The 55576-nt window shown below is 63.0% G+C and carries 58 protein-coding genes (1 of these 58 running past the window's edge); 40 read left to right on the top strand and 18 right to left on the bottom strand.

Annotation, left to right across the window (positions count from 1 at the left end; translation table 11 throughout):
* The 4 genes in view from dprA to NKJ18_RS12010 are tightly spaced (at most 56 nt apart) and all read right to left on the bottom strand, a layout consistent with a single transcriptional unit that may run on beyond the window.
* Nucleotides 1-831 carry the 5' portion of a DNA-processing protein DprA gene (dprA, locus tag NKJ18_RS12025; protein WP_352758283.1) on the bottom strand. 297 nt of this gene lie to the left of the window's left edge, so the window shows 831 of its 1128 coding nt (coding positions 1-831); its start codon is at nucleotides 829-831; its stop codon lies off the left edge, out of view.
* Complete coding sequence (gene plsY / locus NKJ18_RS12020) at nucleotides 828-1433, bottom strand: glycerol-3-phosphate 1-O-acyltransferase PlsY (RefSeq protein ID WP_023706212.1); 606 nt, start codon at nucleotides 1431-1433, stop codon at nucleotides 828-830. Before plsY ends, dprA begins: the two co-directional genes overlap by 4 nt.
* A 56-nt stretch (nucleotides 1434-1489) precedes the next feature.
* The gene (locus tag NKJ18_RS12015) at nucleotides 1490-2776 is read right to left on the bottom strand and encodes a dihydroorotase (protein ID WP_023706213.1); all 1287 of its coding nucleotides are present in this window, start codon (nucleotides 2774-2776) and stop codon (nucleotides 1490-1492) included.
* Entirely contained in the window at nucleotides 2773-3738 is a 966-nt protein-coding gene (locus NKJ18_RS12010; RefSeq protein WP_023706214.1) for an aspartate carbamoyltransferase catalytic subunit, read from the bottom strand. Before NKJ18_RS12010 ends, NKJ18_RS12015 begins: the two co-directional genes overlap by 4 nt.
* A gap of 197 nt (nucleotides 3739-3935) precedes the next feature.
* Between NKJ18_RS12010 and NKJ18_RS12005 the strand changes: the two genes are divergently transcribed.
* The 3 genes from NKJ18_RS12005 (at nucleotide 3936) to NKJ18_RS11995 (ending at nucleotide 6617) form a co-directional block, all read left to right on the top strand.
* Nucleotides 3936-5564 carry a DNA alkylation response protein gene (locus NKJ18_RS12005; RefSeq protein ID WP_023700749.1) on the top strand — a complete coding sequence of 543 codons (1629 nt, stop codon included), beginning with the start codon at nucleotides 3936-3938 and terminating at the stop codon, nucleotides 5562-5564.
* Between the two features lie 124 nt (nucleotides 5565-5688).
* Nucleotides 5689-6276, top strand: coding sequence for a hypothetical protein (locus NKJ18_RS12000; RefSeq protein WP_023726664.1), 588 nt, complete (start codon nucleotides 5689-5691; stop codon nucleotides 6274-6276).
* Complete coding sequence (locus NKJ18_RS11995) at nucleotides 6276-6617, top strand: DUF6105 family protein (RefSeq protein WP_023670995.1); 342 nt, start codon at nucleotides 6276-6278, stop codon at nucleotides 6615-6617. The genes NKJ18_RS12000 and NKJ18_RS11995 overlap by 1 nt, the downstream gene beginning before the upstream one ends.
* Here the strand turns inward: NKJ18_RS11995 and ruvX are convergent.
* Complete coding sequence (ruvX, locus tag NKJ18_RS11990; RefSeq protein WP_352758282.1) at nucleotides 6535-7041, bottom strand: Holliday junction resolvase RuvX; 507 nt, start codon at nucleotides 7039-7041, stop codon at nucleotides 6535-6537. The two genes, NKJ18_RS11995 and ruvX, sit on opposite strands and share 83 nt — an antisense overlap.
* A gap of 165 nt (nucleotides 7042-7206) precedes the next feature.
* Here ruvX and NKJ18_RS11985 point away from each other — a divergent pair, with 165 nt between their 5' ends.
* From NKJ18_RS11985 to NKJ18_RS11955, 7 genes are all read left to right on the top strand, one after another.
* On the top strand, nucleotides 7207-7914 hold the full coding sequence (locus tag NKJ18_RS11985) for a metal-dependent hydrolase (protein ID WP_352758281.1): 708 nt from the start codon (nucleotides 7207-7209) through the stop codon (nucleotides 7912-7914).
* A gap of 44 nt (nucleotides 7915-7958) precedes the next feature.
* Entirely contained in the window at nucleotides 7959-8375 is a 417-nt protein-coding gene (locus NKJ18_RS11980; RefSeq protein WP_023670998.1) for a hypothetical protein, read from the top strand.
* Between the two features lie 110 nt (nucleotides 8376-8485).
* The gene (gene gatC, locus NKJ18_RS11975) at nucleotides 8486-8773 is read left to right on the top strand and encodes an Asp-tRNA(Asn)/Glu-tRNA(Gln) amidotransferase subunit GatC (protein WP_023670999.1); all 288 of its coding nucleotides are present in this window, start codon (nucleotides 8486-8488) and stop codon (nucleotides 8771-8773) included.
* Between the two features lie 7 nt (nucleotides 8774-8780).
* Nucleotides 8781-9236, top strand: a complete 456-nt coding sequence (locus NKJ18_RS11970; protein WP_023706217.1) for a GNAT family N-acetyltransferase — start codon at nucleotides 8781-8783, stop codon at nucleotides 9234-9236.
* Nucleotides 9236-10801 (top strand): amidase, encoded by a 1566-nt coding sequence (locus NKJ18_RS11965; RefSeq protein WP_023724367.1) that lies wholly within the window; start codon nucleotides 9236-9238, stop codon nucleotides 10799-10801. The genes NKJ18_RS11970 and NKJ18_RS11965 overlap by 1 nt, the downstream gene beginning before the upstream one ends.
* 1 nt (nucleotide 10802) lies before the next feature.
* Nucleotides 10803-11333 (top strand): hypothetical protein, encoded by a 531-nt coding sequence (locus NKJ18_RS11960; protein WP_023724368.1) that lies wholly within the window; start codon nucleotides 10803-10805, stop codon nucleotides 11331-11333.
* A gap of 7 nt (nucleotides 11334-11340) precedes the next feature.
* Nucleotides 11341-12138 (top strand): YdcF family protein, encoded by a 798-nt coding sequence (locus NKJ18_RS11955; RefSeq protein ID WP_023693431.1) that lies wholly within the window; start codon nucleotides 11341-11343, stop codon nucleotides 12136-12138.
* Here the strand turns inward: NKJ18_RS11955 and NKJ18_RS11950 are convergent.
* Nucleotides 12087-12830, bottom strand: a complete 744-nt coding sequence (locus NKJ18_RS11950; RefSeq protein ID WP_023671004.1) for a DUF599 domain-containing protein — start codon at nucleotides 12828-12830, stop codon at nucleotides 12087-12089. The two genes, NKJ18_RS11955 and NKJ18_RS11950, sit on opposite strands and share 52 nt — an antisense overlap.
* Nucleotides 12831-13102: 272 nt before the next feature.
* Here NKJ18_RS11950 and NKJ18_RS11945 point away from each other — a divergent pair, with 272 nt between their 5' ends.
* The 4 genes from NKJ18_RS11945 (at nucleotide 13103) to NKJ18_RS11930 (ending at nucleotide 16548) form a co-directional block, all read left to right on the top strand.
* A complete protein-coding gene (locus tag NKJ18_RS11945) occupies nucleotides 13103-14506 on the top strand; it encodes an L-serine ammonia-lyase (protein ID WP_023730130.1) in 1404 nt (467 codons plus the stop codon).
* A 78-nt stretch (nucleotides 14507-14584) separates the two neighbouring features.
* The gene (locus tag NKJ18_RS11940) at nucleotides 14585-15022 is read left to right on the top strand and encodes a DUF1489 family protein (RefSeq protein WP_023671006.1); all 438 of its coding nucleotides are present in this window, start codon (nucleotides 14585-14587) and stop codon (nucleotides 15020-15022) included.
* 102 nt (nucleotides 15023-15124) lie between these two features.
* A complete protein-coding gene (locus tag NKJ18_RS11935) occupies nucleotides 15125-15850 on the top strand; it encodes a hypothetical protein (protein ID WP_023712359.1) in 726 nt (241 codons plus the stop codon).
* Entirely contained in the window at nucleotides 15850-16548 is a 699-nt protein-coding gene (locus NKJ18_RS11930; RefSeq protein ID WP_023730128.1) for a DnaJ domain-containing protein, read from the top strand. Before NKJ18_RS11935 ends, NKJ18_RS11930 begins: the two co-directional genes overlap by 1 nt.
* 46 nt (nucleotides 16549-16594) lie before the next feature.
* On the opposite strand, the gene NKJ18_RS11925 is transcribed toward NKJ18_RS11930, so the two are convergent.
* Nucleotides 16595-17989, bottom strand: a complete 1395-nt coding sequence (locus NKJ18_RS11925) for an SPOR domain-containing protein (protein WP_373420149.1) — start codon at nucleotides 17987-17989, stop codon at nucleotides 16595-16597.
* Between the two features lie 68 nt (nucleotides 17990-18057).
* Between NKJ18_RS11925 and NKJ18_RS11920 the strand changes: the two genes are divergently transcribed.
* The 4 genes from NKJ18_RS11920 to clpA all read left to right on the top strand — a co-directional run bounded on the left by NKJ18_RS11920 (nucleotide 18058) and on the right by clpA (nucleotide 21759).
* A complete protein-coding gene (locus NKJ18_RS11920) occupies nucleotides 18058-18333 on the top strand; it encodes a hypothetical protein (RefSeq protein WP_155923319.1) in 276 nt (91 codons plus the stop codon).
* Nucleotides 18330-18659, top strand: a complete 330-nt coding sequence (locus NKJ18_RS11915; RefSeq protein WP_023671011.1) for a phasin family protein — start codon at nucleotides 18330-18332, stop codon at nucleotides 18657-18659. Before NKJ18_RS11920 ends, NKJ18_RS11915 begins: the two co-directional genes overlap by 4 nt.
* 277 nt (nucleotides 18660-18936) lie before the next feature.
* Nucleotides 18937-19263 carry an ATP-dependent Clp protease adapter ClpS gene (gene clpS / locus NKJ18_RS11910; RefSeq protein ID WP_023671012.1) on the top strand — a complete coding sequence of 109 codons (327 nt, stop codon included), beginning with the start codon at nucleotides 18937-18939 and terminating at the stop codon, nucleotides 19261-19263.
* Between the two features lie 6 nt (nucleotides 19264-19269).
* A complete protein-coding gene (clpA, locus tag NKJ18_RS11905; RefSeq protein WP_023754876.1) occupies nucleotides 19270-21759 on the top strand; it encodes an ATP-dependent Clp protease ATP-binding subunit ClpA in 2490 nt (829 codons plus the stop codon).
* Between the two features lie 365 nt (nucleotides 21760-22124).
* On the opposite strand, the gene NKJ18_RS11900 is transcribed toward clpA, so the two are convergent.
* From NKJ18_RS11900 to NKJ18_RS11885, 4 genes are all read right to left on the bottom strand, one after another.
* Nucleotides 22125-22553, bottom strand: coding sequence for an HIT family protein (locus NKJ18_RS11900; protein ID WP_023693438.1), 429 nt, complete (start codon nucleotides 22551-22553; stop codon nucleotides 22125-22127).
* A 95-nt stretch (nucleotides 22554-22648) separates the two neighbouring features.
* Entirely contained in the window at nucleotides 22649-23863 is a 1215-nt protein-coding gene (locus NKJ18_RS11895) for a GNAT family N-acetyltransferase (protein WP_023693439.1), read from the bottom strand.
* A gap of 42 nt (nucleotides 23864-23905) precedes the next feature.
* Complete coding sequence (locus NKJ18_RS11890; RefSeq protein WP_023693440.1) at nucleotides 23906-24646, bottom strand: glycerophosphodiester phosphodiesterase; 741 nt, start codon at nucleotides 24644-24646, stop codon at nucleotides 23906-23908.
* A 14-nt stretch (nucleotides 24647-24660) separates the two neighbouring features.
* Nucleotides 24661-25125, bottom strand: coding sequence for a RidA family protein (locus NKJ18_RS11885; RefSeq protein WP_023693441.1), 465 nt, complete (start codon nucleotides 25123-25125; stop codon nucleotides 24661-24663).
* A gap of 138 nt (nucleotides 25126-25263) precedes the next feature.
* Here NKJ18_RS11885 and NKJ18_RS11880 point away from each other — a divergent pair, with 138 nt between their 5' ends.
* The 6 genes from NKJ18_RS11880 to tsf all read left to right on the top strand — a co-directional run bounded on the left by NKJ18_RS11880 (nucleotide 25264) and on the right by tsf (nucleotide 29018).
* A complete protein-coding gene (locus NKJ18_RS11880) occupies nucleotides 25264-26094 on the top strand; it encodes a cell envelope integrity EipB family protein (protein WP_023671019.1) in 831 nt (276 codons plus the stop codon).
* Between the two features lie 43 nt (nucleotides 26095-26137).
* Nucleotides 26138-26416, top strand: coding sequence for a DUF4031 domain-containing protein (locus NKJ18_RS11875; protein ID WP_023671020.1), 279 nt, complete (start codon nucleotides 26138-26140; stop codon nucleotides 26414-26416).
* Nucleotides 26417-26481: 65 nt separating this feature from the next.
* On the top strand, nucleotides 26482-26817 hold the full coding sequence (locus NKJ18_RS11870; protein WP_352758302.1) for a LysE family translocator: 336 nt from the start codon (nucleotides 26482-26484) through the stop codon (nucleotides 26815-26817).
* Nucleotides 26763-27023 (top strand): LysE family transporter, encoded by a 261-nt coding sequence (locus NKJ18_RS11865; protein ID WP_352758280.1) that lies wholly within the window; start codon nucleotides 26763-26765, stop codon nucleotides 27021-27023. Before NKJ18_RS11870 ends, NKJ18_RS11865 begins: the two co-directional genes overlap by 55 nt.
* A 177-nt stretch (nucleotides 27024-27200) precedes the next feature.
* Complete coding sequence (gene rpsB, locus NKJ18_RS11860; RefSeq protein WP_023671022.1) at nucleotides 27201-27989, top strand: 30S ribosomal protein S2; 789 nt, start codon at nucleotides 27201-27203, stop codon at nucleotides 27987-27989.
* Nucleotides 27990-28097: 108 nt separating this feature from the next.
* Complete coding sequence (gene tsf, locus NKJ18_RS11855; RefSeq protein WP_352758279.1) at nucleotides 28098-29018, top strand: translation elongation factor Ts; 921 nt, start codon at nucleotides 28098-28100, stop codon at nucleotides 29016-29018.
* A gap of 33 nt (nucleotides 29019-29051) precedes the next feature.
* On the opposite strand, the gene NKJ18_RS11850 is transcribed toward tsf, so the two are convergent.
* Nucleotides 29052-29978, bottom strand: a complete 927-nt coding sequence (locus NKJ18_RS11850) for a LysR family transcriptional regulator (RefSeq protein ID WP_352758278.1) — start codon at nucleotides 29976-29978, stop codon at nucleotides 29052-29054.
* A 99-nt stretch (nucleotides 29979-30077) separates the two neighbouring features.
* Here NKJ18_RS11850 and NKJ18_RS11845 point away from each other — a divergent pair, with 99 nt between their 5' ends.
* The 13 genes from NKJ18_RS11845 to lpxB all read left to right on the top strand — a co-directional run bounded on the left by NKJ18_RS11845 (nucleotide 30078) and on the right by lpxB (nucleotide 43201).
* Nucleotides 30078-30605: a nuclear transport factor 2 family protein gene (locus NKJ18_RS11845; protein ID WP_352462297.1), complete on the top strand. Its 528-nt coding sequence runs from the start codon at nucleotides 30078-30080 to the stop codon at nucleotides 30603-30605.
* A gap of 35 nt (nucleotides 30606-30640) precedes the next feature.
* Entirely contained in the window at nucleotides 30641-31750 is a 1110-nt protein-coding gene (locus NKJ18_RS11840) for an aldo/keto reductase (protein ID WP_352758277.1), read from the top strand.
* A gap of 150 nt (nucleotides 31751-31900) precedes the next feature.
* Nucleotides 31901-32623 carry a UMP kinase gene (gene pyrH, locus NKJ18_RS11835; RefSeq protein ID WP_023671026.1) on the top strand — a complete coding sequence of 241 codons (723 nt, stop codon included), beginning with the start codon at nucleotides 31901-31903 and terminating at the stop codon, nucleotides 32621-32623.
* Between the two features lie 101 nt (nucleotides 32624-32724).
* Nucleotides 32725-33279 (top strand): ribosome recycling factor, encoded by a 555-nt coding sequence (gene frr, locus NKJ18_RS11830; RefSeq protein WP_023671027.1) that lies wholly within the window; start codon nucleotides 32725-32727, stop codon nucleotides 33277-33279.
* Nucleotides 33280-33310: 31 nt separating this feature from the next.
* Nucleotides 33311-34033 (top strand): isoprenyl transferase, encoded by a 723-nt coding sequence (locus tag NKJ18_RS11825; protein ID WP_023748403.1) that lies wholly within the window; start codon nucleotides 33311-33313, stop codon nucleotides 34031-34033.
* 11 nt (nucleotides 34034-34044) lie between these two features.
* Nucleotides 34045-34860, top strand: coding sequence for a phosphatidate cytidylyltransferase (locus tag NKJ18_RS11820; RefSeq protein ID WP_023696555.1), 816 nt, complete (start codon nucleotides 34045-34047; stop codon nucleotides 34858-34860).
* Between the two features lie 103 nt (nucleotides 34861-34963).
* Nucleotides 34964-36106: an RIP metalloprotease RseP gene (gene rseP / locus NKJ18_RS11815; RefSeq protein ID WP_023754870.1), complete on the top strand. Its 1143-nt coding sequence runs from the start codon at nucleotides 34964-34966 to the stop codon at nucleotides 36104-36106.
* Nucleotides 36107-36323: 217 nt separating this feature from the next.
* Entirely contained in the window at nucleotides 36324-38705 is a 2382-nt protein-coding gene (gene bamA / locus NKJ18_RS11810) for an outer membrane protein assembly factor BamA (RefSeq protein WP_352758276.1), read from the top strand.
* Between the two features lie 77 nt (nucleotides 38706-38782).
* Nucleotides 38783-39841, top strand: coding sequence for a UDP-3-O-(3-hydroxymyristoyl)glucosamine N-acyltransferase (gene lpxD, locus NKJ18_RS11805; protein WP_352758275.1), 1059 nt, complete (start codon nucleotides 38783-38785; stop codon nucleotides 39839-39841).
* Nucleotide 39842: 1 nt separating this feature from the next.
* Nucleotides 39843-40295 carry a 3-hydroxyacyl-ACP dehydratase FabZ gene (gene fabZ, locus NKJ18_RS11800; RefSeq protein WP_023671033.1) on the top strand — a complete coding sequence of 151 codons (453 nt, stop codon included), beginning with the start codon at nucleotides 39843-39845 and terminating at the stop codon, nucleotides 40293-40295.
* Nucleotides 40296-40310: 15 nt separating this feature from the next.
* Nucleotides 40311-41144, top strand: coding sequence for an acyl-ACP--UDP-N-acetylglucosamine O-acyltransferase (lpxA, locus tag NKJ18_RS11795; RefSeq protein ID WP_023706235.1), 834 nt, complete (start codon nucleotides 40311-40313; stop codon nucleotides 41142-41144).
* A complete protein-coding gene (locus tag NKJ18_RS11790; protein WP_352758274.1) occupies nucleotides 41131-42033 on the top strand; it encodes an LpxI family protein in 903 nt (300 codons plus the stop codon). Before lpxA ends, NKJ18_RS11790 begins: the two co-directional genes overlap by 14 nt.
* The gene (gene lpxB / locus NKJ18_RS11785; protein ID WP_352758273.1) at nucleotides 42023-43201 is read left to right on the top strand and encodes a lipid-A-disaccharide synthase; all 1179 of its coding nucleotides are present in this window, start codon (nucleotides 42023-42025) and stop codon (nucleotides 43199-43201) included. The genes NKJ18_RS11790 and lpxB overlap by 11 nt, the downstream gene beginning before the upstream one ends.
* Nucleotides 43202-43344: 143 nt before the next feature.
* Here the strand turns inward: lpxB and gltA are convergent, their stop codons facing one another.
* Together gltA and gltX are read right to left on the bottom strand one after the other, a co-directional pair.
* Nucleotides 43345-44676 (bottom strand): citrate synthase, encoded by a 1332-nt coding sequence (gltA, locus tag NKJ18_RS11780; protein ID WP_023671037.1) that lies wholly within the window; start codon nucleotides 44674-44676, stop codon nucleotides 43345-43347.
* A gap of 180 nt (nucleotides 44677-44856) precedes the next feature.
* Nucleotides 44857-46281 (bottom strand): glutamate--tRNA ligase, encoded by a 1425-nt coding sequence (gene gltX, locus NKJ18_RS11775; RefSeq protein ID WP_352758272.1) that lies wholly within the window; start codon nucleotides 46279-46281, stop codon nucleotides 44857-44859.
* Nucleotides 46282-46743: 462 nt separating this feature from the next.
* Between gltX and arr the strand changes: the two genes are divergently transcribed.
* Nucleotides 46744-47160, top strand: coding sequence for an NAD(+)--rifampin ADP-ribosyltransferase (gene arr, locus NKJ18_RS11770; protein ID WP_023754865.1), 417 nt, complete (start codon nucleotides 46744-46746; stop codon nucleotides 47158-47160).
* A 106-nt stretch (nucleotides 47161-47266) separates the two neighbouring features.
* Nucleotides 47267-49723, top strand: a complete 2457-nt coding sequence (locus NKJ18_RS11765; RefSeq protein WP_352758271.1) for a ComEC/Rec2 family competence protein — start codon at nucleotides 47267-47269, stop codon at nucleotides 49721-49723.
* Here the strand turns inward: NKJ18_RS11765 and lexA are convergent.
* The gene (lexA, locus tag NKJ18_RS11760) at nucleotides 49717-50499 is read right to left on the bottom strand and encodes a transcriptional repressor LexA (RefSeq protein WP_023671041.1); all 783 of its coding nucleotides are present in this window, start codon (nucleotides 50497-50499) and stop codon (nucleotides 49717-49719) included. The two genes, NKJ18_RS11765 and lexA, sit on opposite strands and share 7 nt — an antisense overlap.
* Before the next feature lie 205 nt (nucleotides 50500-50704).
* Nucleotides 50705-51469, bottom strand: a complete 765-nt coding sequence (locus NKJ18_RS11755; RefSeq protein ID WP_352758270.1) for a GntR family transcriptional regulator — start codon at nucleotides 51467-51469, stop codon at nucleotides 50705-50707.
* A gap of 167 nt (nucleotides 51470-51636) precedes the next feature.
* On the opposite strand from NKJ18_RS11755, the gene kynU reads away from it, so the two are divergent.
* Nucleotides 51637-52884 carry a kynureninase gene (gene kynU / locus NKJ18_RS11750; RefSeq protein WP_023696564.1) on the top strand — a complete coding sequence of 416 codons (1248 nt, stop codon included), beginning with the start codon at nucleotides 51637-51639 and terminating at the stop codon, nucleotides 52882-52884.
* Nucleotides 52885-52988: 104 nt separating this feature from the next.
* On the opposite strand, the gene kynA is transcribed toward kynU, so the two are convergent.
* Together kynA and NKJ18_RS11740 are read right to left on the bottom strand one after the other, a co-directional pair.
* Nucleotides 52989-53825: a tryptophan 2,3-dioxygenase gene (gene kynA, locus NKJ18_RS11745; RefSeq protein WP_352758269.1), complete on the bottom strand. Its 837-nt coding sequence runs from the start codon at nucleotides 53823-53825 to the stop codon at nucleotides 52989-52991.
* Entirely contained in the window at nucleotides 53822-55447 is a 1626-nt protein-coding gene (locus NKJ18_RS11740) for an AMP-binding protein (protein WP_023822204.1), read from the bottom strand. Before NKJ18_RS11740 ends, kynA begins: the two co-directional genes overlap by 4 nt.
* Between the last annotated feature and the right edge of the window lie 129 nt (nucleotides 55448-55576).

The raw sequence follows: 55576 nt of genomic DNA, 5'->3' as shown, positions 1-55576 counted from the left end.
GCCGTCCTTGAGCAGCCCGTTGGAGCCGGCGCAGCGCGGATCGAGCGGCGAACCCGGTACGGCAAAGACCAGCCGGCCCATCTCGCCCGCCAGACGCGCGCTGATCAGCGAGCCGGAGCGTTGCGCAGCTTCGATCACCACCAGTCCGAGGGCGGCGCCCGCGACAAGCCGGTTGCGGCGCGGAAAATCCTGCGCCCGCGGCTGCCAGCCGAACGGCATTTCCGAAATGACGGCGCCGCCACGCTCGGCAATGTCGTCGCACAAGCTGATATTTTCGGGCGGGTAGGGGACATCGAGCCCACCGGCCAGCACACCCACTGTACCAGTCGAGAGACTGCCCTGGTGTGCTGCCGTGTCGATGCCGCGCGCCAGGCCGGAAACGATGACGTAGCCGTCGCGGCCAAGATCCGCCGCCAGCATGCGCGCCATCTTGATGCCGGCGAGCGACGCGTTGCGGGCGCCGACGATGGCCACCGCCGGCAGGCGAAAGACGGCTGCCTCGCCCTTCACGGCAATCAATGGCGGCGGATTGTCCATGTTTTTCAGCATCGGCGGGTAGTCGGCCTCGCCGATGCCGACGAAGCGGGCGCCGTTTTCACTGGCTGCGTCGAGTTCCGCTTCGGCTTCCTCCACGGAAGGAATGCGCATGATCCTTTTGGCTCCGCCCGAAATCATCAGCTCGGGCAGCATCTCCAACGCCGCCTCCGCCGAACCAAAGCGGTTGATCAATTCGCGAAACGAGGCCGGGCCGACATTTTGTGTGCGGATCAGCCGCAGCCAGCTCAGCCGCTGCCGGTCGCTGAGGCGCGGCCCGGCGGCGGGCTTGCTCAACCCTTGGCTCCGATCTTGCCTTCGGTGCCGGCAAGAAGGCGCGAAATGTTGGCGCGATGTTTGAAGATGACGATCAGGCTCATCACCAGGAACAGCCCGGCGGTCTCAGGTGTGCTCCAGAAATAAAGCGCGATCGGCACGATGACCGCCGCCGTCAGCGCTGCCAGCGAGGAATAGCGAAACAGAAAAGCCATCGCCAGCCAGACGACGATAAAAATCAGCGCCACATGCCAGCCGAGCGCGATCAGCACGCCGAGATAGGTCGCCACGCCCTTGCCGCCCTTGAAAACGAGCCAGACCGGAAACAGATGGCCAAGGAAGGCGCCAAGGCCCGCCCAGAGTCCAAGGCCGGCCCACAGTCCGTAGTCGTGTCCAAAATGGCGCGCGATCATCACCGCCGCCGTACCCTTCAACGCGTCGAGCACCAGCGTCGCGGCGGCGAGGCCCTTGTTGCCGGTGCGCAGAACGTTGGTGGCGCCGATATTGCCGGAGCCGATTTTGCGCACATCGCCGAGGCCGGCCGCGCGGGTGATCAAGAGGCCGAAGGGAATCGAGCCGAGGAGATAGCCGAACAGCAATGCCAGGATAACGTTATAACTCATTGTTTGCCCCCGCATTTCCCCAGCAACATATCGGTCTGCGACGTGGCGCGATCGCTCTAGCTCGAAAACACTGTGCGGCCCGCCACCAGCGTTTGCAAGACCATGCCTTGCAGCCGCGCACCTTCGAAGCAGGTGTTTTTCGAGCGCGAGCGGATGCCGCTTTCACTCACGATCCAGGGTTCTTCAAGGTCGATCAGCGCAAGATCGGCCGGCGCTCCCGGCTTCAGCGTGCCGCCCGGCAGGCCGAACAGCCTTGCTGGTGCGGTGGACAGTGTTTCGACCAGCCGAAGTAGCGGCACGTCCCCATTGTGGTAGAGCCGAAGCGCTGCTCCAAGCAGCGTCTCCAACCCGATCGCGCCGGCAGCTGCATCGGCGAAGGGAAGGCGCTTGGTGTCGACATCCTGCGGGTCGTGCGAGGAGACGATGATGTCGATCGTGCCGTCCTTGACCGCCTCGATCATGGCCAGCCGGTCTTCCTCCGCGCGCAAAGGCGGCGTCAGCCGGAAGAAGGTGCGGTATTCCCCGACATCGTTCTCGTTCAGCGACAGATTGTGGATCGCCACGCCCGCCGTGACATTGGCCTTGTCGGCTTTCGCGCGCGTCATCGCTTGCGCTGCCATCGCCGTCGAGATCTTGGCCGCGTGGTAGGCGCCGCGCGTCAGCCGTGCCAGCGCCAGGTCGCGCTCCAGCGGGATGGACTCGGCCTCGCGCGGAATGCCGGCAAGGCCGAGCCAGCTGGCATACAGGCCTTCATTCATCACGCCCGCCGAAGCGAGGTCGCCATCCTGTGTCTCATGTGCGATGACGCCGCCGAAATCGCGGGCATAGGTCAGCGCCCGGCGCATCACCAGTGCGCTGGATATTGTGTGCCGCCCATCGGTGAAGGCGACCGCACCGGCCTCGCGCAACAGGCCGAATTCGGTCATCTCGCGACCGGCGAGGCCTTTGGTGATCGCCGCCGCCGGAAAGATGTTGACGCTGGCCGTGTCCCGGGCGGTGCGCAGCACGAATTCGACCAGCGCGACATTGTCGATCACCGGGTCGGTGTCGGGCATCATAACGACGGAGGTGACGCCGCCGGCCGCCGCCGCAACGCTGGCCGAAGCGATGGTCTCGCGATGTTCGCCGCCCGGTTCGCCGATGAAGACGCGCGCGTCGATCAGGCCGGGAATGATCGCCTTGCCGGCGCAGTCGACCACGGTGGCTCCCGCCGGCAGGCCCTGGTTCAGGGCAGCCTTGCCGGCGGCAACGATCTTTTTCCCTTCGACGATGACGGTGCCGACCTCGTCGATGCCGCGTGACGGGTCGACGATGCGGGCGCGCTCAAAGACCGTCGTGCTCATGCGCCGCGGCCCTCTGCATTGCGGCGGGGATCGAGCAGCGCTTCCATGACCGCCATGCGCACGGCCACCCCCATCTCGACCTGTTCCTGGATGACGCTTTGCGGACCGTCGGCGATTTCGGACGCAATCTCGACGCCGCGGTTCATCGGACCGGGATGCATCACCAGCGCGCCGTCCTTGGCGGCCTTCAGCTTTTCGGCATCGAGGCCGAAATAGCGGAAATATTCGCGTACCGAAGGCACGAAGGCGCCTTCCATCCGCTCACGCTGCAGGCGCAGCATCATCACCACGTCGGCGCCCTTGAGGCCCTCGGCCATCGAGCGCGAGACGATGACGCCCATTTTCTCGATGCCGGTGGGCAGCAGCGTCGACGGCGCCACGACCCGCACCTGCGCGCCAAGCGCGTTCAAGAGCATGATGTTGGAACGCGCGACGCGCGAATGCAGGATGTCGCCGCAGATCGCTACGATCAGTTTCGACAGCGGCCCCTTGGCGCGGCGGATGGTCAGCGCGTCGAGCAGCGCCTGCGTCGGGTGTTCATGCGCGCCGTCGCCGGCATTGACCACCGAGCAGCCGACCTTCTGCGCCAAAAGAGCAGCGGCGCCCGCAGACTGGTGGCGGATGATCAGGATGTCGGGGCGCATGGCGTTCAGAGTCATGGCCGTGTCGATCAGCGTCTCGCCCTTCTTCACCGAAGAGCTCGCCACCGACATGTTCATGACGTCGGCGCCGAGCCGTTTCCCGGCCAGTTCGAACGACGACTGCGTGCGCGTCGAGGCTTCGTAGAAGAGGTTGATCTGGGTGCGGCCGCGCAGCGTCGAGGTCTTCTTTTCGGACTGCCGCGAAATGGCGACGGCGCGATCTGCCCGGTCGAGCAGAAGCTCGATGTCACCGGGGGAAAGATCGCGGATGCCCAGAAGATGGCGGTGAGGATAAAGCGGCAGGGACGAAGCGTCGGTCATCTCAAGGCGCTGCTATAGGGGGGAGAATTCCTTGCCGCAAGCGTCAGCTTGGCATTGCGGCCTTTCTCCCCGGTATTTTCGTCGCGCGCGCCGCCTGCCTTGGGCTATATCTAGCCGATTGCTTCGGATTCGAAGCCTCGTGATGATAAGTGCCTTTCTAGCGTTAGAAGGCCCTTCTACTTTCAGAAGGATTGGGCGTGACCGACGACGTGACCAACCAGCCGCCGCCGCTGACGGGCGGCAACGCCTGGCGGGGCGATCCGTTGCTGATCCAGCTTGCCGAGCGTTTTTCCGATCCGGTGCGCAAGGACCTCGACGGGCTTGGCCGGTTCGTCCTGACGCAGGAGGCGCAGGAGCTGGCGCGCCTCGCTAATGTCGAGACGCCGAAGCTCCGCACGCATGACCGTCAGGGCCGGCGCATCGACCTCGTCGAATTCCATCCGGCCTATCATGCGCTGATGCGCCGCTCGGTTGCCGGCGGCCTGCATTCCTCGATCTGGGAAAACGGCGATAGCGAGATCGGCCGTCGCCATCAGGTGCGCGCCGCGCGTTTCTACCTGACCGCCGAACTCGAGACCGGGCATCTCTGCCCCATCACCATGACCAGCGCTTCGCTGGCCGCCCTGATGGCCAGCCCAAAGCTGTTTCGCGAATGGGCGCCGCGCGTGACGACGCGCAAATACGACCAGAGTCAGAAGCCGCCGGTCGACAAGACCGGGCTGACGCTCGGCATGGGCATGACCGAAAAGCAGGGCGGCACCGACGTGCGCGCCAACACCACACGGGCCGAACGCGCCGGCAGCGGCTTTTATCGCCTCACCGGCCACAAATGGTTCATGTCGGCGCCGATGTCGGACGCTTTTCTCGTGCTTGGACAGGCGCCTGAAGGGCTTTCCTGCTTTCTCGTCCCGCGCATCCTCGGCGACGGTTCCGGCAACGGCTTCCGCTTTCAGCGGCTGAAGGACAAGCTCGGCAACCGCTCCAACGCCTCATCGGAGGTAGAGTTCGTCAACGCCATCGGCGAGATGGTCGGCGAGCCCGGCGCCGGCATAAAGACGATCATGGACATGGTCACGCTGACCCGGCTCGACTGCGCCGTCGCCTCGTCGGCAATCATGCGGGCGGGGCTGGCTGAGGCCGTGCATCACGCCCGTCACCGCCAGGTGGCCGGCTCGACGCTGATCGAACAGCCGCTTATGCAGCGCGTGCTGGCGGACATGGCGCTCGATGTCGCCGCCGCCACGGCACTCTCGTTCCGACTGGCGCGCTCCTTCGACGAGGCTGCCGGCGACCGCGGCGAGGCTGCTTTTGCCCGCGCCATGACCCCGGTGGTCAAATACTGGGTCTGCAAGATCGCGCCGCCACTGCTCTATGAGGCGATGGAGTGCCTCGGCGGCAATGGCTATGTCGAGGAAGCGCCGCTCGCCCGCTACTACCGCGAAGCCCCGGTCAATGCGATCTGGGAGGGCTCAGGCAATGTCATGGCGCTCGACGTGCTGCGCGTGCTCGGCCGCGCGCCCGGCCTGTTCGAGGAGGTGCTGGCCGGCATCGACCGCGATCTCGGCGCCGGCGGACGCGGAACCATTGGCGTGCTCAAGGCGGCCATGCAGGTCGCCGGCACCGATGAGGGGTCGGCCCGCCTGCTGACCGAACAGCTGGCGCTGTCGGCGGCAGCTGCGGAATTGCGCCGGCTGGGGGCAGGGCGGATTGCGGACGCCTTCGTCGAGACGCGGCTCGCCGGCCAGTGGCGCAACACCTATGGCATGCTCGATTCGCGCCACGATGCGCGCATGATCATCGACACGCTCTATCCGCCGGTGAATTGAGGGCCTTCCGCCAGGCCGTGAACGAATTTGCCTGCCTGTGGACAGCCGTTAACCTTAACGAATGGTTTCCGTTGCAGCCGCAGGCCGCAGACCCCACTGTCTTTGTCACCAAAGCAGGAATGCCATGCGGCACATTTTGACGTCCTTTCTGGCCTTGCACTGGGCGCTGGTTTTCGCCCTGCTGGCGTTCATCTGTGTCGATGGAAACCGCGGCGTTGCGGGCGCTCTGGGCGTGCTCGGCGTCGTCGTGGAAAACACTCGTCTGGCCGATCTCGACAATGCTGCCGTCGTGGCGCCGCTGGCCATCGCCTTGCTGGTCGTGGCGGTGCTGTTTTGCTGGGTCTTCGTCGAGAGCCTGGTTAACGCCGCAGCGAGCCCGGACGAAGCCGACAGTGTGGCGCGGACCGCCTTCATTTCGGCATCCGCGGTGTTGTCGCTCATCCTGATCGGCGGCGCAGCGCGAGGCATCAACGGCCTGTTTTTGGTTGTCGCCGTGCAATTGGCGGCACTTCTGGCCTCCTATGTCGCCATGCTGGCCGAGCGGAGGTCGGTCTTCGCTGTCATGGTTTCTCGGGAGGCAGAGAGCCGCGCCACCGCCCATGCCATGGCCAAGGGTGCCGCGCACGGCTCCTTGCTGTCGCGCATTTCCGGCCGTCCGGACATTGGTCCCAGCGGTCGCAGAGGCGGCTCCAGCCGCAGGGACGGTCACTGATGCGCACGCTGTTCGCATTGTGGGCCGCGCCACTCGCTCTGTTCTGGGGCTGGTTCTTCCTGTCGCTCAACGACATCAATTTCGGCTACGTCATGCTCAGCCGGCAGCTGCATGATTTCGTGTTTCAGCTCTACGGGCAGATGCTGGGCATCGATCCGGCGATCATTCCGGGCATGGTGGCAAGGGCCTGCATCTTCGACGGCTTCCTGCTGATGGCATTGTGGGCGTTTCGCCGCCGCCGCAACATTATGGCCTGGGTCAGGCGGCAGGCGGGGAATCCGGTTCCGTCCGATCGCGTGGGTCAAGCGACTGGAGCCGGTCCAGAACTCCCTGCAGAATAAAGGCCGCAGCCGCCGAATCGATCTTGCCGGCGCGCTTTCGGCGCGAGAAATCCATCTCGATCAGCGTCCGCTCCGCCGCCACCGTCGACAGCCGCTCGTCCCACAGCACAAAGGGCAGGTCGGTTATACCTGCCATGTTGCGCACGAAGGCGCGCGACTTCTGGGCGCGGGGACCTTCCGAACCGTCCATGTTGATGGGGAGACCGAGTACAAACGCGCCGACATTGTCCTTCTTCAGCTGGGCGAGCAGCGCTGCCGCATCCAGCGAAAACTTTTTGCGCAGGATGACCGCGCGCGGATGGGCGAAGGACAGGCCGCGGTCGGAAACGGCGACACCGATCGTCTTGTCGCCGAGGTCGAGCCCGGCCAGCGTCCTGCCGCCCTCCAGCCGTGCCGGCAGATCCTCGATTGCTATGATGCCCAACGGCTTTCCCCAACCAGTTTTACCGTGACCCAGTCTAACCGTGACCCAGACTTGCCGTCACAAAGAGCGCGACACGTTCTTTTGAACCGCGAGCACACTATGTCACTTTAATTTTGCTGCCGGCGTTCTATCTTCCGGCGCAACCAAAATCGAGGAACACGATCGATGAAATTGACCTGGTACGGACATTCCGCCTTCCGCGTCGAGACATCAGGCGCGACCATCCTGATCGACCCCTATCTCGTCGGCAACCCATCATGGACGAGCGGCTGGGAGGGGCCGGCGGAAGGCGTCACCCATGTGCTTCTGACCCACGGCCACAGTGACCATGTCAGCGGCGCGGTGGAGGTGCTGAAGAAGAGCGACGCCCAGCTGGTCGCCAATTACGAGATCTGCATGTACCTGGTCGGCAAGGGCGTCGACGGCAAGAAGATCAATCCCGGCAATCATGGCGGCACCGTCGAATGCGGTGCCTTCACCACCACATTCGTGCAGGCACTGCATTCCTCGTCGTTTGGGCTCGATGGCGGCCAGAACGTCTACCTCGGCAATCCCAACGGGCTGGTCCTGCATTTCCCGGAGGACAAGACGCTCTACCATATGGGCGACACCGACATCTTCTCCGATATGGCGCTGATCGAGGAATTGCATGAGCCGAAGATCGGCCTCGTGCCGGTCGGCGACCGCTTCACCATGGGCGGCGCGGTGGCGGCCCTGGCCTGCCGGCGCTTCTTCCACTTCGACACCGTCGTGCCATGCCACTTCGGCACCTTCCCGATCATCGACGCGACGGCGGAGAAGTTCGTGGCCGGCCTCGAAGGATCAGGTGTCGACGTAGCCTTGCCAGCCATCGGCCAAACGATCACACTATAGAGCGATCGTTGAAACGATCCCTTGTCGCAAAGGGGAATTAAACCATGGGTTTGAGAGAGACTCTTTGCGTTTCGATGCTGGTCGCTGCGTCGCCCGCATCCGCCGCCGAGGACTTCATCAAGGGCGTTTACCTCCAGACCCAGGAGCTTTGCGCGCAAGCCAAAAAGGACACGCTGCAGACGCTGATCGACACCGGCAATGTCATCTTGTCGGCGGACGGCCTGCAAAGCGTCGAGTATAATTGCGAGTTCGTCCAGGTCACCAAGGCGACGCGCTCGCCGAGCTGGGCGGTCACTGCCATCTGCCAGGAGCCGGGCTTTCTCTTTCCCGATATACTGTCGATCACGCAGATGAACGCGACCCAAATCGACATCGTCTCGGTGCGCCCGACCGCCGACGAAGGCGAGCAGGCCGGCAATGGCGGCAGCTATTATCTGTGCGAGGGTGTATCGCTGCCCTAGGCTGAAATGCCGCCCTGGCATGAACAGGGCTCTTCCCCAAGCACGATCGATGTTGCGCGGCACGCGCCACGCCGCTATAGCGCCATCTGGTTTTCCCAAAGGCTAAAGACATGTCCGTTGATCTGCAAACTGTGAAGCGCGTCGCGCGTCTCGCCCGCATTGCGGTGAGCGAGGAGGATGCCGAGCGCATGACCGGCGAGCTGAACGCCATTCTGGGCTTTGTCGAGCAGCTGAACGAGGTCGATGTCTCCGGCGTCGAACCGATGACATCGGTGACGCCGATGGAGATGAAGAAGCGCCAAGACATCGTCACCGACGGCAACAAGGCTGCCGATATCGTCGCCAACGCGCCGGCCACTGACGAGAATTTCTTCCTCGTGCCGAAGGTCGTGGAGTAGCTGGCCGATGGCAATCGAGATCGCCATCGAAACGCCGCTGCAGGACGATGTCCGCGCTTTGGTCGAGGAGCTCAACGCGACGCTGCTCGAACTGACGCCGCCGGAGCATTGCTACCATCTGACGGTCGAGCAGATGGCCGGCGACGACACCACCGTGTTCATCGCCCGCGACGACGGGCAAGCCATCGGCTGCGGCGCGCTGAAGCGCCATGATGCCCGCGTCGGTGAGGTCAAGCGCATGTACACGCGGCCTTCGCATCGGGGCAGGAAGATCGGCGCCAAGATCGTCGAACATGTCGAAACGCTAGCGCGCAGCGAAGGGCTGAAGCGTCTGGTGCTGGAAACCGGCGACCGCCATCCCGCCGCCTGGACCGTCTATGAACGCGCCGGCTTCTCGCGCTGCGGGCCGGTGCTGGATTATCCCGATTCCGAGTGGTCGGTGTTTTACGAAAAGAGCCTTTGATGAGCGAACTGACCCATCTGACGATTTCGCAGGCGCGCGCCAAGCTGCGCGCCAAGGAGATTTCGGCCGTCGAAATCACCGAGGCCTATCTCGGTGCCATCGAGCGCGCCAATCCGGTGCTCAATGCCTACATCGTCGTCACCGGCGACAAGGCGCGCGATATGGCCAAAGCTTCCGACGCCAGGCTGGCCAAGGGCCATGGCGGTGCGCTGGAAGGCATCCCGCTCGGCATCAAGGACCTGTTCGGCACCGAAGGTATCCACACCCAGGCCTGCAGCCATGTGCTCGACGGCTTCAAGCCGCGCTACGAATCGACCGTCACCGCCAATCTGTGGGCAGACGGCGCCGTCATGCTGGGCAAGCTTAACATGGACGAGTTCGCCATGGGCTCGTCCAACGAGACCTCCTATTACGGCCCTGTCGTCAATCCATGGCGGCGTTCGCGCCTCGACACGGTGGTGATGCCGACCACGCATCAGGGCGATGGCGGTTTCGTTTCGGCCGGCGGCACCAAGACCGCGCGCACGCTGGACAATGCCCAACTGGTGCCGGGGGGCTCGTCGGGGGGCTCGGCTTCCGCCGTCTCGGCTTTCCTGTGCGCCGGCGCCACCGCCACCGACACCGGCGGCTCGATCCGCCAGCCAGCCGCCTTCACCGGCACCGTCGGCATCAAGCCGACCTATGGCCGCTGCTCGCGCTGGGGCATCGTCGCCTTCGCTTCGTCGCTCGATCAGGCGGGCCCGATCGCCCGGGACGTGCGCGATGCCGCGATCATGCTGAAGTCCATGGCCTCGGTCGACGCCAAGGACACCACTTCCGTCGACCGGCCGGTGCCGGATTACGAGGCGGCGATCGGCAAACCGATCAGGGGCATGAAGGTCGGCATTCCCCGGGAATACCGCGTCGACGGCATGCCGGAAGAGATCGAGGCGCTGTGGCAGAAGGGCATTGCCTGGCTCAGGGATGCCGGCGCCGAGATCGTCGACATTTCGCTGCCGCACACCAAATATGCTTTGCCGGCTTATTATATCGTAGCGCCTGCCGAAGCGTCATCCAATCTGGCGCGCTATGACGGCGTCCGCTATGGCTTGCGCGTGCCGGGCCAGGACATTGTCGACATGTACGAAAAGACCCGGGCCGCCGGGTTCGGTCAAGAGGTCAAGCGTCGCATCATGATCGGCACCTATGTGCTGTCGGCAGGCTATTACGATGCCTACTATCTGCAGGCGCAGAAGGTGCGCAATTTGATCAAGCGCGACTTCGAGACGGTTTTTGCCGACGGCGTCGACGTCATCCTGACGCCGGCGACGCCGTCGGCCGCCTTCGGCATCGCTGACGAGGACATGGCCGCCGATCCGGTCAAAATGTACCTCAACGACATTTTCACGGTGACCGTGAACATGGCCGGACTGCCGGGCATTGCCGTGCCTGCCGGCCTCGATGCCAAGGGCCTGCCGCTCGGCCTGCAGCTGATTGGCCGTCCCTTCGACGAGGAAACCCTGTTCCAGACAGCCGCCGTCATCGAGCAGGCGGCGGGAACCTTCCAGCCGGAGAAGTGGTGGTAGCATGCCGCCTCCGTGTCGCATTTCCATCGTCGAGACGGGAAACGAACTGCTGATCACGAACCCGCCACGCACCTCGGATTTCAGGACAGTCTTTGTCCTGATCGGGGCCGCGATCGTCGCCTACACCGGCTACATGGGATTGACGGATATGTCGTCCGCAACGCTCACCAGCGGCACGCTCGGCCTGCTGTCCTTCGTGGCGGTCATTGCCCTCTTCACCTATTTCCTGGGCAAGGATTTCATCTGGCGGGTGTTCGGCAGGGAAACCCTGCGGCTGACCGACACTGCAGCCGTGCGCTCGGTGAGGGGTTCCTTGCGAAATCGGTGGTCACTGCCTTTGAAAGGGCATCTTAGGGTCGAAATCCTCGACCATACCTATCCCACGGACGAAGTGGGACTGTCGGAAGTCATCAGCTTGACTAACGCGAACGGCGTCCTTGTTTTCGGCAGGGAGTTAAGCCGCCTCGAAGCGGAAGCGGTAGCGAGTGCGGTCGAGCACTTCACCGGCCGTCACAATTTGAGCTGGAGATAGGCAGGCAATGTTCTTCTATCTCTCCAAGGTATTCTGGTTCTTCGTCCAACCACTCAACCTGGCGATCTTCCTGCTGCTTGCCGGCTTGCTCGCGGCGCTGATCGGCCGCCGGCGATTGGCGGCGACGGGCAGTGTGTTCGCCTTCCTGATTCTGGCGCTGTCGGCCTGGACGTCGCTTGGCGCCATGATGCTCAATCCGCTCGAAGAGCGCTTCCCAAAGCCGCCGCTGCCGCGGAAGGTCGACGGCATTGTCGTGCTCGGCGGCGGCTTCGAGGGCGCCATCAACTTGGCGCGCGGCGGCTATGAGCTGAATTCCGGCGGCGACCGCATGGTCGAGGCGGCGATCCTTGCCCGGCGCTTTCCCGAGGCGAAAGTGGTTATCTCGGGCGGCACCGGTGAACTGTTCATCGATGGCGAGGGGGATGCGGCCACCGCGCCGCGGCTGCTCGGTGCGCTTGGCGTCGACGCCGATCGCCTGATGCTCGAGAGCAAATCCCGCAACACCTATGAGAATGCCGTCTTCACCAAGGAACTGGTAACGCCGAAATCGGGCGAAACCTGGCTGCTGGTGACCTCCGCCTTCCACATGCCGCGCGCCAAGGCGCTGTTCGACAAGGCCGGCTTTCACACGGTCCCGTGGCCGGTCGACTATCGCACCTCGGGCAAGGAAGGCTTTGGCCTGTTTCGCGACAACGCACCCGATTCGCTGCAGACCACGACCATGGCGATCCGCGAGTGGATCGGGCTCGCCGCCTATTGGCTGTCGGGCCGGATCGACCAGCTTTTCCCCGGCCCGGGCGGCTGACCGATCACGGCTTGCCTTGCGGCGGAAAAGAACTGACGCCGCACCAGCACTGCCAGTAGCAGCAGCGTCGACAGCACGAACACGATCGGGTCGACGAACCAGCCGAGATAGCCGATCGAGAAGAACACCGCGCGCAGGCCTGAATTGAAATGCTTGCCGGCCAGCATGTTCATGCGCGCCGCGCGCCACACCGCCGTTTCGCTGACCGGGTTGCGTGACGCCTCGCCATAGGGGATCGGCACCGCGCCGATCAGGATCGTGCAGTAGTTGAAGAGACGGTAGGCCCAGCCGAACTTGAAGAAGGCGAAGGCCAGGATCAGGACCAGACCAAAGACCTTGATCTGAAAGGCGGAGCGCGATGAGGTCGCGTTCAACGGCAGGTCGTTCAGCACGGCAAGGACCTGATCCGAGGCGCCAAGCAGCGCGAAACAGCCACCGAGCGCAATCAGCGAACTGGAGGCGAAAAAGGCGGTGCCTTGCTGCAGGCCGCTCATGATGGCGGTGTCGACGATGCGGATTTCGCGCTCGGCCATGGTGCGCATCCAGGCCTCGCGCTGCACGTTCATGGCCATCGTCAACGACACCCGGCTGACCAGTCTGCCGTCGGACGCCAGCGTATGCAGCAACCATGCGAGCAGGAAAAAAGCCAGCGCCGCCAGATCAGCCGTCGACAGATGGAAGGAATCGCCCATGCCCCCTTTTACCACAGGCAAAGCGGTCAGTTCGATGCTCCAAAGCATGTCGCCCAGAAGTGAGCTGCGGTTCTGGGACAACCACATGCATTAAAACAAGAACTTAAAGCGCGTCGCATGAATCCGTTTCAGCGCGACGCGCTTTCAGCCGGGGATGTCGCTGCCGGAGCAAACAAGGTCGGCAGGTGCAGCGCCGCAATCCGCAAAACAGCACAAACATCATGGAAAGTCCTATATGTAGGTCTTGATCCCATTCCCGGAGACGGCGCAGCGTGTTTCTTTCGGTTTTCGACTTGTTCAAGATCGGCATCGGACCGTCGAGTTCGCACACGATGGGACCGATGACAGCGGCGCGGCGGTTTCTCGACGAGATCGCCGGCGATGACTGGCCGCGCCCGGCCGGCGTCAAGGTCGATCGCATTGGCGCCAGCCTGCACGGCTCGCTCGCCTATACCGGTATCGGCCATGGCTCGGATCGCGCCGTTGTCCTCGGACTTGCTGGCCTGACACCGCAGACGGTCGATCCCGATCAGGCCGAGGGAATCGCCACGCGCATCGCCGCCGAGAAGCGGATATCGCCACGCGGCCATCCCTCCTATCGCTTCGATCCGGCGACGGATCTGGTGCTCGACCGCAAGACGCCGCTCACCGGCCACGCCAACGGCATGGCCTTCTACGCTTACGATGCCGGCGACCGGCTGCTGCTCAAGCGCATCTACTATTCCATCGGCGGCGGCTTCGTGGTGTCCGAGGAAGAGCTGCAGCGGATGAAGGTGAAGGGCTCGGTGACCACAGAAGGCAAGAAGGTGCCCTATCCCTTCAAGAATGCCGTCGAGATGCTGAAGATGGCAGGCAAAAGCGGCCTGTCTATCGCCGACATGAAGCGCATCAATGAAGAGACGCATATGTCGCGCGAGGAGCTCGACAGCGGCCTTGATGCGATCTGGGGCGCCATGAAGGGCTGCATCGACCGCGGCCTGTCGCAGGACGGCATCATGCCGGGCGGGCTGAAAGTGCGCCGTCGTGCCCGCATGCTGCACGACAAGCTGCAGGAGCAATGGCAGCAGAACAAGCCCAACCCTTTGCTGGCCAATGACTGGCTGTCGATCTACGCCATGGCGGTGAACGAAGAGAACGCCGCCGGTGGACGCGTCGTCACCGCGCCGACCAATGGCGCGGCCGGCACATTGCCGGCGGTGCTGCGTTACTGGCTGCATTTCCACCCCGAGGCCGACCAGCCGAGCATCCGCGACTTCCTGCTCACGGCCGCCGCCGTCGGCGGCATCATCAAGACCAATGCCTCGATCTCCGGCGCCGAGGTCGGCTGCCAGGGCGAGGTCGGTTCGGCCTCGGCGATGGCTGCCGCGGGTCTCTGCGCCGTCATGGGCGGCACGCCCGAGCAGGTCGAGAACGCCGCCGAAATCGCGCTCGAACATCATCTCGGCATGACTTGCGATCCAGTCGGCGGTCTGGTCCAGGTGCCTTGCATCGAGCGCAACGCGCTCGGCGCCGTCAAGGCGGTCACCGCCGCCTCTCTGGCGATCAAAGGCGACGGCGTCCATTTCGTGCCGCTCGACGCCGCGATCGAAACAATGCGCCAGACGGGCCTCGACATGAACGAGAAGTACAAGGAAACCAGCCTTGGTGGGCTCGCCGTCAATGTCGTGGAATGCTGACCGTGCAACGCCACTGGCACTGTGGAGAAGTCGGGCAGGGCCGTTGACGCAATCGCGCGCCAGACTAAACCTTAAGCGATGGCACTCAATCTCCTAAAACTGTGCGTCGGTTGCGACAGCGTCGAGGACCTCGAAGAATGGATCGCCTTCCGCCTCGATGAGCGCCGCCGCGCCGGCGAACCCGCCGAGCACTGGCACACCACCCGCATGGTGCCGACGCGCGGCGCCGAGGTCACCGATGGCGGTTCGCTTTATTGGGTGATCAAGGGCAGCGTGCAATGCCGCCAGCTGATCACTGATATCAGGCCCTTCACGGACGACGAAGGCATCGGCCGTTGCCGCCTGATGCTCGACCTCGACGTCGTGCGCACCGACTGGCAGCCGCGCCGCGCCTTCCAGGGCTGGCGTTATCTCAAACCTTCGGATGCGCCCGCAGATATCGGCAAGGGCAAGGCCGGAATGGTCGAGATGCCGCCGAAACTGAAGCGCGAGCTCGCCGATCTGGGCTTGCTGTAGAGCCAAGGGCGCGGCCGCTTCTCCCAGAGCGTCGAGCGCTGGCCCTTCATCTTGTCCAAGGCTGGACTTGCAAGGGGCCGACAACGCCACATCTTGCTTCTTATGAGCGACAAGAAGCAGCGCGTGCCCGCAAGGGCCAGTCCTGCGCCGGTCAAGCCTCAATCCAATGCCGGCGAGATCGACGCCTTTATCCGTCAGGCCCGGACGCTTGTCGCGACCGGCACGGGCCGGCTGATCCTTGCCCTCGACGCAACGATGAGCCGCCAGCCGACCTGGGATGTCGCCGCCAAGCTGCAGGGCGAGATGTTCGACGCCGTTGGCAAGGCCGGCACCCTCAGTGTCCAATTGGCCTATTTTCGCGGGTTGGGCGAGTGCCGCTCGTCGGCTTTTGTCGCCGACACCAATGCCCTGAAGCAGCTGATGACGCGGATCGACTGCCGTGCCGGCCACACCCAGATCGGCAAGGTGCTGGCGCATGCGCTGAAGGAAACGGCGGCGGCCAAGGTCAATGCTCTGGTCTATATCGGCGACGCCATGGAAGAGGATATCGACGACCTGGCGCAGAAGGCCGGCAGCCTCGGTCTGCACGGCGTTCCCGTCTTCGTCTTCCAGGAAGGCCATGATCCCGGCGCAGAAAAGGCGTTCAAGGAGATTGCGCGGCTGTCCAAAGGGGCTTGGTTCCGATTTGATCGGCGGGCTGCCGCGACCTTGGCCGGGCTGCTTTCGGCGGTTGCCGTCTATGCGACCGGCGGATTGAAGGCGCTCGAGGCAAGGGACAGGCCGGGAGACCGGCTGCTGATCGAGCATCTCAGGGGCGGCGGGAATTGATGGGCGCTATCATTGCACTTGTTGCACTGTTTCTGGTGCTGCTCGGCGCGGCGACGATCTTTGTCCGTGCCGATGCGCAAAAACTGGCAAGCGGCATGCGCACGCTCGGGCCGGTGCTTCTGGCGCTGGTTGGCCTTGCCGTGCTGGTGGTCGGGCGCGAAGGCATTGCCGGCCTCATCCTGGCCGCGGCCCTTGCCTGGTACGGGTCGATGCGAATGAAGCGGCCGTCGGTCGGGCCGGCGCCCGGCAAGCGCTCAACGGTGCGGACCGCCGCACTGGAAATGGAGCTTGATCACGATACGGGCGGGCTTGAAGGCCTGGTTCTGGCCGGCCGCCATGAAGGCAAGATGCTGGGCGCGATGGGCCTGGCCGAGCTGCAGCAGCTTTACCGCGAACTCCCCGGCGACCCGGAGAGCCGCCAGCTCCTAGAGACGTATCTTGACGGCCGTTTTCCCGTCTGGCGCAACGACGCTGAGGCGAACGGTGGCGAAGGGCTGGGTGTTGCGCCAGGTGCGGGCGCCATGACTAAGGAGGAGGCCTACAAGATCCTTGGTCTTGAAGCGGGGGCCGCCGCGGCGGATGTCCGCAAGGCGCACCGCCGCCTGATGCAGCGCCTGCACCCCGACATCGGCGGCACGTCTTTCCTGGCGGCGCGGATCAACGAAGCCAAGGACGTCTTGCTCTCCAATCACAACTAGTCTCCTTCGACGCAGTAAATTTCCGGGAGATGGTTCCGACGCCGCCCTACTGTTGGACGGCGTAGCAGGCGATTTTCTTTTTCTTCAGGGCATTGCAGGCATTCCAGGCCGCATCCTTCGAGCGGAAGCCGCCGAACCGGGCACGGTAATAGGTCTCGCCATCCTTTTCGAAGGCGACGGTGAAACCGGAAGCAGCCCCAAGAACTTTGGGCGCCAGCTTGGCGGTCTTGTCGAGGAAAGCCTGGGCTTCGGACTGCTTGGGCGACGACGCCACCTGCACCGCCCAACCAGCCGGCACCGAGGCCGTGTTGACCGGGTCGACCGCCTGTGGGGATACAGGCGTGGGTTCGGCATAGGCAGCCACAATCTGCGCAGTTTCGACCTTCGGCGCCGTCACGATGACGGTCTTGACCTTCCTGGTCTTGACGACGGGGGCGGGCTCTTCGACCGCGGCCACCGTCTGTTCGTCGGCAGACTGGCCTTCAGCAGACTGCTCGTCAGCGGATGTCGGATCGTCATTGGACGCCACGGCATCGTCTTCAACGATCGGCTTGCCATCCGGCGTCGGCGCGTCATGCTTGGGCAGGAAGACCTTGGCCAGCGCCTTGACCGGATTGTCGCCGCCGGCCTTGGCGACCAGGGCGCCGCCGCCGCGGGTCGATGCGCGCGGCATGTAGGCGTTGATCAGGCCGGCCATCTGGTTGTCGCGGCTGCGCCCCGAAGTGCCGCCCATGACGACGGCGACGAGGCGGCGGTTGCCATCCGAAACCGACGAGACGAGGTTGAAGCCGGAGGCGCGGGTATAGCCGGTCTTGATGCCGTCGACGCCCTTGATGCGGCCGAGCAGACGGTTGTGGCCATTGATGCGCTGGCGGCCGTAAAGGAAGGAGCGCTGCGAGAAATAGCCGTAATACTGCGGATAATGTTCCCTGAGCGCTATGCCAAGCATCGCCATGTCGTGGGCGGTTGTGAACTGGCCGGGATCGGGCAGGCCGTTGGCATTGCGAAACACGGTGCCGTCCATGCCGAGCGCGCGCGCCTTAGCGGTCATCATGCGGGCGAAATTGCTTTCGCTGCCGCCGAGCAGTTCGCCGAGCGCGGTCGCCGAATCATTGGCCGACTTGGTCACCATCGACAGGATGGCGGTCTCGACCGAAACCGCTCCGCCCGCCTTGACGCCGAGCTTGGTCGGCGGTTCGGCCGCCGCTTTGGCCGAGAACGGCACGGGCGTGTTCCTGCTGATCCGGCCCTTCGCCATGGCCTCGAAGGTCAGATAGAGCGTCATCATCTTGGTCAGCGACGCCGGGTAGCGCCGGCCGTTGGCATCGGACGAATAAAGCACCTTGCCGGTCTTGGCGTCGACGACGATCGCCGAAGACCTGGCGGCCATCGAGGACGCGGCATCCGCAACGACAAATGACATCGCCAAAGCGAGGATCATGATCGTTTTGAGGGAAGATGCGGATTTTGAACCGAAGACCGACAACGCCTGACGCACTGATAGTTCCTTTGAAACTCATTGCACTGGAGGCGGCAAAGGGATCCGACCTCACTTGTTGTCAAACTATCGCAGCCAGCGTTACCAATCCGTTTATGGTAACCGGCGCGTTCACCATTTTCCTCGGGCTTGAGCCTTTCTTTATTCGAATTTTAGCTGATGCCGGCGCAGCGCGGCCTGATGCCGCTGAAATCTTGACTTTTGTGCAGCGCACAATATATTCTCGTGCATTGCACAACCGCGCTCAGGCAAGGGCGCTTCAAAACGCCAAGGGAAACGTCAAATGACCCAGACCTACGAGGACTTCTCGAAATACGGCAAGGAGTTTGCCGATACCGGATTGAAGAGCTTCACCTCGCTCTCCAAGGGCGCGCAGGCGATCGCCACTGAAGCTGGCGAATACACCAAGAAGAGCTTCGAAGCCGGCAGCGCCGCGGTCGAAAAGCTGTTCTCCGCCAAGTCGCTGGAAAAGGCGGTCGAGATCCAGTCCGACTTCGCCAAGCAGAGCTATGAGAGCTTCGTTGCCGAGGCGACCAAGTTCGGCGATCTCTATGCCGATCTCGCCAAGGAGGCTTACAAGCCCTTCGAATCGATTGTCGCCAAGGCGAAGTAATTTCGCTCGAGAATACCAGGCACGGCCTTTCGGGCTTGCAAAACAGACCCGGTCGCGGATGCGCGGCCGGGTTTTTTCATGCCGGTTTCAATTCCGGGGCTTTGGCGGTTCACGATTTTGAAAATCGCCTCGGTTTGCCCACCTAGCCATATTGTCAGCTAACAAGAAGGGCTTAAAATCGTCCATCGAACACCTACATATCGAACTCGCCATGGGGATTCGAAAGAGGCAGGATTACGTGACTTCAGGTTTGACTGCCACAACAAGCGTGGTGCGGATGCAAAGTGACGGCGACGGCAATGAGGCCGGTCGCGGCACAGCCGTCATTACGCGCACGAAGACCAAGACCAAGAAGCCCAGCCTTTACAGGGTCCTCATCCTCAACGACGACTATACGCCCATGGAGTTCGTGGTTCACGTCCTGGAGCGTTTTTTTCAAAAGGACCGCGAAGCCGCCACACGCATCATGCTTCATGTTCACAATCATGGGGTGGGCGAGTGCGGGGTCTATACATTCGAGGTGGCCGAGACCAAAGTGTCTCAGGTCATGGATTTCGCCCGACAGAATCAGCATCCGCTGCAATGCGTGATGGAGAAGAAGTGAGGTAACATGCCGGCTTTCTCCCAAGGCCTGGAAAAGGCGCTTCACCAGGCGCTGACGCTCGCCAATGAGCGGCACCATGAATATGCAACCCTAGAACATCTGCTGCTCGCCCTCATCGACGACACCGAGGCGGCCGCCGTTATGCGCGCCTGCAACGTCGATCTGGACGAGCTGAAGCACACCGTTCTGACCTATATCGACACCGAACTCGACAATCTGGTCACCGGTTACGATGAGGATTCCAAGCCGACCGCCGGCTTCCAGCGCGTCATCCAGCGCGCCGTGATCCATGTACAGTCATCCGGCCGCGAGGAAGTGTCCGGCGCCAACGTGCTCGTCGCCATCTTTGCCGAGCGCGAGAGCCATGCCGCTTATTTCCTGCAGGAACAGCAGATGACCCGCTACGACGCGGTCAACTACATCTCGCACGGCATCGCCAAGCGCCCCGGCGCATCGGAGACGCGCTCGCCGCGCGGCGCCGATGACGAGCAGGGCGGCCAGAACGGCGCCGAGCCGCAGGAGGAAGGCGGCAAGAAGAAGCAGCAGCAGGATGCGCTGACGGCTTATTGCGTCAACCTCAACAACAAGGCCAAGGCCGGCAAGATCGATCCGCTGATCGGCCGCGAGAGCGAAATCAACCGCACCATCCAGGTGCTGTGCCGCCGCTCCAAGAACAACCCGCTCTATGTCGGCGATCCCGGCGTCGGCAAGACGGCGATTGCCGAAGGCCTGGCCAAGCGCATCGTCGAGGGCGATGTGCCCGAAGTGCTGCAGGACGCCACCATCTTCGCGCTCGACATGGGCACGCTGTTGGCCGGCACGCGCTATCGCGGCGATTTCGAAGAGCGGCTGAAGCAGGTCGTCAAGGAGCTCGAGGATTATCCGGGCGCCGTGCTGTTCATCGACGAGATCCACACCGTGATCGGGGCCGGCGCCACGTCAGGCGGCGCGATGGATGCGTCGAACCTGTTGAAGCCGGCGCTGTCTTCGGGAGCCATCCGCTGCATCGGCTCGACCACTTACAAGGAGTTCCGCCAGTTCTTCGAGAAGGACCGCGCTCTGGTGCGGCGCTTCCAGAAGATCGACGTCAACGAGCCGACCATCGAGGACGCCATCGAGATCATGAAGGGCCTCAAGCCCTATTATGAGGAATTCCACAAGGTGAAGTTCACCAACGAGGCGATCAAGGCTTCGGTGGAACTGTCGGCCCGCTACATCAACGACCGCAAGCTGCCGGACAAGGCGATCGACGTGATCGACGAGACCGGCGCCTCGCAGATGCTGGTGCCGGAAGCCAAGCGCAAGAAGACGATCGGCATCAAGGAGATCGAAGCCACGATCGCCACGATGGCCCGCATCCCGCCGAAGACGGTTTCGGCAGACGACGAGAAGGTGCTGCAAGGCCTCGACATCGAGCTGAAGCGCGTCGTCTATGGCCAGGACACCGCCATCACCGCGCTGACCTCGGCGATCAAGCTGGCGCGTGCCGGCCTGCGCGAACCGGAAAAACCGATCGGCTCCTACCTGTTCTCAGGCCCGACCGGCGTCGGCAAGACCGAAGTCGCCAAGCAGTTGGCTGCCTCGCTCGGCGTCGAGCTGATCCGCTTCGACATGTCGGAATATATGGAACGCCACACCGTCTCGCGGTTGATCGGCGCGCCTCCCGGCTATGTCGGCTTCGACCAGGGCGGTCTGCTCACCGACGGGGTCGACCAGCATCCGCACTGCGTGCTCTTGCTGGATGAAGTTGAGAAGGCGCATCCGGACCTGTTCAACATCCTGTTGCAGGTCATGGACCACGGCAAGCTGACCGACCACAACGGCAAGCAGATCGACTTCCGCAATGTCATCCTTATCATGACCACCAATGCGGGCGCATCCGATGCGCAGCGCGCGGCGATCGGTTTCGGATCGACCAAGCGCGAAGGCGACGATGTCGAGGCCATCAACCGGTTGTTCACGCCGGAGTTCCGCAACCGTCTCGATGCGATCATCCCGTTCGGCTCGCTGCCGGTGCCGGTCATCCATCAGGTGGTGCAGAAGTTCGTCATGCAGCTCGAGGCCCAGCTCTCCGAGCGGGGCGTCACCTTCGACCTGTCGCCGGACGCGATCGCCTGGCTGGCCGACAAGGGCTACGATGAACGCATGGGTGCGCGGCCGCTCGGCCGGGTCATCCAGGAGCACATCAAGAAGCCGTTGGCCGACGAGGTGCTGTTCGGCAAGCTCAAGAAGGGCGGCACGGTGCGCGTCACCGTCGAGAAGAAGGAGACCGGCGAAACCGGCCTGAAGCTCGAATCACTGGCCGACGAAGCCCCGGTGCAGCCGAAGCAGGAGCCGGAAGAGACGCCGAAAGCCCGCAAGGCAGTGGCCAAGAAGCCCGTCGCCAAGAAGGCGGTGGCGCAGAAGCCTCAGCCCAAGGGCAAGGACGAGCCTGAGCCCAAGGGCAAGGATGGCGGCAAGCGCAGCCTGGTGCCGCAACTGCCGCGCAAGAGCTGAAAGGTTCGCCTATGAAGGGCCCGGTGACGGGCCCTTTTTTCATTGGCTGGCCGGTTTGCCGACACAGCGCCCCTGCTTTTCAGGGCAGATGTTGTTAGGTCAGGCGGCGACGCCCTCGGGTGCAAACTTGCCCAGGAAGTACCCGCACGCCTTCCAGATGGCGATCGAGATCAGAACGCTCGCATAGCCATCCACGGCGCGGCAGCTGCTTCTACCAACGGCTCTGATGTCGCAACCGAATGTTCCACGATTTTGAAAACCCAAACGCATCCCGGTACGGCGCGCGTTATCACGGGTGGTTTGATATTTCCCTAACCGACGTAATGGATTGTGGCTGAGCTCATCGCCTTGAGGCGCACGCCACCTCAACCGTTCAGCGCTGCCCGGATCCTGGCCGCGTTCTCAGTCAGCACTTCGGGCTTCTCCATCTGTCCCGTATGCGGCTTGAGCGCGATGCCTTCGAACCGCGGGATGACATGGACATGCAGGTGGTAGACGGTCTGGCCAGACGCCGGTTCGTTGAACTGCAGGATGGTGACCCCGTCAGCGCCGAAAGCCTTTTTGACCGCCAGCGCCACCTTCTGGACCGTGGTGAACAGCCGGCCGAGCGTCGCCGGATCGGCATCGAGCAGATTGCGCGACGGTGCTTTGGGCACCACCAGCGTGTGACCGGGGCCTTGCGGCATCACATCCATGAAGGCGACCACGGCATCATCCTCGTAGACGCGGTGCGACGGGATTTCGCCGCGCAGGATCTTCGCGAAGATATTGCTGGGGTCGTAAGCCTCGGTCATGGCGGCGCTCCGGGAGTATGCTCCCGGTGTAGCGAAGCTGTCCCGGACCGGCAAGATGGTCCGGCGATATCGACAGGCGAGGGCAGGGCGGATCGCTATTCCTCAAGATCCTTGCGGAACGGCGTATGCTCTTCCAGAATTTCGCCCATCCGCTCGACCTCGCGCCGCTCACGCCGGAGATAATCGGCCACAGCATTGCGCAGGCCGGGATGTGCGATGTAGTGCGCCGAATGCATGGTCACGGGACGATAGCCGCGCGCCAGCTTGTGCTCACCCTGCGCGCCGGCCTCGACCACCTTCAGCTTACGCTCGATGGCGAAGTCGATGGCCTGATGGTAGCAAACTTCGAAATGCAGGAACGGGTGGTCCTCGATGCAGCCCCAATTGCGGCCGTAGAGCGCATCGGAGCCGATGAAGTTGATGGCGCCGGCGACATAGCGGCCATTGCGCTTGGCCATTACCAACAGGATATCCTGGGACATGCGCTCGCCGATCAGCGAGAAGAACTTGCGGTTGAGATAAGGCCGGCCCCATTTGCGGCTGCCGGTGTCCATATAGAAGGCGAAGAAATCGTCCCAGGCCCTTTCGGTCAGGTCCTTGCCGGTCAGCCGGTCGATCGAGATATCGTTGGCGAGCGCCTCGCGCCGCTCCTTCTTCATCGCCTTGCGCTTGCGCGATGCCAGCGTAGCGAGGAAATCGTCATAGGTCGAAAAGCCTTCGTTGAAGAAGTGGAACTGCTGGTCGGTGCGGTGCAGGAAGCCGGCTGCTTCCAGCGTTGCAACGTCGCTTTCACTGGCGAAGGTGACATGCGCGGAGGACACGCCGAGCTTTTCCGTCACCGCCTTCAGGCCCGCTGCGAGACCGGCCTTCACAATGGCGCTGTCCTCGCCCTTGCTGACCAGCAGGCGAGGGCCGGTGACCGGAGAGAACGGCACGGCGCATTGCAGTTTCGGATAGTAGTTGCCGCCGGCGCGTTCGAACGCATCGGACCAGCCGTGGTCGAAGACATATTCGCCCTGGCTGTGCGATTTGAGATAGCAGGGCACGGCGCCCAGCAATCTGCCTTGGGCATTTTCCAGTCTGAGATGATGACCTTGCCAGCCGGTACGCCGCACGGCGCAGCCGGAATCTTCAAGCGCGCTCAGAAAAGCATATGAAACGAGAGGGTTATAGCCATTTTCTGTGTCGCTGCGGGTTGTGCCGGTAAAGCCGTTCCACTCGTCGCAGGTGAAGGCATTGATGCCGGCGGCGACGCGGATGGAAAACTCCGCATTCGCCGTTTGCCCGTCGCCTTCATCACCCTGATCCATGGGGCTTATTTAAGCTCTGTCGGGGCCGCTACAAGTCACGTTTCAGGCACTTCCATCAGGCGACACTGACAGATCGGGTTCGAACCCTTCGAACGTCATCTGGTCGGCGTATTTGAAAGTGAGATCCACCGCCGGCTGGTCATGCACCGTCCAGGTGATGACAGGCATTTTAAGCCTTTCGCGCACGAAGCTGACGAACGGGTTCGGCAGATCGCCCGCGGCATAGGAGGTGAAGGCGAGGTCATGTGCCAGCATGGCAAAATGCGCCTCGATCAACTGATTGTCCCTGCCGTAGGCGGTCAGCCCACCCGGAATGCCAGGCGCATCCCTAGGGAAGTCGCGGACCAGCCAGTGGTCGAACGACATGATCGCCGCCTTGCCCTTGTAGCGCTCCAGCATCTTGCCGACGCTTGCCACCAAGCCCTCGTCGTAACCGGGCACACCCTTCAGTTCGACAATCATCGGCACACGGCCGTCGACCAGGTCGAGCGCTTCTTGCAGTGTCGGCACATGGTCCTTGGTGCCGCCGATCCTGAGCGCCGCCAGTTCCGCTGCCGTGCGCTGCCAGACAAAGCCGTCCTGGCCGGTCAGCCGCTTGAGGTCGCCGTCATGGATGATGACGGGAACGCGGTCGGATGAGAGGTGCACGTCGCATTCGATCGCATAGCCGCGCTCGGCGGCAGCAGCGAAGGCCGACAGCGTGTTTTCCCAGCGCGTCTTGTTCATGTCGTGAAAGCCGCGATGCGCCACCGGCCGGGCGGTCAGCCAGGAAAGGTCGGTCATTGTCTTGGTCCTGCTCATGCGACCTCGAAGACGGCTTCGATTTCCACTGCGGCATTAAGCGGCAGACAGGCGGTGCCGACGGCGGAGCGGGCATGCTTGCCGCGCTCGCCAAGGGCCGCGACCAGGAAATCGGAGGCGCCATTGGCGACCAGATGCTGCTCGACGAAATCCGGCACTGATGCAACAAAGACGGTGATCTTGACCAGCCGCTGGATTTTTTCGAGATCGCCAAGTGCTGCTTTTGCCTGCGCCAAGATGTTGATTGCACAGTACTTTGCGCCTTCCTTGCCGGTTGCCGTGTCGACGTCGCGGCCGAGCAGGCCGCTTGCCTGCAGCTTGCCGTCCTTGAGCGGCAACTGCCCGGCGGTGAACAAAAGATTGCCGGACCTGCAATAGGGCACATAGTTCGCGGCGGGCGCTGCGGCGGCAGGTATCGTCACGCCGAGATCGCTTAGCCGCTTTTCGATTGTTTCACTCATCGTATTTCCCTATTGCTTGGAGACGCCGCGCTGGCCGGGCCGAAATTGCTATTTTTGCCTCGCTTCCGCCACGACTTTTTTTAAGCTGGACCATCCTTACCTGCGGCCTGCCATCAGCTGCGACGATCGGAGCCCTTTATGCGCGCAACGCGCCTTGCCTTCCACGCCGTTCTCGTTCCGGTGCTGTTCTCGATGGCTCCAGCCTTTGCCGTGCCGGCGCTGCAGGCGCATCGCGCCGTCTACGATCTTACCCTCGACAAGGCGTCGGACCGCTCGGGCATCACCGGCATTTCCGGCCGCATGGTCTATGAGTTCAACGGCTCGCCCTGCGAGGGCTATACGGTAAAATTCCGTTTCGTCACCCAGATCGCCACCGGCGACAACACCAGGCTGACCGACCAGCAGACGACCACGTTCGAGGACGCCGAAGGCAAGACCTTCTCGTTCGTGACCAAATCCTTCGTCGACCAGAACCTAGACAAGGAGGTCAAGGGCACCGCCACGAAAGAGACCAAGGGCCTCAAGGTCGACATCGACAAGCCCGAGAAGAACAGCCTGGAACTCGCCGCTACTCAGTTCCCGACCCAGCATCTGGTCGAACTGATCGGCAAGGCCGAGAAGGGCGAGAATTTCTACGAAACCAGCCTGTTCGACGGTTCGGAGGATGCCAACAAGGTGATGACCACCACCGTCATCGTCGGCAAGAAGGCCGAGGGCGACAAGGCCGACCCCGAAGCGCCGGCGCTGGCCAAGCTTGCCGGCGACAAATACTGGCCGGTCGACATCGCCTATTTCGACGAGACCGACAAATCGGGCGAAGAGGTGCCGGAATACCGCATCAGCTTCAAGCTGCACGAGAACGGCATCACCCGCGACCTCACAATGGACTATGGCGAGTTCTCGATGACCGGAAAGCTGGTCAACCTCTCGCTGTTCGATCAGACCAAGCCTTGCCCGGTCTCGAAATAGCAACAATGCGGCGCTGGCACGGCAGGCTTGATGGCAGTTCCCGATGGCGGTCTATGTCGATGCGGCGATCTGGAAATGGGCCGGCCATCGCTGGTGCCACCTGATGGCCGACGATACGGACGAACTGCATCGTTTCGCCGCCGAGCTTGGTGTCAAGCGTTCGTCCTACCAGGGGCCGCCCAGGACATCGGCGCCGCACTATGACATAACCGGCTTCGAGCGCGACCGGGCGGTGCGGCTCGGCGCCATCGAATGCAGCCGCGAGGAGATCGTTGCGATCTTCAGGCGCGTACGGGTACCCAACGGAAAGGGCCGATCGTGACCCTAACGGCATTCCTGGCTTATTGCCTTGCCATCACACTTGCCGCCGCCACGCCGGGACCGGCGATGTTCACGGTGATCACCAACGGCGTGGCACGCGGCTTCCTGCGTGCGTTCGTCGCCGGAATGGGCATTGCCGCCGGCGATGCCGTGCTGGTCACCCTGGCACTGCTCGGGCTGGTGGCGCTGGCCCAGACCTTCGAATGGGTGTTTCTCCTGTTGAAATACGCCGGTGCGGCCTACCTGATTTTCCTCGGCATCAAGATGTGGCGGGCCGCGGCCGCGCAATCGGCCGCGCAAGGAATCCCCAAACCGGATTGTCGCGGTCGTTCCTGCTTGGCGCCTCCGTGGCGCTCGGCAACCCGAAGGCGATCCTGTTCCACGCCTCGATCATGCCGCTGATCCTCAACCTCGACACCATGACGTTTGCCGACGGCCTGCTGGTGGTGGCAGTCGTCGTCGGCGCCAATATTCTCACCATTGGCATCTACGCCGCGCTGGCGGGCAGGGCATCCGGCTGGCTCAGGACGCCCGAACGCATGCGGCTGATTAACCGGTTCGCCGGCAGCGCCATGATCGGCACCGGAGCGCTGATTGCCGCACGCTGAGCGATGAAGCACCTCACCGCTTGCGTTTGCAGCGCTTCCCCTCTATATGCGCGCTCATTCCACACACGGACTTTGGTGTCTGCCCGGGAGAAATCCGGCTGAAACCTCCGGTGGCGTTCGAGGACAAAGTCCAAAAATGCCTGTGTCCGTGGAGGCTAACCGGAAAAGGAACTAAGAATGGCACTGCCTGATTTCAGCATGCGCCAGCTTTTGGAAGCTGGCATTCACTTCGGCCACCAGACCCACCGCTGGAACCCGAAGATGGCGCCTTACATCTACGGCGCCCGCAACAACATCCACATCATCGACCTGTCGCAGACGGTGCCTTTGCTGCACCAGGCTCTGAAGCAGGTTTCCGACACCGTTGCCAAGGGCGGCCGCGTGCTGTTCGTCGGCACCAAGCGCCAAGCGTCCGACATCGTCGCCGACGCCGCACAGCGTTCGGCCCAATACTATGTCAACTCGCGTTGGCTCGGCGGCATGCTGACCAACTGGAAGACGATCTCGAATTCGATCCAGCGCCTGCGCAAGCTCGACGAGATGCTGGCCGGCGAAGCCCAGGGCCTGACCAAGAAGGAACGCCTGAACCTCGACCGCGAGCGCGAGAAGCTCGACAAGGCGCTCGGCGGTATCAAGGACATGGGCTCGACGCCCGACCTGATGTTCGTCATCGACACCAACAAGGAAGCGATCGCCATTCTCGAGGCCAAGCGCCTCGGCATTCCGGTCGTTGCCATCATCGATTCGAACTGCGATCCGGACAAGATCGACTTCCCGATCCCCGGTAATGACGACGCGGCGCGCGCCATCCAGCTCTATTGCGACCTGATCGCCAAGGCTGCCATCGACGGCATCGCCCGCCAGCAGGGCGCGCTCGGCGTCGACATCGGCGCCTCGGTCGAAGCTCCGGTCGAACCGGCGCTTGATCCGGCTCCGGCCCCGGCTGCGGACGCTCCGGAAGCTTGACAATCGAAGGCCGGTTGCGGCCTTCATCATTCTCATATTTGGCACGCTAGACGGACGCATCACCGAGTACCGGTGGTGCGTCGGTGCATTTAAAACAAAGAGGCGACAATGAGCATTTCGGCTGCACAGGTCAAAGAACTCCGCGACTTGACCGGCGCGGGCATGATGGACTGCAAGGCGGCGTTGACCGAGACCAACGGCAACATCGAAGAGGCCGTCGACTGGCTGCGCAAGAAGGGCATTTCCAAGGCCGACAAGAAGGCTGGCCGTACTGCCGCCGAAGGCCTGATCGGCGTCGACTCCGGCGTCCGCGAGGCCGCCATCGTCGAGGTTAACTCCGAGACCGATTTCGTGGCCCGCAACGAGCAGTTCCAGGAGATCGTTCGCAATGTCGCCAAGGTCGCGCTTGCTTATGGCACGACGGAGGCTGTCTCTGCCGCAAAGTATCCGGGTTCGAACAAGTCGGTCACTGACACCATCAAGGACGCCGTTGGCACCATTGGCGAGAACATGAGCTTCCGCCGTTCGGCCAAGCTCACCGTCCCGCACGGTGCTGTCGCAACCTACGTCCACAATGCGGTTGCCGATGGTCTTGGCAAGCTCGGCGTTCTGGTCGCGATCGAGACGACGGGCAATGAGCATGCCGCCAACGCCTTTGGCCGCCAGGTCGCCATGCATGTCGCCGCCACCAACCCGCTGGCGTTGACCGCCGAGCAGATCGATCCGGCAGCGGTCGAGCGCGAGAAGGCGATCTTCGCCGACCAGGCGCGCCAGTCCGGCAAGCCGGAAGCGATCATCGAAAAGATGGTCGAAGGCCGCCTGCGCAAGTTCTACGAGGAAGTCGTGCTCCTCAAGCAGGCCTTCGTGCTCAATCCCGACATCACTGTCGAGCAGGCGCTGAAGGATGCCGAGAAGGACATCGGCGCTCCGGCCAAGATCTCCGCCTATCTGCGCTTTGCGCTGGGCGAAGGCATCGAAAAGGAAGAGACCGATTTCGCGGCGGAAGTCGCGGCGGCGGTGAAGAAGTAGTTTTAAAAATAGCCCCGAAAAGGGCTTCTCAGCTCAGGCAACTCGGCCGGGTGTCCGCAAGGATGCTCGGCCGATTTCTTGTGCGGTGTCGATGAAGGCCCTGAGCTTTGGCGCCGTCGACGCCCTGCGCGGGAAGTAAAGGAAGAGGCCGGGCTCCTCGATCGCCGTTTGCGGCAGGATCTGAACGAGGCGGCCGGCGGCCAATTCCGCGCGCACCAGCGGCTCGAACACATAGGTCAGCCCGACGCCGGCAAGCGCAAGGTCGATCGCGGCCAGCGAATCGGTGACGATGACCGTACCCTTCGTCTCGGCCACGACATCCTTGCCGTCCTCAGTCAGGTCCCAGCGATAGAGTGCGCCGGAGCGCACAAGCCGGTAGCCGACGCAATTGTGGTCCGAAAGATCCGTCACACCGCGCGGACGGCCATGCCGGCCGACATAGGCGGGGGAGGCGACGATCACGGCGTTGAATGGCGGCGTCAGCCGGACCGTGACCATGTCCTGTGCGATCATCTCGCCCAGCCGGATGCCGGCATCAAAACCCTCGCCGACAATGTCCACCAGCCCCTGGTCGGTGAGCAATTCGATGGTCACATCAGGATAGCGTTCAGCCATCGCGGCGACCACGGGAGTGACGGCAAGTGGAACGGCGATGTTGGGAACGTTCAACCTGAGCAAGCCGGAGGGCCGGCCCTTGATGGCGCGGATGCGGTCCATCCGGTCGGCGATATCCTGGAGGGCAGGGGCCGCCGTGTCCACCAGCGCCTTGCCGGCTTCCGTCAGCGAGACGCTGCGCGTGGTGCGCGCAAACAGCGGCTGGCCGATCCGCTCCTCCACGAGGCGCACCGCATGGCTGACGGCGGATGGGGACATGCCCAGGTCGGCCGCAGCAAGCGCAAAGCCGCCGCGTCGGGCAACGGCGACGATGACAGGCAAATGACTGAGCAGATCCCGGTCCATTCATGCATGATATCGCATAGTCCTTGCGAACACTTCAATCTTTTCCATGCCGACAGGCTGACCCATATTGTCGTCACCGATGCACAAAGGAGAAAAGACATGAATGCCTTGAAACACGCTACCTTCGCCGCAGGCCTTGCTCTGGCGCCGGTCGATGCCGGCGGCGCCGAGCTGTCCGATTGGCGCGCGCTCGCCGACGAACGCGCCGTGATCCGCATCGCCGATGCCATCGACCGTGCCGTGGATGCACAGGACTGGAAGCTTGCCCGCTCCTATTTCGCCGACCGTGTCACCGTCGACTTCAGCAGCCTGTCAGGACAGCCTGCCGCCACCATCCCCTCCGACGATCTGATCGGTACCTGGGCCGGCAACCTCGGGGGCAGCAAGACCAGCCTGCATCTGCGCACCAATCACCAGGTGATCTTTGAGGCGGACGCGGCGACCGTCTCTTCGAACGGCTATGCCTGGAACCGGATGGAAGGCAATGGCGACCCGCTGTGGGAAGTCTGGGGCACCTACGAGCACCATCTGGTTCGCTCCGGGACCGGCTGGAAAGTCGACGGCTTCATTTTCCGCGCCACGCATGAGCGCGGCAATCCCTGGGTCAAGATGACGCCTGGCCAGTGAGCCGGCGTCAATAAAGTCAGGATAGGAAAAACACCATGACCATGAGCTATTACACACTGGGCAACAGCGGCCTGCGCGTCAGCCGGCTGGCACTGGGCACCATGACCTTTGGCACCGAATGGGGTTGGGGCGCGGAGAGGGAAACCGCGCGCGCCATGGTCGACGCCTATGTCGAGGCCGGCGGCAATTTCTTCGACACCGCCGACCTCTACACCGGCGGCACAGCCGAAACCTGGCTCGGCGAATTCATCGCCGAGCGAGGCTTGCGCGACAAAGCGGTGATCGCCACGAAATTCACCTTCAACGCGGAGCCCGGCAATCCGAACGCCGGCGGCAATGGCCGCAAGAACATCTTGCGCGCCGTGGACGCTTCCCTGAAGCGGTTGGGCACTGATTACATCGACCTCTACCTCCTGCATGTCTGGGACGGGCTGACGCCGGCCGAGGAGGTCATGCGCACGATGGATGATCTCGTGCGTGCGGGCAAAATTCGCCATGTCGGCCTGTCCGATGTGCCGGCCTGGTATGCTGCCCGCGCGCAGACGATCGCCGAGTGGCGCGGCTACGAGCCGGTGTCGGCCCTGCAGCTTGAATATTCGCTGGCGGAGCGTTCGATCGAAAATGAGTTCGTGCCCTTCGGCACCCGCCATGGCGCAGGAATCATGGTGTGGAGCCCGCTGGCCAGCGGGCTGCTCAGCGGCAAGTACCGGCCGGCGCAGGACGGCCATGTCGGCCGGCTCGACGGCTTTCGCAACACCACTCATCCGGGGTTCCAGAAGTTCACCGAGCGCAACTGGGCGATGGTGGCGGAACTCGAAAAAGTGGCCGCCGAACTCGGACACAGCATGGCGCAGGTCGCGCTCAACTGGGTGGCAACGCAACCGGGCATCGCCACCGTGATTCTTGGCGCCACCAAGCTGGCGCAGTTGCAGGACAATCTGGCGGCGTTGGATTTCACGTTACCCGCCGAGCTTCGCGCGCGGCTGGATACGGTCAGCAAGACACCGCCGCCATTCCCGTACGCCTATTTCGGGTCCGACATACAAGCCCGGGTTACCGGCGGCGCCGTGACCGGCGACAAGCCGTTGGGTTATGCGCCGCCGCTGCTGGTCGAGGGCGACGCCGTCAGCATCACCAGCAACTGACGGGCCGCGACGGGAAGGCGGAATTGGGCGAGGGGCGCCGGTTGACTCGGGGGCGCCCTTCGTGTATCGGAACTCGGCATCGCGCCAGCGGCGGCGCCCGCGCGAGGGCGGCCTGCCCAGGCTGCCACACGCAACAATGACGAGGTCCAGATGACGGCAAAGCCCCTCTATCGACGTGTCCTGCTGAAAGCGTCGGGCGAAGCGTTGATGGGCGAGCAGCATTTCGGCATCGATGTCTCGGTGGTCGACCGAATCGCCGCCGACATCGCCGAAGCCCGCGCACTTGGCATCGAGGTCGGCGTCGTCATTGGCGGCGGCAATATCTTTCGCGGCGTGGCGGTGGCATCCAAGGGCGGCGACCGCGTCACCGGCGACCACATGGGCATGCTGGCCACCGTCATCAACTCGCTGGCGCTGCGCACCTCGCTGAACAAGATCGGCGTCGATGCCGTCGTGCTGTCGGCCATCGCCATGCCCGAACTTTGCGAGAGTTTTTCCCAGCGCCAGGCCACCGCCTATATGAACCAGGGCAAGGTCGTCATTTTCGCCGGCGGCACCGGCAATCCGTTCTTCACCACCGATTCGGCCGCGGCCTTGCGCGCCGCCGAGATCGGCGCCGACGCGTTGTTCAAGGGCACCCAGGTCGACGGCGTCTATTCGGCCGATCCCAAGAAGGATCCGAATGCGACCCGCTTCGAGCGCATCAGCCATGCCGAAGTCATCAACAAGGGCCTTTCGATCATGGATACCGCCGCAATTGCACTTGCGCGCGAAAACAACATCCCGATAATCGTCTATTCGATCCACGAAAAAGGTGGTTTCGGCGATATTCTGCGGGGCGGCGGCCGTTGCACGATCGTCGCCGACGAGTGACCCGGAGTATACTCTCCTAAAAAGGGGATCAGTTTTCGAAAGCGGGTCCGAATATAGGCCCTAGGCACTGAACCCGGATCAAACGGGTCGAGGAGACTAAGATGAGTGGTGAGTTCGACGACCTCAAGCGGCGCATGGATGGCGCGATCGCCGCCTTCAAGCACGATCTGGCTTCGCTGCGCACCGGCCGTGCCTCCAGCAATCTGCTCGACGCCATCCAGGTCCAGGCCTACGGCACCACCATGCCCATCAACCAGGTGGCGAACGTGTCGGTGCCGGAGCCGCGCATGATCTCGGTTTCGGTATGGGACAAGTCGATGGTCGGCGCGGTCGACCGTGCCATCAGAGAATCCAATCTCGGCTTCAATCCGATCGTCGACGGCACCAATCTCAGAATTCCGCTGCCCGAGCTCAACGAGCAGCGCCGCAAGGAACTGGTCAAGATTTCGCATGGCTACGCCGAGAACGCCCGCGTTGCGGTGCGCCATGTCCGTCGCGACGGCATGGACTTCTTGAAGAAGGCGGAAAAGGACGGCGACATCAGCGAGGACGATCAGCGCAAGCGCTCCGATCAGGTCCAGAAGCTGACCGACGAAACGATCAGCACCATCGATCACCTGCTTTCCGATAAGGAAGCTGAAATCATGCAGGTCTAGGGTCGGCCCACACCGGCCCGAAAGCGAGACAATGGCAACGCCCGCGCATGTCGCGATCATCATGGATGGAAACGGACGCTGGGCCAAGGCGCGCGGCATGCCGCGGCTTGCCGGCCATCGCGCCGGCGTCGAAGCGCTGCGCAAGACGGTGCGCGCCGCGCCCGGTCTCGGCATTTCCTTCCTGACCGTCTACGCCTTTTCGTCGGAAAACTGGTCGCGGCCCAAGGCCGAAGTCAGCGACCTGATGGGGCTTTTGAAGCTGTTCATCCGTCGCGATCTGGCCGAACTGCACCAGAACGGCGTGCGCGTCAGGATCATCGGTGACAGGGCGGGGCTGCAGCCGGACATCAGGGGCCTGCTCGAAGAGGCCGAATCGCTGACTGCGCGCAATGAATCGCTGACCTTGGTCATCGCCTTCAACTATGGCGGGCGCGACGAGATCGTGCGCACGGCACGCAAGCTCGCAGCCGCAGTGGCGCGCGGCGAGATCGACGCAGAGGCGATCACGGCAGACACTTTTGCCGGCGCCCTCGACACCGCAGGCATTCCCGATCCGGAGCTGGTCATCCGCACCAGTGGCGAGCTTCGGCTGTCGAACTTCCTTCTGTGGCAGGCAGCCTACAGCGAACTGGTTTTTCTGCCTTGCTACTGGCCTGACTTCAGCCGCGAACACCTGGCCGACGCATTGCGCGATTTTGCTGGCCGCGAGCGCCGTTTTGGCGGGCTTGCCGCTCAAGATGTCGCTGCCTCGTGATCGGCGGCGGGATGAACAATCTTCAGCTTCGCATCGTCTCGGCGCTGGTGCTGGCCGCAATAGCGCTTGGCCTGACCTGGTTGGGAGGGCTGTGGTTCCGCCTGCTTTGCGCCGGGATATCGGCGGTCATCTTCTATGAATGGGCGCGCATGTCGCGCCCCTTGGCCGGTGCGACCCTCGGCTTCATTCCCGAAGCGCTGCTTCTGGTTTTCGTCGTCGCCCTGGTTGCAGGCGTGCCGGCATCGTGGCTTCTGTCTCTTGTCCTGGCCATGGTTGTGGTCGCTGCTGTCGGCGCCCGTATGCGTGGAGCGGCGCAATGGGATGCAGCCGGTCTTGCCTACGCGGCTTTGTCCGGCTTATCGCTGGCGCTGCTGCGCGGCGGCGACCATCCCGGCCTGGTCGCAATCCTGTTTCTGTTCGCCGTGGTCTGGGCGACCGACATCTTCGCCTATTTCGTCGGCCGCTCCGTCGGTGGGCCCAAGCTCGCGCCATCTATATCCCCCGGCAAGACGCAGAGCGGCGCGCTTGGCGGCGCTGTCGGCGGCGTGGCCGCCGGCGTGCTTCTGGCTGCCGCCGCCGGGGCCGGCAATCTTGGCGTCCTCGCCTTGGTTGCGCTGGTGCTGTCGATTGTTGCCCAGGCTGGCGATCTCTTCGAATCCTGGGTCAAGCGCCGCCACGGCCGCAAGGATTCAAGCGCGTTGATACCCGGGCATGGCGGTGTCATGGACAGGGTGGACGGGCTTGTCGCGGCGGCTTTTGCCCTATACGTGATCGGCTGGATTTCGGCGGGCGCCGATCATCCGGCGCAGGGGCTGTTTCCGGCTTGAGTGATATTTCACGGCGAAGAAATGGCGCACGCCACGGATTCGCCTGGATTGATGTCACAGTCGCGGCGACACCTTTTGCCGCGGGTGAATTTGAGGGCATGACTTGAACGAAATTCTTCACGCGTTTTTCAGCACGGAAGGCTTTGTCCTCGGCACGCTGGTGCCGTTTCTGTTCGTGCTGACCGTGGTCGTCTTCATTCACGAAATGGGCCATTACCTGGTCGGCCGCTGGTGCGGCATTGGCGTGAAGGCCTTTTCGATCGGCTTCGGCCCCGAACTTCTCGGCTTCAACGATAGCCACGGCACGCGCTGGAAGCTCTGCGCCATACCGCTCGGCGGTTATGTCAAATTCGTCGGCGACATGAGCGCCACGTCGAGCCAGCCGAGTTCGGAAGATCTGGAAACGCTGACTGACGCTGAACGCAAGGTCGCCTTCCACACGCAACCCATCTGGAAACGCGCCGCCACGGTGGTGGCCGGACCGCTGTTCAACTTCCTTTTGACCATTGCCGTCTTTGCCGTGCTGTTTTCCCTCTATGGCCGCCCTGTGTTTGAGCCGATGGTGGCGGCGGTCACCGCCGGCAGTCCAGCCGAAAGGGCCGGCATTTTGCCAGGCGACCGATTCGTCGCCGTCGACGGCAGCAAGGTTGAGACCTTCGCCGACGTCCAACGCCTGGTCTCAGGCCGCGGCGGCGACGCTATCAGCTTCACCATGTTGCGCGACGGCAAGGAGGTCACCGTCGTCGCGACGCCGGAGCCGATGGAGCAGCTGGACGCGCTGGGCAACAAGGTCAAGGTGGCCGTCATCGGCGTCGTCAACAACAAGGATGTCGGCCAGCCCAGGCTGATCACCTACAGCCCTGTCGGAGCAGTCGGCGCCGCGGTCGAGGAGACGGGGCACGTCATTCAGCGCACCGGCCAGTTCCTGCAGCGATTCGTCGTCGGCCGCGAAGACAAATGCCAGCTGGGCGGCCCCATCAAGATCGCCAAGATGTCGGGGCAGGCGGCAAAGCTGGGCTTCCTGTGGCTGGTGCAACTCGTCGCCGGGCTGTCGGTCGGGATCGGAATTCTGAACCTTTTGCCGATTCCCCCCCTCGACGGCGGCCACCTCCTGTTCTACGCACTCGAAGCCGTTTTCCGGCGTCCGGTATCGGAGCGGATGATGGAAATGGGATACCGGGCCGGCCTCTTTCTGGTGCTGGGATTTATGGGCTTCGTCTTCTGGAACGATCTGTTTGGGTGCTGAAATCATGAAGAAATTTGGCTTCAGCACCGGCAATGTTGAGACGCCGTTTACCATGCACGGGGGTATGCGTGACGCGAAAGCCACGCATCAGGGTTAAGTAATTACAAATTAACCAGAAGCCTTGCGTGTAGGGAAAATCCGGTTAATACGGTAGGAGAAATTACCGCACGTCCGGTTTTCTCGCCGTGGGGACTTCGAGAAAAGGTACAAAAGCCCGATGAAGGCAGCATCCAAATTTTTGAGCGCCGCGTCCGCGGTGGCTATGTCCGCCGCTCTGGTTGTACCAGGTGCGCTCGCCGTGCAGTTCGTTGCCACATCTGCGGCGCAGGCAGCCGTTGTCTCGAGAGTCGAGGTCAGCGGCAACCAGCGTGTCGACGCCGACACCATCCGCAACTACATCACGATCAAGCCGGGCAAGGCGTTTTCCAGCGCCGATATCGACGATGCGGTCAAGGCGCTGTTCGGCACCGGGCTGTTCTCGGACGTGCAGATCAATCAGGTCGGTTCGACGCTGGTGGTCAAGGTTGCCGAATATCAGGTCGTCAACCAGGTTCTGTTCCAGGGCAACAAGAAGCTCAAGGACAATGCGCTGGCAGTCGCCGTGCAGTTGAAGCCGCGCGGGACGTTCTCGCAGGCAACGCTGGACTCCGATGTCGAGGCGGTGAAGGCTGCCTACAGGCGGATTGGCCGCGATGACGCCACTGTCACGACGCAGATCATGGATCTCGGCGACAACCGGGTGAACGTGGTCTTCAACATCAACGAAGGCGGCCGCACCAAGATCGCCGCCGTCAATTTCGTCGGCAACAGCGCCTATTCGAGCCGCCGCCTGTCTGACGTCATCGCCACCAAGCGCTCGAGCTTCCTGTCTTTCGTGCTGCGTGACGACGTCTATGACGAGGACAAGCTGCGCGCCGACCAGGAATCGCTGCGCCGCTTCTACTACAATCACGGCTATGCCGACTTCCAGGTGGTCTCAGCTGTCGGCGAGCTCGACGACACGACCAACCAGTACACCGTTACCATCACCGTCCAGGAAGGCGACCGCTATACGTTCGGCGACGTCAGCGTCGAGAGCACCATTCCCGAAGTCGACTCGAAGGCGCTGGAATCGGTGGTTCAGACCCACAAGGGCGACGTCTACAACGCCAAGGATGTCGAGGACACCATCATCGCGCTGACCGAAAAGGTCGCGGGTTCGGGCTATGCCTTCGCCCAGGTGACGCCGCGCGGCGATCGCAACTTCGAGAACCACACCATTTCGGTCGTCTATACGATCGACCAAGGCACCAAGGCCTATATCGAGCGCATCGAAATCCGCGGCAACGACCGCACGCGCGACTATGTCATTCGTCGCGAATTCGATGTCAGCGAAGGCGACGCCTTCAACCAGGTACTTATCCAGCGCGCGAAGAAGCGGCTGGAAGCGCTGGATTATTTTGAGAAAGTCGACATCTCGACTGTTCCCGGTTCCGAGCCTGACCAGGTCGTGCTCGTGGTTGACGTGGTTGAGAAATCGACCGGCGAGTTCTCTGTCGGCGCAGGTTATTCGACCGGTGGCGACACTGCCGGTCCGTCTGTCGAAGGTTCGGTCGCGGAGCGCAACTTCCTCGGTCGCGGCCAGTACATCAAGGTTTCGGCGGGTGGCGGCAAGAATTCGCGCGACTACAGCCTGTCTTTCACCGAGCCATATTTCCTCGGGCGCCGTATCGCCGCCGGCTTCGACATCTTCCAGCAGACCCGAAATTATTCGGACTACGAGAGCGAGACGCTGGGTGCGACCGTTCGCTTCGGCCTGCCGATCACCGACAATATCTCGACGCAGCTAGCGTACAATATCGCGCAGGAAAAGTATAAGTTCGACAAAGACTGCGATAAGAACGGAAACGGCGTAATCGACCCCGGCCCTCCGCTGGAATGTGATGTCTCAAAGGCAATACAGGAAGGCGTTGAAGACAGCCCATGGCTCAAGTCCTCAGTCAGCCTTGGACTGGTCTACAACACCATCGACGACATGAAGAGCCCGCATGAAGGCATCTACGCCACCACGACTGTGGAAGTGGCCGGTCTTGGTGGCGATGCCAAATTCGTCAAGGTTACTGGTCGCGGCACTGTCTATCAGACCCTGTCCGAACAGCTGGATCTGGTCGGCCTGATCTCGGGCGGAGCCGGCCATATCGCGGGCTATGGAGATAATGGCCTGCGCATCTTCGATCAGTTCAAGAGCAGCGACCGCATGATCCGCGGCTTCGAGTATGGCGGTATCGGCCCTGTGGATACTGCAACGGGTGATCACCTCGGCGGTACCACCTATTTCAATGCGTCGGCGGAAGCTCAGTTCCCGATACCGGTCATTCCGGAAAGCTTTGGCGTGCGCGGTGCTGTGTTTGCTGATGCTGCAACGCTTTACGGCAGCAAGATCGACACCGCCGGCGTCACTCAGGCCTCGGTTGATATGAAGCTGCGCGCCTCGGTTGGTGTCGGCTTGTTGTGGTCATCCCCCTTCGGCCCGATCCGCATTGACTATGCGATGCCCGTCAAGAAGGAAAAGACCGACGACGTGCAGGAATTCAACTTCGGCATGTCGAGCCGCTTCTGATCTTGCGGTAACGATGCTTCCGGGCCGTTGGGGTCCGGAAGAGAATTGATCCGACCTAGCTGGATATTGCTTCTGGAATGACCGATCCGGTGTTCTTCGCGCCATCACGCCGGTATACGGCCGGCGAAGTCGCGAATCTGACCGGCGCATCGCTTGTCGATTCCGATCTTGCCCACATATCGATCGATGCGTTGGCGCCAGCGAACGAAGGCGGCGAGGGTGCGCTCGTCTTCGTCGACGGCAAGCGCAATTTCGCGCTGATGCAGTCGCTCAAGGCGGCGGCCGTGTTTTGTCCCGCCGAGTTCGCCGGCAAGGCGCCGGCCGGCATTGCGGTTCTGGTGCATCCGCGCCCGCAGCAGGCCTTCGCCATGATCGGCCGGCTGCTGTTCCCGACGGCGGCTACGCCGGGACCGATGACCAGCGAAACCGGGGTCTCGCCGCAAGCTCATGTCGATGCCTCGGCGCATATCGAGGCAGGCGCAATCATCGAAGCCGGAGCCGTCGTCGGCCCGCGTGCTTCCATCGGCAGCGGAACGGTCATTGCCCCCCACGCCGTTATCGGCCCCTCCTGCCAGATCGGCCGTGACGGCTACATCGGGCCGGGTGTCAGTGTTCAATATGCGCTGATCGGCAACCGCGTCATCATTCATGGCGGCGCCAGGATCGGCCAGGACGGTTTCGGCTTTGTCGGCGGCGCCAAAGGGCCCGAGCGTGTGCCGCAGGTCGGCCGCGTCATCATTCAGGACGATGTCGAAATCGGCTCGAACACGACCGTCGATCGCGGCGCCATGTCGGATACCGTCATCGGTCAGGGGACCAAGATCGACAATCTGGTGCAGATCGCCCATAACGTTCGCATCGGCCGCAATTGCATTATTGCCGGGCTCTCTGGTATTTCCGGCTCCGTCACCGTCGGCGACGGTGTCACCATGGGGGGCGGCGTTGGCCTTGCCGATCATTTGACCATCGGATCAGGGGCCAAGCTTGCTGCAAGAAGCGGGTTCATGAGCAACGTGCCGGCGGGCGAGATCTGGGGAGGCTATCCGGCGCAGCCGATGGCGGAAGCCATGCGCGAGATCGCCATGCTGAGGAAGCTTGCCAGGACGCGCAAGCAGGGCGAAGGGGGAAGTAGCTGAGATGGTGCCGGCGACGCTCGAAGCTGTCGATATACTGGGGTTGATGAAGCTTTTGCCGCATCGCTATCCCTTCCTGATGATCGACCGCATCATCGATATCGACGGCAATGATTCTGCCATCGGCATCAAGAACGTGACCATCAATGAGCCGCATTTCCAGGGCCATTTCCCGGATCAGCCGGTGATGCCGGGCGTGCTCATCGTCGAGGCCATGGCGCAGACCGCCGGGGCGATCTGCATCCGTAACCTCAACACGGAAAAGCCGTCGCTGGTCTATTTCCTGACCATCGATAATGCGAAATTCCGCAAACCGGTCGTCCCGGGCGACCAGTTGAAAATCCACGTCAAGAAAATCAAGATGCGCGGCAACCTGCTCAAATTCGCCTGCGAGGCCATGGTGGAGGGCACAAAGGCCGCCGAAGCCGAGATCTCGGCAATGATGGTTACCGGCTGACGGTTCGAAATGCTCATGAAAATACAGACTTCAATCCACCCCTCGGCCGTCATCGAGGCCGGCGCGCAGATCGGCGAAGGCGCCGCAATAGGACCTTTCTGCTATGTCGGCGCTGACGCCGTGATCGGTGACCGCGTCGAACTGGTCAGCCATGTCTCGGTGCTGGGCGCGACAACCATTGGCGCCGCGACCAAGGTCTATCCAATGGCGACACTGGGCGGACCGCCGCAGAACACCAAGCACAAGGGCGGCCGCACCACTTTGGTCATCGGCCAGAACTGCACGATCCGCGAAGGCGTGACCATGCATCTCGGCACCGATTCCAGCCGCGGCGAGACGACCGTCGGCGACAACGGCAATTTCCTTGCCTATGCCCACATTGCCCATGATTGCGTCGTCGGTAAAAACGCCACCTTCGCCAATGGCGCGACCCTGGGCGGCCATTGCGAGGTCGGTGACAGCGTCTATATTGGCGGCCTCAGCGCCGTTCATCAGTTCGTGCGTGTTGGTGACAACGCCTTTCTCGGCGGCTGCTCGGCTTTTGTCGGCGATGTCATTCCCTACGCCATTGCGGTGGGCAATCGCGCCAGCCTGCGTGGACTCAACATCATCGGCCTGAAGCGCGCCGGGTTGCCGCGCGCCGAAATCTACCTGCTGCGCAAGGCTTACAAGACCATCTTCGACCGCTCCCGCACTGTCGGCGAGAACATCGAATTCGCCAAGGCCGAGTTTGCGTCGTCGCCGACGGCCATGAAAATCATCGATTTCATCACCAGTCGCGGCAAGCGGCATTTTGCCGTCCCGTCGCTTAAGGGTGGCGACGGCGACGATGCCGATGACGAAGGCTGAGGCCACTTCAACGGGCCTCGATCTTGCGCCGGACGCCAGGGTCGGCATCATTGCCGGCGGCGGTAGCTTGCCGGTCGAAGTTGCCGCCGGCCTGGCGGAGGCCGGACATCCGCCCGTCATCATCCTGGTCGAAGGTCAGGCCGACCGTCAGTCCAACCTCACAATCTATGAGCATGAAAGCCTTGCGTTGGAAGACATCGGCTCGCTGGTTGCGTTGCTGAGGCGCCGGCGGATCACCCATCTTGTGCTTGCCGGCGAGATCAGGCGCAGGCCGCGGTTGGTCGACATGCGTCCGAACCTTGGGCTACTGGCACTTATACCCTCGCTCGCCATGGCGCTTGCCCGCGGCGATGACGGGCTGTTGAAGATATTGACCCGCGGCCTGGAGGCACGGGGCGTCAAGGTTGTCGGTGCGCATGAAGTCGTGCCCCGGCTCGTCGCGGCCGAAGGGCCGCTGACCAAAGCAGTGCCGCGAAAGTCCGACTGGCGCGATATCGAGGCGGCACACGCGGCGGCAAAGGCCATCGGCGCGCTCGACATTGGTCAGGCGGCAATTGCCATCGGTGGCCGCACTGTTGCCCTGGAAGGCGTCGAGGGCACCCACGGACTGCTCGAGCGGACGCAGCAGTTGCGCGGCCATGGCAGGCTGGCCGGCAAGACGCGCGGTGTCCTGGTCAAATGCGCCAAGCCTGGCCAGGAATTGCGTGCCGATCTGCCATCTATCGGCCCCCGGACCGTCGAGGCGGCGCATGCCGCGGGGCTCGCCGGCATTGCCGTCGAAGCCGGCCGTTCGCTCATCCTCGAAGGCCCCGCCGTTGTCGCGCGCGCCAATGCGCTCGGCCTGTTCGTGTTCGGCCTGCCGGCTGCGGAGTCTGTCCATGGCAGCTGAGAAGCCGCTGAAGATTGCCATCGTCGCCGGCGAAGAATCCGGCGACCTGCTGGGCGCCGACATCGTGCAGGCGCTGAAGCGCATGACCGGGCGCGAGGTGCAACTCGTCGGCACTGGCGGGCGGCACCTGCAGGCGCTCGGACTGGCGCCGCTGTTCGACGGCGCCGAGATCGCGCTGATGGGGCTCAGCGCCATCCTGCGTGACTTGCCGCGCCTGATGCGGCGGATCAGCCAGACGGCAAGTGCTGTCGCCGCCGAAAAACCCGACTGTCTGATCACCATCGACAGCCCCGATTTCTCGCTGCGCGTCGCCAAAAAGATCCGCGCCGCCGATCCGTCGATCCCGATCGTCCATTATGTCTGCCCGAGCGTCTGGGCGTGGCGGCCGGGTAGGGCGGCCGCGATGAAGCCCTATGTCGACCACATACTGTGCATCCTGCCTTTCGAGGTAAAGGAGCTCAGCCGTCTCGGCGGCCCGCCCGGCACTTACGTCGGACATCGCCTCACGCATGATCCAGGCGTGCTGGGCGCGGCCAGGGCGCAAGCCCAGCCACGCGATCTCTCGGCCGATCGCGTCAAGACGCTGCTCGTTCTGCCAGGGTCGCGGCGCGGCGAGGTCAGCCGGCTTATCGGTCCGTTCGGCGAGACGGTGTCGGCGCTGCGCGCGCGTGGCCACCGGCTGCGGCTGTTGCTGCCGACGGTGCCGCATGTCGCCGAACTGGTCAAAACGTCGGTGGCGCGCTGGGATCAGGAGCCGGAAGTCATCCTTGACCCCGAGCGCAAGTGGCAGGCCTTCGGCAAGGCCGATGCGGCGCTGATCGCGTCAGGAACGGTTTCGCTGGAACTGGCGTTGTCGGGTGTACCGATGATCTCTTGCTACAAGTTCGATCCGATCATGCTGATGGCGCAGAGCCTGATCACGGTGTGGAGCGCCGCTTTGCCCAACCTTATCGCCGACCGGCCGCTCGTGCCGGAAAGCTACAACCAGTATGTGCGGCCGCACTATCTGGCGCGGCAGCTCGAGGCACTGTTTTCAGACACCGCCTACCGCGCCTGGCAAAAGGACGGCTTTGCCGAAGTTGCCAGGCGTATGGCAACCGACAAGCCGTCCGGCGATATCGCCGCGGATGTCGTTCTTCGCCACATCGGGAGAGCGAATAAGGCTTAGTAAGGAGTGAACGATGAATAGTGAATAGCGAATAGTGAATAGTGAATAGTGATTAACGCGCTCTCGCTATAATCAAGCTGCTACTTACTACCTGCTACTTACTACCTGCTATTCACTACTTACCATTCACCATTCACTCTCTTTCACCTTTTCGCAATCGGCACGTAGTCGCGTTCCGGGGCACCGGTATAGAGCTGGCGCGGACGGCCGATCTTCTGGTGGGGATCCTCGATCATTTCCTTCCACTGCGCGATCCAGCCGACGGTGCGCGCGACCGCGAACAGCACGGTGAACATGGTGGTGGGGAAGCCCAGCGCCTTCAGCGTGATGCCGGAATAGAAATCGACGTTCGGATAGAGCTTCTTCTCGATGAAGTAGGAATCGGTCAGCGCGATCTTTTCCAGCTCCATGGCGATATCGAGCAGCGGATCGTCCTTGATGCCGAGTTCGCCCAGCACCTCATGCGCCGTCTTCTGCATGATTTTCGCGCGAGGATCGTAGTTCTTGTAGACGCGATGGCCGAAGCCCATCAGCCGGAACGGATCGTTCTTGTCCTTGGCGCGGGCGATGAATTCCGGGATGTGGTCGACATGGCCGATCTCGCCCAGCATGTTGAGCGCCGCTTCGTTGGCGCCGCCATGCGCCGGGCCCCACAGGCAGGCGATGCCGGCGGCAATGCAGGCGAACGGATTGGCGCCCGACGAGCCGGCAAGGCGCACCGTCGAGGTCGAGGCGTTTTGTTCGTGGTCGGCATGCAGGATGAAGATGCGCTCCATGGCGCGCGCCAGCACCGGATTGATCTTGTATTCCTCGCACGGCACCGCAAAGCACATATGCAGGAAGTTGGCGGCGAAGTTCAGCTCGTTCTTCGGGTAAATGAAGGGCTGGCCGATATGGTATTTGTAGGCCATGGCCGCAATCGTCGGCATCTTGGCAATCAGCCGCATCGAGGCGACCATGCGCTGATACGGATCCGAAATATCGGTGGAGTCGTGATAGAAGGCCGACAGCGCGCCGACCACGCCGCACATCACAGCCATCGGATGCGCGTCGCGGCGGAAGCCGGTGAAGAAGCGCGACATCTGCTCGTGCACCATGGTGTGGCGCGTCACCCGGTAGTCGAAATCGTCCTTCTGCGCCTTGGTCGGCAGTTCGCCGTAGAGCAGGAGGTAGCAGACTTCGAGGAAGTCGCCATGCTCGGCCAGCTGGTCGATGGGGTAGCCGCGGTGAAGCAGGATGCCGGCATCGCCGTCGATGAAGGTTATCGCCGACTCGCAGCTCGCCGTCGAGGTGAAGCCGGGATCGTAGGTGAAGGCGCCGGTGGTGTTGTAGAGCGCACCGATGTCGATGACGTCGGGCCCGACCGAGCCGCTCCGCACCTTGAATTCATGCGTCTTGCCGGCCAGTTCGAGCGTGGCAGTCGACGGGTGCGTCGTCTTGCTGCCGGTTTCCAGTCTCGTCGCAGCTTCGCTCATTCTCAAACTCCTTCATCTTCCTCATGCCGGCAAGGCAATTCCTGCAAACGACACGTCGAAATCACCGGAATGCGCGAACTCGCCACCGCATTTAGGAAGTGCGTGCCAGATTGGGCCAAGGCCTAATGTTGCACTGCGAAACCCGCCTTTCAATGCCAATCTTTTTGGGCCAGCTCGCTCCTAATCGATTTGATCCGCAATCCGCGCCAGGCTTTCCTCGCGGCCAAGCACGGCAAGAACGTCGAACACGCCGGGCGAGGTGCTACGGCCGGTAAGGGCCGCCCGGAGCGGTTGGGCCACGGCGCCGAGCTTGTGGCCGCCGGCCGCTGCGAACTCGCGCACCGCGGCTTCAGCCGCGGCAGCCGACCAATCGCCCGGAACAGTCTGCAAAGCGGCATGTGCGCCGCGCAGGATCGCGCGCGCGTCGGCACTGAGCAGTGCTGCCGCCTTCTCGTCGATCGGCAGCGGCCGCTCGACGAACAGGAAGGCCGCGCCATCGGCCAGTTCCACCAGCGTCTTGGAGCGCTCTTTCAGACCCGGCAAGGCAGCCAGCAGCTGCGCCTTCCTGGCGTCGTCGAGACGGGCGGCGATAGCCGGTCCGCTTTCCAGGTATGGCAGAGTGGCGACGAAAATGTCGAACAGCTCGGCATCGGCCATCTTGCGCATATGCGCGCCGTTGATCGACTCGAGCTTGGCGAAGTCGAAGCGCGCCGCACCCTTGTTGACATCGCCGATGTCGAACCACGAAATCATGTCCTTGATCGACATGATCTCGTCGTCGCCATGGCTCCAGCCGAGCCTTGCCAGATAGTTGAGCAGTGCCTCGGGCAGATAGCCCATGGCGCGATAAGCCTCGACACCGAGTGCGCCGTGCCGCTTCGACAGCTTGGCGCCGTCGGCGCCGTGGATCAGCGGGATATGCGACATCGACGGGACGTCCCAGCCCATGGCGTTGTAGATCACCGTCTGGCGCGCGGCGTTGGTCAGATGGTCGTCGCCACGGATGATGTGGGTGACGCCCATGTCATGGTCGTCGACGACGACGGCATGCATGTAGGTCGGATTGCCGTCCGAGCGCAGAATGATGAAATCGTCGAGGTCCTTGTTGGGGAAGCGCACCTCGCCCTGCACACGGTCGTGCACCACGGTTTCGCCCTCGGTCGGCGCCTTGATGCGGATGGCGCCCTTGACGCCGGGAGGCGCCTCCGAGGGGGCACGATCGCGCCACTGGCCGTTGTAGCGCGGCGGCAGACCCTTGGCGCGTGCGGCCTCGCGCATCGCCTCGAGCTCGGCAGGCGTCTCGTAGCTGTAATAGGCCTTGCCCAGGCGCACCAGCTCCTCGGCCACCTCACGGTGGCGCGGCGCGCGCTCGAACTGCGATATGGCCTCACCGTCCCAGGAAAGGCCGAGCCAGGTCAGCCCATCCAGAATGGCCTGTGTCGCCGCCTCGTTGAAGCGTTCGCGGTCGGTGTCCTCGATGCGCAGCACCATCGTGCCGCCGGTGTGCTTGGCGTACAGCCAGTTGAACAGCGCCGTGCGCGCGCCGCCGATATGCAGATAGCCGGTGGGCGAGGGGGCAAAACGGGTGACGACCGTGTCGGACATGGAACTCTTGGAACCTTGGAAAGCGGAGCGTGATCTCGCGGACTTTCGCGCTTTGCGCGTTCATGTAGCATAGGGGGTCTGGGGCGCAAGGGGCAGACCCGATGGCTGAACGTGGCCGGGGCACGTCGGCAATTATCGGTTGCGTCAACTGGCGCTGGAGCCTTGTAGCACAAAATCTGTTCGCACCCTCCGCGCAACCTCGTTTGGCAGCAGCGTCAATGTCTGGGTTTCATTCGGCTGCAGCGTCCGTCACAGTGCCTGGAACATCGCTGCGACGGTGGTAGCCCCCTCTGACGAGCGGACATTTCTTCACGGATGCGGCACTGCCCGACTACAACGCCGCCGTGACAGCGTTGGCTTGGTCACGCATATTGACCTTTCTGCAATCATTATCGTGAACACCGCAACTGTGTGCAGGCCGGTCTCGCCACGAAGGAGGCATGATTGAAAGAAGGACTACCGATGACCGAAAACGCCGACCATACGGAGGGTGATCCGTTCTACCATGGTACCCGGGCGGATTTGAAACCCGGGGATCTGCTGAGCGTCGGCCACCCTTCCAATTTCAGAGGTAAACCACTGTCATGGATCTATTTCACCCAGACACTGGAAGCCGCCATCTGGGGAGCAGAGCTTGCAACGGGTGACGGTCGTCAAAGGATTTACATCGTAAAGCCGACGGGGTTTTTTATGGATGACCCTAACCTGACCGACAAAAAATTTCCCGGTAATCCGACGAAATCCTACCGCTCCCGTGATCCGTTGCTCATCCTGGGTGAACTCGGTGAATGGCAGGGTCATACACCGGAACAATTGAAGGCAATGCACGATGGGCTTGCTCGCCTGAGGGCGGAGGGCCGGGATATGATTGAGGATTGAGCGTCCTTGGCGGGTCAATTCCGGCGCGGTGGACGCGACCGCACGGACTTTCGCGCTTTGCGCGTTCATGTAGCATAGGAGGTCTGGGGCGCAAGGGGCAGACCTGATGGCTGGACGTGGCCGGGGCACGAAGGAAGGCGAAGGCGCCGAGGCAGGCGTCAGCGAACGCTCGCTGTTTGCCGATAGTCCCTATGCCGAGCCGCTGCCCCTCGCGCTGCCTGAGCCGCATCCCGGCATAGCGCCCGCGCTGCCCGGTGACGCGTTGCCGGCGCAAGTCACAGCGCCCGGATCTATCGCCCGACTGCGCAGACGGCTTCGCCGCCCGTCATGGCCCGCGCTCCGCCGCAGCCTTGCCGTGGCCGCCAACACGGAGCTCGACCGGGGCGTCGCCTTCCTGCTGGTCCCGGTTTTCCTGGCAGCCGGCGTCATCGTCTACTTCTCGCTGGCCGGCGAGCCGGGCTTTGCGCAGCCAATCGCCATTGTGGTGCTGGCGACATGTTGCGCTGTCGCCACGCGATCGCGGCCGAGGACGCATCTGTTCTGCATGGCCGCGATGCTGTGCGCGCTCGGCGTCGTCGCCGCCAAGGTCGAGACCTGGCGCGCCGGAACGCAGATGCTCGGCTCCGAGATTCAGACACGGCTGACCGGCCGCGTCGTCAGTCTCGAACAGATGGAAAGCGGCCGCATCAGGCTGACGCTCGACGTGGTTTCGACCGCTTACCCCGAGCTGCGCTACGCCCCGGAGCGGGTCAGGCTCTCGGCGCGGACCGTTCCCGCCGATATGACCGCCGGCTCCCTGATCACCGGCTATGCCAGGCTGTTGCCGCCGACCGGTCCGGTGCGGCCGGAGAGCTACGATTTCTCCTTCGACAGCTATTTCACCGGTATCGGCGGCAGCGGCTTCTTTCTCGGCAATCCGAAAACCATTGCTACGCAGGGACCGCCGCCGCTGACCGCACGGCTCTCCTCGGCAATCGAGAACGCGCGCGAAAACATTGCCGACCATATCAGGGGCAAGATCGGCGGCGCCGAAGGCGAGATTGCCGCGGCGCTGATTGTCGGCGTGCGCGCCGGCATCCCGGACGAGGTCAACGAAGCGATGCGGCGCACCGGCATCTACCACATCATCTCCATCTCCGGCCTGCACATGGCGCTGGTTGCCGGCACCATCATGGCGTTGCTGCGTGGCGCCTTTGCGCTGTTTCCCGTTTTCTCTTCGCGCCGGCCGGTGAAGAAATATGCGGCCGCGGCAGCGCTTGTCTCGATCGCCGCCTATCTCGTTATTTCAGGCGTCGTGGTTGCCGCCGAGCGCAGCTTCATCATGCTGGCGGTCATGCTTGTCGCCGTGCTGTTTGATCGCGCCGCACTCACCATGCGCAATCTGGCGATCTCCGCCATTGCCGTCATCCTGGTGTCGCCGCACGAGGTGGTCGGTCCCAGCTTCCAGATGTCGTTTGCCGCCACCGCCGCCCTTGTCGGCGCCTATGCCGGCTGGGCCGATTACCGCGCCGACAAGGTGAGAACGCCGCCGGCAAAGCGCTCCTTCGTCGGCTTCCTGTCGCGAAAATTCGCGCTGGCCATGGGCGGCCTCGCAATGACCTCGATCATCGCCGGCAGTGCAACCTTGCTGTTCGCCATCTGGCATTTTCAGCGTGTGTCGCCGCTCAGCCTGATCGCCAATCTGGCCGTGATGCCGATTGTTTCGTTGATCGTCATGCCCTTTGCCGTGCTCAGCGCACTGGCGATGCCGTTCGGCGCCGACGGGCCGTTCCTCTATGTGATGGGCAAAGGTCTGATGGCGATGATCGCTATATCGGCCTGGATTTCCGAGCGCTCGCCGGTCGACGCCGTCGGGCTGATCTCCATCCGCTCGGTGCTGTTGGTGGCGGTCGCCCTCGTCATCGCCACCATGGCCACCACCTGGCTCAGGTTGGCGGCCGTGCCTTTCGCGCTGGCCGGCCTGTTGACGGTGCCGCAGGTGCTTACGCCAGACGTGCTCATATCCGAGGATGCGCATCTGGTGGCCATGCCGATCGGTGGCGGCGAACTCGCCCTCAACCGCGAACGCTCCAACGAATTCACCACGGACAATTGGAAACGGGCGCTGTGGGCCGAAACCATTATCCCACCTGAGATTTTCGAGGCAACAGATACGCGGTTCGATCTCGATCCGCTCGATCTGCCGCCCGGCTCGCCCTTCTATTGCACCGGCGATCTCTGTATCGCCCGGCACCCTTCCGGAGCCATTGTAGCGCTTGCGAAAGACCGCAAGACGGCGCGGCCGGCCTGTGCCTTCGCGAGCCTGATCGTCATCGATGACGCCACCGCCTACAATCCGTGCCGCGACCCGCTGGTGCTGGTCGTGACGAAGAAACAGCTGGCCCGCGACGGCAGCGCCGCCGTCTTCTTCGATCCGCAATCGGCAGCTGCAGCGCCAACCATCCGCTTCGCCGTCGACAAGCCGTATCGCCCCTGGCACGAGCAACGCCGCTTCTCCCGCGAAGCGCGCGGCCTGCCGCCTTACAACCAGCGTGAAAAGTACAAACCCAAGCCGGCTCAGTAGCGCCGGATCAATCCGACAAGCTTGCCCTGCACCTTCACCCTGTCCGGTCCAAAAATGCGGGTCTCGTAGGCCGGGTTGGCGGCTTCCAGGGCGATCGAGGCGCCCTTGCGGCGGAAGCGTTTCAGGGTCGCTTCCTCATCGTCGACCAACGCCACCACGATCTCGCCGGGGCTGGCTGTGTCGGCATTGCGGATGATGACCGTGTCGCCATCGAAAATGCCGGCCTCGATCATCGAATCGCCCTTGACCTCGAGCGCGTAGTGTTCGCCGCCCATGATCATATCGGGCGGCACCGAGATCGAATGGGTCTGATGCTGGATGGCGTCGATCGGCACGCCGGCGGCGATGCGTCCCATAACCGGGATTGAAATCGCGGAAACGGCATCGTCATTGCCGGCCGACATCGAACGCGACGGCGAGCCCGGCTTGATCTGGCGGCCGAGACCGCCTTGGCCCAACGCGCCTTGTCCTTGGCCGCCTTGCCCTTGGCCGGTTTGACCAAGACTGCCCTGAATGATGCTCGGCGAAAACTTCCTCGCCGCATTGAGGCCTGGTGCGATCGAGTCGGGCAGCCGCAGCACTTCCAGCGCGCGCGCCCGGTTCGGCAGCCGGCGAATGAAACCGCGCTCCTCAAGCGCCGTGATCAGGCGGTGGATGCCGGACTTGGAGGCGAGGTCGAGCGCTTCCTTCATCTCGTCGAAGGACGGCGGGATTCCGCTCTCCTTCAGGCGTTCATGGATGAACATCAGAAGCTCATGTTGTTTGCGCGTCAGCATCGCGGCCCCCAAGGGTTCTGAAACCAGAATCAGAAAAAACAAACCCAGAACAAACACTATCTGTTCCAGTTGTGTTCCGCAACCTTTTAAAGTTTAATGAATGTGTTGACGTTTTGTTCAGCGTAACGTTCGGCGCTGCGAGCGCCGCCTGCGCCCAGTTGCCAGCAACGGGGTGAAACGAAGACAAAGTGCCCTGCGTCGTCGGCTACGATCGCCGCTTCCTTTTCGGACGGGGCTGCGCAGCATCCGCGCGGGGTTCTCTCTGGGCATAGACCCGCAGCGTGTAGCCGATGTGAGCGGTCATCAGAGTTTTCGCACGTTCGACGTCGCGATCGAGGGCCGCTTCCATCAGGGCGGTATGGTGTTCGATCGCCACGGCGTCGCGCAGGGCCGCCACGGCCTTCCGGTGTCCGTCCGTGCGGCCGGCGGCGGCGCGCAGCGTCGGGGCCAGACCCAGAAAGCGGTGATGGCGATGCAATTGGTCGGAAATCGTTGCATTGAAGCGCAGCAGCCAGCTGGATGTCGCGGCACTGAGCAGCGCCGCATGGAAGGCATCGTGTTTTTCGTACCACGCGTCGACCGCATCATCCGATGGATCGTCGAGAACAGACCCGCACCGTGAGAGACGATAGTGGGCGGCAACGACCGCGTCTTCCCACTCACGGTCGCCCTTCTCGATCGATTCCACCAGCAGGGGCAGTTCGACCACCAGCCGCGCACGCGCCAAATCCTCGAGCTCCGCCCGAGAGACGGGAGCGACCGCAAACCCGCGGTTGCTGATGGCGGTCACAAGCCGTTCCGCCTCCAGCCGCGACAGCGCCTCGCGCAACGGCGTCCAGCCGATGCCGTAGGTGTTGCGCAGCGTGCTCAGCTTCAACGGCGCGGCAGGCGCCAGCCGGGTCGCAAGAATATCGCGCCTGAGCAGGCGATAGGCCGCTTCCGTCTTCGAGGTCTGCTCGTCATCCAGCATCGTGATCCATCAGACATAAACGCTCGGCGGATCATTATATATCAAAGCCTTTCAATGGGTGAATTATATATAATGTTTGACAGTTCAAGGGCGACCACTCAAGATCGCCGGCATGTTTGGGCGGCAGGCTCCGCCGCGCGCGTTTGTCCATGGAGGGGCGCCGGATCATGAGCACGACACCCGATCTCGCTACAATAGAAGCAATGGATGCCGCCGATCCGCTGCGCTCCATGCGCGAACGCTTTGTCTTGCCGCAAGGCGTGATTTATCTCGACGGCAATTCCCTGGGCGCCGCGTCAGCGGTCGTCTTCAGCGAACTGCAGCAGGCCGCCACGCAGGAATGGGCGCACGACCTCATTCGCGCCTGGAACACCGCCGGCTGGTTCAACATGCCGGTGGAACTCGGAGATCAGCTCGGGCGACTGATCGGCGCGGCTGATGGGCAGACGGTGGTCTGCGACACAACCTCGATCAACATCTACAAGCTGCTGCACGCAGCGCTCGGCATGCGGCCGGATCGGTCGGTCATCGTTGCCGAGGGCGACAGTTTCCCGACCGACCTCTACATGGCCGAAGGCGTCGCCTCGACCCGGCCGGGAACGCGGCTGCGGCTGGAGGGAGTCGACGCGGCCGCAATCGAGGAGCTGATCGACGACAGCGTTGCCGTCATCCTGGTCAACCACGTCAACTACAAATCCGGCCAGTTGCGCGACATGGCGGCGCTGACGCGCAAGGCACATGACGCCGGCGCGCTGATCATCTGGGATCTCTGCCACACGGCCGGCGCCTTGCCGGTCGAACTTGACCGTGCCAATGCCGATTTCGCCGTCGGCTGCACCTACAAATACCTCAATGGCGGCCCGGGCTCGCCAGCCTTCATCTACGCGGCCGAGCGCCACCATGACGATGCCCACCAGCCGCTCAGCGGCTGGTGGGGCCATGCGCGGCCCTTTGCCTTCGAGCAGGGCTTTGCCGTCGGCAGCGGCATTCGCCGCTTCCTGTGCGGAACGCAGCCGGTGCTGTCGATGCGGGCGCTCAAGGGCGCGCTCGATATCTGGAACGACGTCGATATGGCGGCGGTGCGCAGAAAAAGCATCGCGCTAACCGACCTGTTTATCCAGCTCGTCGAAGCCAGATGCGGCGCCTACGGGCTTGAACTGGAAAGTCCTCGCGACGGCAGCCAGCGCGGCAGCCAGGTGTCGTTCCTCCATCCGCATGGCTATCAGGTGATGCGCGCGCTGATCGAGCGCGGCGTGATCGGCGATTTCCGGGCGCCGTCGACCATCCGTTTCGGCTTCACGCCGCTGTATGTCGGATATGGCGATGTCTGGCAGGCGGTCGAAGTCCTGGAGGATATTCTGCGCACCGGCGCCTGGCAGGACGCCCGCTTCGCGGTGAAGACCGCGGTCACCTGAGGAACTAGAGCAATTTCAGGAAAAGTGTGAAGCGGTTTTCCGTCCGAAATTGCGTCAATCAAAGAGCTAGAGCATTTCGCCGTTTCCGTTAAACGTGAAATGCTCTAGAGCCGGGTGCGGACCGTCCAGAGCTCCGGAAACAGCACGACCTCCAGCATCTTCTTCAGATAGGAGGCGCCTGAGGTGCCGCCGGTGCCGCGCTTCAAGCCGATGATGCGCTCGACCGTTGTGACGTGGTTGAAGCGCCAGCGGCGGAAGTAATCCTCGAAGTCGACCAGCTTCTCGGCCAGTTCGTAGAGCATCCAGTAGCGCTGCGGGTCGCGGTAGACGGTTTGCCAAGCAGCCAGCACGTCTTCGTTCTCACCGCGCGTCTCGCGCCAGTCCGTGCGCCCGGCATCGGCGCCGATGTCGAAGCCATTGCGCGCCAAAAGCAGAAGCGCCTCGTCGTACAGCGACGGCGTGGCCAGGATCGCTTCCAGCCTGTCCGTAAGATCGCGCCGGTGCTTGTGCGGCCCGAGCATGGCTAGGTTGCGGTTGCCGGCCATGAACTCGATGGCGCGGTACTGCCAGGACTGGAAGCCCGAGGATTGGCCGAGCGCGTCGCGAAACTCGGTGTATTCGCTGGGCGTCATCGTGCGCAGCACGTCCCAGGCATTGTTGAGCTGCTCGAAGATGCGCGCGACACGCGACAGCATCTTGAAACTCGGTTCGAGGCGGTCGGCGCGGATCGAGCGGATCGCGGCGCCGATCTCGTGGAGGGCCAGTTTCATCCACAATTCGGATGTCTGATGCTGGATGATGAACAGCATCTCGTCATGGGCCGAAGACAGCGGCGCCTGCGCATCGAGCACCTTGTCCAGCTGCAGATAGTCGCTGTAGGACATCCGCTCCTTGAACGACATCTGCGCGCCATCGGACGCCGGATCGTTCGGCTTAATCAATTGCTCTTCTCCGCGCGCAACCGGAAGCGCTGGATCTTGCCGGTCTGGGTTTTGGGCAAGGCGTCGATGAACTTCACCGAACGCGGATATTTGTAGGGCGCGATCGTTGCCTTGACGTGGTCCTGCAGGCGTTTGACGGTCAATGCGTCCGGCGAAACACCTTGCACAAGCACGATATGCGCCTCGACGATCTGGCCGCGTTCACCGTCCTCGGCGCCGGTCACCGCGCATTCGGCGACGTCGGGATGCGAGAGCAGCGCCGCTTCGACCTCGGGGCCGGCGATGTTGTAGCCGGCGCTGACGATCATGTCGTCGGAACGCGCGGCGAAGTGGAAGAAGCCATCCTCGTCCTGCGTGAACGTATCGCCGGTGAGATTCCAGCCGTCGCGGACATAGTCCTTTTGCCTGGCATCGGCCATGTAGCGGCAGCCGGTCGGGCCGCGCACCGCCAGCCGGCCAGCAGAGCCGCGCGGCAACTCCCGCATCTCGTCATCGACGATGCGTGCCAGATAGCCGCCGACTGGTTTGCCGGTGGAGGCCGGCTTCATGTCGTCGAAGCGGTTGGAGATGAAGATATGCAGCATCTCGGTGGCGCCGATCCCATCGAGGATCGGCTTGCCGGTCTTCTCAGTCCATTCCTCGAAGACAGGCGCCGGCAGCGTCTCGCCCGCCGAAACCGCGACGCGCAGCGAGGACAGGTCAGCGCCTTGATCCATGGCCTTGAGCATGGCCCGATAGGCGGTTGGAGCGGTGAAGGAAATGGTCGCTTTGTAGGTCTCGATGATGTGGATCATGTTGGGTGGCGTCGCCTGTTCCAGCAACGTCGCCGCGGCGCCGAAACGCAGCGGGAAGATGGCGAGCCCGCCAAGACCGAAGGTAAAGGCAAGGGGCGGGGAGCCGACGAAGATGTCGTCGGGCGTCACCTCCAGGATTTCGCGGGCATAGGCGTCGGCGACGATCAGCAGGTCGCGGTGGAAATGCATCGTCGCCTTCGGCACGCCGGTGGTGCCGGAGGTGAAGCCGAGCAGGGCGACATCGTCGCGGCCGGTGTTGACGGCAGTGAAGGTGACCGGCTTGTCGAGGGCGGCGCGGTCGAGTTCCGCGTCATGGTTGGCCGTGCCGTCGAAGCCAATGACTTGCTTGAGATACGCACTGCCCTTGGCGCAGGCGGTCATCTCGTCCATCAGCCTTGTATCGCAAAGCGCAACCGTGATTTCCGCCTTGTCGACGATCTTGGCGAGTTCGCCGGCGCGCAGCATCGGCATGGTGTTGACGACCACCGCGCCAACCTTGGTGGCGGCCAGCCAGCAGGCCACCATGGCCGGGTTGTTGGCCGAGCGGATCAGCACCCGGTTGCCCGGCTTGACGCCATAATTCTCGACCAGGGCATGGGCGAGCCTGTTGGTCCAGTCGGACAGTTCCTTGTAGGTGCGGCGGCGGCCATTGCCGATCAGCGCGGTGTGGTCGCCGAACCCTTTTTCGACCAGCCTGTCGGTCAATTCGACGCCGGCATTTATGTGGTCGGGATAGTCGAAGCCGTCGAGCAAAAACTCCGGCCATTGCTCCGGCGGCGGCAGGTTGTCGCGCGTGAATGTGTCGATATGCGCTGATGGCCCAAGCATTTTCGGCTGCCCCTGTCTGCCTCGCGCCCATGGCTGAACAAGGCGCAGGATCGCACCAGTCGAAATTTGTTTCAAGCCTAAAATGTTTTTAGATCGCAGCATTGACGCCGCCCTGTTCGGCGGCCATTC

Origin of the sequence: Mesorhizobium sp. M0217 (genome assembly GCF_040321955.1) — a bacterium.
GTDB lineage: Bacteria > Pseudomonadota > Alphaproteobacteria > Rhizobiales > Rhizobiaceae > Mesorhizobium.
This window is presented reverse-complemented; position numbering and strand designations above follow the sequence as displayed.

Bases quoted from the DNA above. Each gene is read 5' to 3' on its own strand.
- NKJ18_RS11995 (WP_023670995.1), top strand. From the start codon at position 6,276: ATGCGCACGCTGTTCGCATTGTGGGCCGCGCCACTCGCTCTGTTCTGG.
- NKJ18_RS12000 (WP_023726664.1), top strand. From the start codon at position 5,689: ATGCGGCACATTTTGACGTCCTTTCTGGCCTTGCACTGGGCGCTGGTT.
- NKJ18_RS11965 (WP_023724367.1), top strand. From the start codon at position 9,236: ATGAGCGAACTGACCCATCTGACGATTTCGCAGGCGCGCGCCAAGCTG.
- NKJ18_RS11765 (WP_352758271.1), top strand. From the start codon at position 47,267: ATGGCTGGACGTGGCCGGGGCACGAAGGAAGGCGAAGGCGCCGAGGCA.
- clpA (WP_023754876.1), top strand. From the start codon at position 19,270: ATGCCGGCTTTCTCCCAAGGCCTGGAAAAGGCGCTTCACCAGGCGCTG.
- NKJ18_RS11955 (WP_023693431.1), top strand. From the start codon at position 11,341: ATGTTCTTCTATCTCTCCAAGGTATTCTGGTTCTTCGTCCAACCACTC.
- NKJ18_RS11985 (WP_352758281.1), top strand. From the start codon at position 7,207: ATGAAATTGACCTGGTACGGACATTCCGCCTTCCGCGTCGAGACATCA.
- NKJ18_RS11890 (WP_023693440.1), bottom strand. From the start codon at position 24,646: ATGACCGACCTTTCCTGGCTGACCGCCCGGCCGGTGGCGCATCGCGGC.
- tsf (WP_352758279.1), top strand. From the start codon at position 28,098: ATGAGCATTTCGGCTGCACAGGTCAAAGAACTCCGCGACTTGACCGGC.
- NKJ18_RS11895 (WP_023693439.1), bottom strand. From the start codon at position 23,863: ATGGATCAGGGTGATGAAGGCGACGGGCAAACGGCGAATGCGGAGTTT.
- lexA (WP_023671041.1), bottom strand. From the start codon at position 50,499: ATGCTGACGCGCAAACAACATGAGCTTCTGATGTTCATCCATGAACGC.
- kynU (WP_023696564.1), top strand. From the start codon at position 51,637: ATGAGCACGACACCCGATCTCGCTACAATAGAAGCAATGGATGCCGCC.
- rpsB (WP_023671022.1), top strand. From the start codon at position 27,201: ATGGCACTGCCTGATTTCAGCATGCGCCAGCTTTTGGAAGCTGGCATT.
- NKJ18_RS11875 (WP_023671020.1), top strand. From the start codon at position 26,138: ATGGCGGTCTATGTCGATGCGGCGATCTGGAAATGGGCCGGCCATCGC.
- NKJ18_RS11930 (WP_023730128.1), top strand. From the start codon at position 15,850: ATGGGCGCTATCATTGCACTTGTTGCACTGTTTCTGGTGCTGCTCGGC.
- fabZ (WP_023671033.1), top strand. From the start codon at position 39,843: ATGGTGCCGGCGACGCTCGAAGCTGTCGATATACTGGGGTTGATGAAG.
- gltA (WP_023671037.1), bottom strand. From the start codon at position 44,676: ATGAGCGAAGCTGCGACGAGACTGGAAACCGGCAGCAAGACGACGCAC.
- gltX (WP_352758272.1), bottom strand. From the start codon at position 46,281: ATGTCCGACACGGTCGTCACCCGTTTTGCCCCCTCGCCCACCGGCTAT.
- NKJ18_RS12010 (WP_023706214.1), bottom strand. From the start codon at position 3,738: ATGACCGACGCTTCGTCCCTGCCGCTTTATCCTCACCGCCATCTTCTG.
- NKJ18_RS11790 (WP_352758274.1), top strand. From the start codon at position 41,131: ATGACGAAGGCTGAGGCCACTTCAACGGGCCTCGATCTTGCGCCGGAC.
- arr (WP_023754865.1), top strand. From the start codon at position 46,744: ATGACCGAAAACGCCGACCATACGGAGGGTGATCCGTTCTACCATGGT.
- NKJ18_RS11970 (WP_023706217.1), top strand. From the start codon at position 8,781: ATGGCAATCGAGATCGCCATCGAAACGCCGCTGCAGGACGATGTCCGC.
- frr (WP_023671027.1), top strand. From the start codon at position 32,725: ATGAGTGGTGAGTTCGACGACCTCAAGCGGCGCATGGATGGCGCGATC.
- NKJ18_RS11900 (WP_023693438.1), bottom strand. From the start codon at position 22,553: ATGACCGAGGCTTACGACCCCAGCAATATCTTCGCGAAGATCCTGCGC.
- lpxD (WP_352758275.1), top strand. From the start codon at position 38,783: ATGACCGATCCGGTGTTCTTCGCGCCATCACGCCGGTATACGGCCGGC.
- clpS (WP_023671012.1), top strand. From the start codon at position 18,937: ATGCAAAGTGACGGCGACGGCAATGAGGCCGGTCGCGGCACAGCCGTC.
- NKJ18_RS12015 (WP_023706213.1), bottom strand. From the start codon at position 2,776: ATGAGCACGACGGTCTTTGAGCGCGCCCGCATCGTCGACCCGTCACGC.
- NKJ18_RS11755 (WP_352758270.1), bottom strand. From the start codon at position 51,469: ATGCTGGATGACGAGCAGACCTCGAAGACGGAAGCGGCCTATCGCCTG.
- bamA (WP_352758276.1), top strand. From the start codon at position 36,324: ATGAAGGCAGCATCCAAATTTTTGAGCGCCGCGTCCGCGGTGGCTATG.
- NKJ18_RS11940 (WP_023671006.1), top strand. From the start codon at position 14,585: ATGGCACTCAATCTCCTAAAACTGTGCGTCGGTTGCGACAGCGTCGAG.
- NKJ18_RS11825 (WP_023748403.1), top strand. From the start codon at position 33,311: ATGGCAACGCCCGCGCATGTCGCGATCATCATGGATGGAAACGGACGC.
- NKJ18_RS11980 (WP_023670998.1), top strand. From the start codon at position 7,959: ATGGGTTTGAGAGAGACTCTTTGCGTTTCGATGCTGGTCGCTGCGTCG.
- NKJ18_RS11845 (WP_352462297.1), top strand. From the start codon at position 30,078: ATGAATGCCTTGAAACACGCTACCTTCGCCGCAGGCCTTGCTCTGGCG.
- NKJ18_RS11880 (WP_023671019.1), top strand. From the start codon at position 25,264: ATGCGCGCAACGCGCCTTGCCTTCCACGCCGTTCTCGTTCCGGTGCTG.
- NKJ18_RS11960 (WP_023724368.1), top strand. From the start codon at position 10,803: ATGCCGCCTCCGTGTCGCATTTCCATCGTCGAGACGGGAAACGAACTG.
- NKJ18_RS11950 (WP_023671004.1), bottom strand. From the start codon at position 12,830: ATGGGCGATTCCTTCCATCTGTCGACGGCTGATCTGGCGGCGCTGGCT.
- NKJ18_RS11925 (WP_373420149.1), bottom strand. From the start codon at position 17,989: ATGATCCTCGCTTTGGCGATGTCATTTGTCGTTGCGGATGCCGCGTCC.
- NKJ18_RS11935 (WP_023712359.1), top strand. From the start codon at position 15,125: ATGAGCGACAAGAAGCAGCGCGTGCCCGCAAGGGCCAGTCCTGCGCCG.
- gatC (WP_023670999.1), top strand. From the start codon at position 8,486: ATGTCCGTTGATCTGCAAACTGTGAAGCGCGTCGCGCGTCTCGCCCGC.
- NKJ18_RS11870 (WP_352758302.1), top strand. From the start codon at position 26,482: ATGTTCACGGTGATCACCAACGGCGTGGCACGCGGCTTCCTGCGTGCG.
- NKJ18_RS11915 (WP_023671011.1), top strand. From the start codon at position 18,330: ATGACCCAGACCTACGAGGACTTCTCGAAATACGGCAAGGAGTTTGCC.
- lpxA (WP_023706235.1), top strand. From the start codon at position 40,311: ATGAAAATACAGACTTCAATCCACCCCTCGGCCGTCATCGAGGCCGGC.
- NKJ18_RS11850 (WP_352758278.1), bottom strand. From the start codon at position 29,978: ATGGACCGGGATCTGCTCAGTCATTTGCCTGTCATCGTCGCCGTTGCC.
- NKJ18_RS11840 (WP_352758277.1), top strand. From the start codon at position 30,641: ATGACCATGAGCTATTACACACTGGGCAACAGCGGCCTGCGCGTCAGC.
- pyrH (WP_023671026.1), top strand. From the start codon at position 31,901: ATGACGGCAAAGCCCCTCTATCGACGTGTCCTGCTGAAAGCGTCGGGC.
- NKJ18_RS11885 (WP_023693441.1), bottom strand. From the start codon at position 25,125: ATGAGTGAAACAATCGAAAAGCGGCTAAGCGATCTCGGCGTGACGATA.
- NKJ18_RS11740 (WP_023822204.1), bottom strand. From the start codon at position 55,447: ATGCTTGGGCCATCAGCGCATATCGACACATTCACGCGCGACAACCTG.
- NKJ18_RS11820 (WP_023696555.1), top strand. From the start codon at position 34,045: ATGAACAATCTTCAGCTTCGCATCGTCTCGGCGCTGGTGCTGGCCGCA.
- plsY (WP_023706212.1), bottom strand. From the start codon at position 1,433: ATGAGTTATAACGTTATCCTGGCATTGCTGTTCGGCTATCTCCTCGGC.
- lpxB (WP_352758273.1), top strand. From the start codon at position 42,023: ATGGCAGCTGAGAAGCCGCTGAAGATTGCCATCGTCGCCGGCGAAGAA.